Source organism: Streptomyces sp. NPDC059679 (genome assembly GCF_042734105.1).
Classification (GTDB): domain Bacteria; phylum Actinomycetota; class Actinomycetes; order Streptomycetales; family Streptomycetaceae; genus Streptomyces.
In genome coordinates this window covers 1-54,206 of sequence record NZ_JBHWES010000061.1, presented here as the reverse complement: position 1 = coordinate 54,206, position 54,206 = coordinate 1, and the positions used below count along the sequence as shown (strand labels likewise).

The window sequence follows — 54,206 nt, the reverse complement described above, 5'->3', positions numbered from 1 at the left end:
CGGTGCGCAGGCCGAGGCGCTGCGCTCCGCGCAGGTCCCAGGCGTGGGCGGCGACCATCAGCAGCCGCTCCGGCGGCCGTCCGGAGACGGTGACGGCCAACTGGTAGACCGCCGGGTCCGGCTTGTAGGTCCGGGCGTCCTCGGCGGACAGGGCCTGGTGCCAGCGCAGCCCGGCGTGGGCGTTGAGCCCCAGCAGCGCCGTACGGCTCGCGTTGGAGAGCCCGATCAGCGGGAACCGTTCGGCGAGTCGGGCGAGCCCTGCCACGGTGTCGGGCCACGGCGGGAGCCGACGAGCCGACAGCGCCAGCGCCGCTACGGCGTCCGGGTCGCCGACTCCGGCGGCCTCGGCGACGAGCCTGGCGGCTTCCCGGTCGAGGGCGTCGCTGGTGAGGTAGGGGCGGCCGCCGTCGAGGACGCGACGCTGCTCGCGGTCGATGTGCTGCTGCCACAGCGACAACAGCTGCTCGGCCCTGGGATCTTCGAGAGACGGGTCGAGTTCACGAATGCCGGCGCGGAGTCCGGCGGGTTCGTCGACGAGCGTGCCGAGCACGTCGAACACGACGGCATCGATCTCCAGCACTGACATGAGCGGGCTCTCCCGGACGAAGCTATGTAAGGGCTAAAGTGGCTGTTAGCCGAACGTAGCGAGAGGTTCGCCGAAGATGCAAGTCACGTTGGACGATTACGCCTGGGCGGCGGGGGTCGCGACCGACCTGGTCAACACCACCGCCGAGGTCTGGCGCGGCGACGATCATCTGCCCGACCTGGCCGCCCTCGTCGAGTTCACCGACCAACTCGGAGACCTGTCCGCAAACGACGAGGTGCCCGGCGCGCTTTCCGCACTGGCCCGCCGCGCAAGCACCGCCGACCTCCATGCGGTCCACGCCCTCCGGAAGACCGTGCGCGACCTGATCGACCACCCCGACCGCGACCACCTCATCGCCGGCGCCACCACGCTCACCTCGCCCGCCCAGGGCGCCACCCTGATTCCTGACCCCGCACACGGGAGCCGCACACGCTGGGCCGTCCCACTCCGTGACGGAGTAACCGTCGCCGACGCCCTGTCACTGATCTGCGGCATCGGCATCCTCGGCGTCGTACACACCCTCGGCGAACAGCGATTCCGCCCGTGCACCGCACCCACCTGCCGGGGAGCGTTCATCGACACCACCCGGCCCGGCAGCCGCCGCTACTGCATGCCCGGTCTGTGCGGCAACCGCGTCAACGTCGCCAACCACCGCGCCCGCCGAACCACAACGCGCGATCGGCTCACCAACTCCGAGGGGATCGACTCGCTCGACGCTTAGTAGATCTCCAGGAGCGACAGATACCGTCCTCCGCGAAGATCATTGCCCCGGCGTTCTCCGGTACGGCGTACCAGGCGTCAGCGGCCGGGTTCCCGTCGCGCAGCCACAGCCGCACCTGTCGGCCACACGTGTAAGCGCGCCTCAGCCATAGGCCGTACGAGATCCGGGGCGGCGAGCGCGAGCAGGTGCGCCGAGGTGTCGGCGTCCGGCTCCGGCACGCCGCCTGGTGGTCGTCGGCGCCGTGGGCGCAGGGTTGAAACACGAGCCGGACACCGTCGCCGACCGCCTCTGGCAACTGCACACACGGTCGCCGAAACGTACGCGGTGCTGGCGTAGCCCGGGTGTACCTGCGTGACGCGCGTGTGGCGGGCAGCGGCCGGCCGGTCTGGCCGGGCACGGAATCGGTTGCAGCCCTCATGCGTTGACGAGAGCGTCCGTGGGATTCCGGTGGTGTGCGAGCCGAGTAGTCCGAGCGACCGAGCTGACAGATATTGGAGGGCCGTAATGGCTGCGCAGACGCTGAGGGCCGTGCTGGCGGGCGGATGCTTCTGGGGGATGGAGGAGCTGATCCGCCGCCTTCCGGGTGTGACGGCGACCCGGGTCGGATACACCGGGGGTGACGTGCCGAACGCGACGTACCGTAACCACGGCACGCACGCGGAGGCCATCGAGATCCTTTTCGACCCCGCGAAGACCGACTTCCGCGCGATCCTGGAGTTCTTCTTCCAGATCCACGACCCGAGCACCAAGAACCGCCAGGGCAACGACATCGGCCTCAGCTACCGCTCGGCGATCTACTACGTGGACGACGAGCAGAAGCGGATCGCCGAGGACACGATCGCGGATGTGGATGCCTCCGGACTGTGGCCGGGCAAGGTCGTCACCGAGGTGGAGCCGGTCGGCCCCTTCTGGGAGGCCGAGCCCGAGCACCAGGACTACCTTCAGCGCTACCCGGACGGCTACACCTGCCACTTCCCGCGCCCGGGATGGCGGCTGCCCGCCCGCACGGAGGGCTGACCACGACGCCCCACGCCCCCCTCAGCGCGGCAGCGGCTCAGCGCGGCAGCGTCGCCGGCGTGCCGCCCCGGCCCTCCCAGCCCGCCACGGCCAGCGCCCGGTAGACGGTGTACTCCGCCGCCGGGTCCGTGCCGTACGACCACGGGATCGCGCCCACGTGTCCGTCCACGTGGCGGAGCTGCTCCATCGCCTCCGCGTAGCGCTCGGCGCGCACCAGGAACCAGACCAGCAGATGGCGGACGTGGGGCTGGACCGGGTGGTCGGCCGGGGCTTCGCGGACCGCGAAGAGGGCGCCTTCGATGGCGCGGGTGACGACCGCGCTCTGGTACAGGGTGCGCACCAGGTTGGCCTCCGGGAGGTGCTCGAAGACCGCGAAGAGGGGGAGGGCGGGCAGCAGGCTCTTGGCCGGGGCGGAGCCGGCGGCGGCGTGGCTGAAGGCGTCGGCGAGGTCCTGCGAGCCGTGCCACTTCTCGCACCAGTAGTGGAGCGCGGCGAGGTGGGCGCCCATGTGGTGCGGGGCGCGCTCGGTGACCTTGGACCAGAGCTCTTCGAAGTCGGCCTGCCGGTATACGAGGCCGCGGGCGATGCCGAGCTCGATGATGTACGGCACGGGGTCGTCCGGCGCCAGCCGCGCCGCATCGGCGCAGACCGTACGGGCCTCTTCCAGGATCATCCGGAAGTCGTCGGACGACGGGTCGCGCAGCGCCTGGCGGACCAGGAACTCCGCGTGCACGGCGGCCGCGCCCGGGTCCTCGGGCGCCGCGACCCGCCAGGTGCGCAGCCACATACCGCCCTGACCCGGTGCCTGGGCCAGCTCGAACGCCGCCGCGCCCGCCAGGGTCTGCACCCGCTGCCAGCGCAGCTCGGAGCTCGCGTCGGTGAGGGCCAGCAGGCGGGCGGCGGGCTGCCAGTCCTGGGTGCGCTGGACCTCCTCCAGGGCCTCGATCAGCTCGCGGTCCGGGCCGGGCAGCCGTACGTCCAGCTGGTCGCGCGGTACGAAGCCGTACGCCCCCGGGTCCGTGGCGAGCACCGCGCCGCGGTTGGCCTCGCTGCCGCCGCGCATCCGGCGCACGGCGGGCACGATGAGGACACCGCCGATCATGACGATGGCGATGAGGAAGATCAGATACTCCATGTGTGTCCCCTGCTGCCCCTGCTGTGCCCGGTACCCGTAGTGAGAACGTGTGTGCTCCAGCCTATGTGCCCGCCCGGTCGTTGAACCCGCTAGTACCGCGGTGGGCATTACCCTCGGCCCCATGACCGAGCAGCACACCCAGCAGCCCGACCCGCACGACGGTGCGGGGCGCAGCGCGCAGAGCTTCGAAACCCTCGCCATCCACGCGGGGCAGGAGGCGGACCCGCTCACGGGCGCCGTCGTCCCTCCGATCTATCAGGTCTCCACCTATAAGCAGGACGGGGTGGGCGGGCTCCGCGGCGGATACGAGTACAGCCGCTCCGCCAACCCCACCCGCACCGCCCTCGAGGAGAACCTGGCGGCGCTGGAGGGCGGGCGCCGCGGCCTCGCCTTCGCGTCCGGGCTCGCCGCCGAGGACTGCCTGCTGCGCACGCTGCTGGTGCCCGGTGACCACGTCGTCATCCCGAACGACGCGTACGGCGGCACGTTCCGCCTCTTCTCCAAGGTCGCCGAGCGGTGGGGCGTGGAGTGGTCGGTCGCCGACACCTCCGACCCCGCCGCGGTGCGGGCCGAGCTGCGGCCCCGTACGAAGGTGATCTGGGTCGAGACGCCGAGCAATCCGCTGCTCGGCATCACCGACATCGCCGCCCTCGCGGACATCGCGCGTACCGCCGGGGCCCGCCTCGTCGTCGACAACACCTTCGCCAGCCCCTATCTGCAGCAGCCGCTCGCGCTGGGCGCCGATGTCGTCGTGCACTCGACGACCAAGTACATGGGCGGCCACTCGGACGTCGTCGGCGGCGCGCTCGTGGTCTCCGACCCCGCCCTCGGCGACGAACTGGCCTTCCACCAGAACGCAATGGGCGCGGTCGCCGGGCCGTTCGACTCCTGGCTGGTGCTGCGCGGCATCAAGACCCTCGCCGTACGGATGGACCGGCACAGCGCGAACGCCACGCGCGTCGCGGAGCTGCTGGTCGCGCACCCCAAGGTGACCGAGGTCTTCTACCCGGGGCTGCCCGGGCACGCGGGGCACGAGGTCGCGGCCAAGCAGATGCGGGCCTTCGGCGGCATGGTCTCCTTCCGCGTCGCGGGCGGCGAGCAGGCGGCGGTCGACGTCTGCGACCGGGCGCGGCTGTTCACGCTCGGCGAGTCGCTGGGCGGCGTCGAGTCGCTGATCGAGCACCCGGGCCGGATGACGCACGCCTCGGTGGCGGGGTCGGCCCTGGAGGTGCCCGCCGATCTGGTCCGGCTCTCGGTGGGCATCGAGGCGGTCGACGATCTGCTCGCGGATCTCAGCCAGGCCATCGCGTAATCCGGTTCCTGGTTCTCGGGTAACCCCGTCCGTCTACCGCCCTCACCACCCCTCCAGGGGAGGCGTGGTGTCGGTCGGCGGCGTCGTCCACGGCTGGACGATCACCGCCCAGACCGTGAAGGCGATGATCGCGGCGATCAGCAGGACCCAGCCGACGGCCCGTACGGCGCGGTGGCGGCGCAGCATCCGCCGCCCCCGCCCGGCCGCTCGGTCGGCCAGGTCCGGCGGCACGGCCGGGTACGGGCCGTTCAGCATGCGGCGGACCTCGTCCTCCTTGCGGTCGGGGAAGCTCATGAGTCCGCCTTGCGGTCCGGGAAGCTCATGACGCCGCCCCCGCCGCCCGGCGGGGCTCCGGGCGTTCGCGTCGCGTCTCCGGCGCGTGGCTGCGCATCAGCGCCACCGAGCGCGTACAGATGGCGCGCACCCGCTCGACCGGCAGCCCGAGAGCGGCCGCGGCCTGCTCCTCCGCCACGCCCTCATGCAGCCGCAACACCAGCACCAGGCGTTCCTGCGGGGTGAGCCGTCCCAGGAGGCCGTCGCGCGGCCGGCGGTAGCGCCAGGCGCGGTTGGCGAAGAGGGTGGCCAGTTCCCGGCGGGTGTGGTCGTACGGATCTTCTCCGCGCAGCCGGTCCCAGCGGGCGTAGGTGCGGGCGAGCGCGGCGGTCAGCAGGCGCTCGGCGGCGCTGTTCTCCCCCAGTGGTCCCCCTGGAATGTCCCCCGGTGCTTCCCCTGTGAGCAGTGTGGCCGCATGCAGCAGCCGACCGCCCGCCCCCGCGGCGAACGCCGCGAACTCCCGGGCGCGGCGGCTTTCCCGTGCTGCCCGCCTCTCGCGCACCCGTCCTCCGCCTCCCGTCCCTTTCAGGACACGGGTCCCCCTTCAGGACACGGCAGGCACGGCCACTTGGTCAAGAGGCGTGCCCCCGCAGGTGCCGCGGGGTGGCTCAGGATGCGGACGCCGCCTGGGGCACGGTGGCGTGCGCGGCGGCCAGCGCGACGTTGAAACGGGTGAGCAGATCGCAGAAGATGTCCCGCTCCTCCACGGTCCAGCCGTCGGTCACCTGCGCCATCAGGGCGCGCCGTGAGGACCGCACCTCCTCCAGACGGGCCTTGCCGCGCGGGGAGAGCTGGAGGACGACCGCGCGGCCGTCCTCGGGGTGGGAGGTGCGCTTGACCATGCCGGAGTCGACGAGCGGGGCGACCTGGCGGGTGACCGTGGACGAGTCGATGCCCATGCCCGCGGCGAGCGCCTTGACTCCCATCGGTCCTTCCTTGTCGAGCCGGTTGAGCAGCAGATATGCCGCGCGGTCCATGGAGTTGCGGGCCTGACCGACGCCGCCGAGGCGGGTCTGTTCGGCGCGCCGGGCGAAGACCGCGACCTGGTGCTGCAGGAGGTCGAGTACGCCGGTGTCGAGGTGGGTCGTCATGTCCGATTGGGTGGGCATGGACTAAGGCTCACTTCATGCGGTGGTCTGTGGGATGGGGCACAGAGTACGCGGCTGGGGGCCCGCCCGTACGGGGGCTGCAGAAACCTGCCGTCCGGATCCGGCCGCCGCTGGTGCGCGTGGGGCGAGCTGCGAGACTTGGGACCATGGCCCCACGCACTACCCGCACTTCCGGTACCTCGTCTTCCGGTGTTCCGACGTCCGTGATCACGCTCGACGAGGTGCGTGCGGCGCAGAAAATGCTCTCGGGGGTCTCCCGGGTCACCGCGCTCGAAGGCAGCCGCTATCTGTCCGGCCTGGTGGGTTCGCCGGTGCATCTGAAGTGCGAGAACCTGCAGCGTACGGGCTCTTTCAAGCTGCGCGGGGCGTATGTACGGATCGCCGGGCTCAGCGCCGAGGAGCGGGCCGCGGGCGTGGTGGCGGCCAGCGCCGGGAACCACGCGCAGGGCGTCGCGCTCGCCGCCTCGCTGCTGGGTGTGCGTTCGACCGTCTTCATGCCGCAGGGCGCGCCGCTGCCGAAGATCGCGGCCACCAGGGACTACGGCGCCGATGTGCGGCTGCACGGCCAGATCGTGGACGAGACGATGCGCGCCGCGCAGGAGTACGCCCGGCGCACGGGCGCGGTCTTCATCCACCCCTTCGACCACCCGGACATCATCGCCGGGCAGGGCACGCTGGGCCTGGAGGTCCTGGAACAGTGCCCGGAAGTACGCACGGTCGTGGTCGGCGTCGGCGGCGGCGGGCTCGCGGCCGGGGTGGCGGTGGCGGTGAAGGCGCTGCGGCCGGACGTACGGGTGGTGGGGGTGCAGGCGGCGGGCGCCGCGGCGTATCCGCCCTCGCTGGCCGCCGGGCATCCGGTGTCGATCGAGGCGCCCACGACGATGGCCGACGGGATCAAGGTGGGGCGCCCCGGCGATGTGCCGTTCCGGATCATCGACGAGCTCGTGGACGAGGTCCGTACGGTGTCCGAGGACGCGCTGGCCGCGGCGCTGCTGCTGTGTCTGGAGCGGGCGAAGCTGGTGGTCGAGCCGGCCGGGGCCTGCTCGGTGGCCGCGCTGCTCGCGGAGCCGGAGTCCTTCGAGGGGCCGGTGGTGGCGGTGCTCTCGGGCGGCAATGTGGATCCGCTGCTGATGCAGCGCATCCTGCGGCACGGCATGGCCGCGGCGGGGCGCTATCTCTCGCTGCGGCTGCGGCTCACGGACCGGCCGGGGGCGCTCGCCACCCTGTTGGCGGCACTGACGACGGTCGATGCGAATGTGCTGGACGTGGGCCATGTACGAACCGATCCGCGGCTCGGGCTCACCGAGGCCGAGGTGGAGCTGCACCTGGAGACGAAGGGGCCCGAGCACTGCGATGAGGTGCGGGAGGCGCTGCGCGAGGCGGGCTACCGGGTGTTGCCGTAGGGCTCCCCGCGCCTGAGTTCCCGGCTGCCTTCCCCTGAGTCCCAGGCTCCCTTCCCCCGCGTCCCTTGCCTCGTGTCCCTTGCCCCGTGGTTTTCCACAGGCGGTTTTCCACAGGCATGGACAGGCTGGGTAATTCGGGCGAAAGTTAAATCCTTCTGCGAGCACGCCCGATGGGGGACGCATATGCCAGGTGCCATCTATGCCGAAGGTCTGGTGAAGACCTTCGGCGATGTCAGAGCCTTGGACGGGGTCGATCTCGACGTACCGGAAGGGACCGTGCTCGGGCTGCTCGGGCCCAACGGGGCCGGGAAGACCACCGCGGTGCGGGTGCTGACCACGCTGCTGGAGCCGGACAGCGGTAAGGCGAGGGTGGCGGGTGTGGACGTGCTGCGCCACCCCGATCAGGTGCGCCGTTCGATCGGGCTGTCCGGGCAGTTCGCCGCCGTGGACGAGTATCTGACCGGCCGTGAGAACCTGCGCATGGTGGGCCAGCTGTACCAGATGGGCGCGCGGGAGGCGAAGGCGCGCGCGAGCGAGCTGCTGGAGCGGTTCCATCTGGCGGACGCGGCCGACCGCGTCGCCAAGACGTACTCCGGCGGGATGCGCCGCCGGCTGGACCTGGCGGCCGCCCTGGTCGTCAGCCCGCCGGTGATGTTCATGGACGAGCCGACCACCGGCCTCGACCCGCGAAACCGGCAGGCGCTGTGGGAGGTCATCCAGGAGCTGGTGGCGGGCGGCACGACGCTGCTGCTGACGACCCAGTATCTGGAAGAGGCCGATCATCTGGCGCATGACATCTGTGTGATCGACCGCGGCCGGGTCATCGCGCGCGGCACCTCCGACCAGCTCAAGGCCCATACGGGCGGGGAGCGGGTGGAGGTGGTGGTCCATGAGCCCGCCCATATCGAGGTCGCGGAGGAGGTGCTGCGGGGCTTCGGCAAGGGCGAGATCGCCGTGCAGCGGCACACCCGTAAGGTCACCGTCCCGGTCGTCGGCGGGGCCAAGCTGCTCGCCGAGGTGATCCGGGAGCTGGATGCGCGCGGGGTGGAGATCGACGACATCGGGCTGCGCCGCCCGACTCTCGACGATGTGTTCATCTCGCTCACCGGCCACGGTGCCGAGGGCGGCGACGGTGCCGAGGAGGAGGTCAGGTGATGGCCAGAGTGGAGGAGACAACGCCCGAGTCCACTCCCGGGGCGACCGATACGGCCTCTGGGACGGCTGCCGACACGGCCCCCGGGGCGGTTTCCGGGGCGGCTGCGGCGCGTGGGGGCCGCGTCGCCGTAACCCCGCGGGTGTGGGGCGGGCCCGTCCAGTCGGTCCGCGACTCGCTCGTCGTGGCCCGTCGGAATCTGATCCGCATGATGCGGATTCCCGAGGTGGTGGTGTTCGGCCTGGTCCAGCCCATCATGTTCGTGGTGCTGTTCAGCTATGTCTTCGGTGGCGCGATCATGGTCCCGGGGCAGAGCAGCGCCGACGCGAATGTGTATCGGGAGTTCCTGATGGCGGGGATCTTCGCGCAGACCGTGACCTTCGCGACGGCGGGCGCGGGCGCCGGGATCGCCGACGATATGCACAAGGGGCTGATCGACCGTTTCCGCTCGCTGCCGATGGCGCGCGGCGCGGTGCTCACCGGCCGTACGCTGGCGGATCTGGTGCAGACGGCGCTGACGCTGGTGGTGCTGGCGATCGTCGCGGTCATCGTGGGATGGCGGATCCACGACGGGGTGCTGAAGGCGCTCGCGGCCTTCGGGCTGCTGCTTCTGCTGGGGTATGCCTTCTCATGGATCGGCGCGCTGATCGGGCTGTCCGTGCGGACCCCGGAGGCGGCCACCTCCGGCGGGCTGATCTGGCTGTTCCCGCTGACGTTCATCTCGAACGCGTTTGTGCCCTCCAGCAAGATGCCCGCGTTCCTGGGGCATATCGCCGACTGGAATCCGTTCAGCGCCACGGTGCAGGCGAGCCGCCAGCTGTTCGGTAACCCCGAGGGGCTGGTCTCCGACGCCTGGCCGATGCAGCACCCGGTGCTCGCCTCGGTCCTCTGGTCGACCCTGATCATCCTGGCCTTCCGGACGCTGGCGGTCCGTAAGTACCGCTCGGCGACCGCCTGAGCGAGGCGGTCGCCGAGATCGGGCCGAGATCGGGCGCCGGGCCGAGATCGGGCGATCATCGGCCCTGGCGGGGCGCGGCGTCAGCTCTGGTAGGGCTTGGCCTCGAGGATCTTCACCGACGCGGTGCGGCCGTTCGGCAGCTCGTACGAGGCGTCCTCGCCGACCTTCTTGCCGTTCACACCCGAGCCCAGCGGGGACTGCGGCGAGTAGGTCTCGATGTCCGAGCTCGCGTACTCGCGGGAGGCCAGCAGGAACGTCAGGCTGTCGTTCGGGTCGCCGTCGAAGGCGATGGTGACGACCATGCCCGGAGCGACCACGCCGGTGTCCGCGGGGGCCTCGCCGACCTTCGCGTGCTGCAGCAGCTGCGTCAGCTGGCGCACGCGGAGCTCCTGCTTGCCCTGCTCCTCCTTGGCGGCGTGGTACCCGCCGTTCTCCCGCAGGTCACCTTCCTCGCGGGCAGCCTCGATCTTCTTCGCGATCTCGACACGTGCGGGACCCGACAGGTACTCCAGCTCGGCCTTGAGCTGGTCGTACGCCTCCTGGGTCAGCCAGGTGACGTTCTCGCTGGTCTGGGTCACAGGTGCTCCTCGTCGGTGCTGGGAATACAAATGAACGCCCTACTCAGAAGGGTGCGCCTTCAAAGCCGGGCGAAACCACGAGCCTAACAATTCCGGCTCGAAACGGGGAGGAGGAATGTGGGCGCAATGTGGATGAAACGCGTCAGTGCAGGTCAGACGGGGCTCAGTGGCCCGACACCGGATCGCAGCCGACCAGCTCGGCGCTGGTCGCCCGACCCGTGGTGCGCACCGTCACGATCTTGACCGCATCGCCCTGGCCCTTGCTGAAGGTGAAGTCCTTGCGCCCCACCTCGCCGTGCTCCTTGTCGAGGGTACGCACGGTGCACACCCCGGTGGTGGCGGTGTCCTTGGTGATCTCCAGACGCACCTCGACGGCGCTGTCGGAGACCACCTTGAAACCGGTCACCTGGCCGCTGATCTCCTGCTGGCCGGTGATGTACGAATAACCAAACCAGGCGATCATGGCAAGGAACCCGGTGCCGAGCACGGCACCCAGGATCTTCAGCTTGCGGTCGGCACGCTGGTCCGCCGACCGGCCGTAACGCCCGTCATGCAGCCCCTCGTGGACCGTGGCCATGATCGTTCCTCCTGGTTGGCGGACCCGGAATTATTCGCCCCCGGTTTGGGTCACTATAGAAGCCGTCTTCCACGACGAATCACCGAGGATCGAGACTTGACTGATCAGCTGCGTTTGATGGCCGTCCATGCCCACCCCGACGACGAGTCGAGCAAGGGCGCGGCCACCATGGCCAAGTACGTGTCCGAGGGGGTGGACGTGCTGGTCGCGACCTGCACAGGCGGTGAGCGCGGGTCCATCCTCAACCCCAAGCTCCAGGGGGACCCCTATATCGAGGAGCACATCCACGAGGTACGCGCCAAGGAGATGGACGAGGCGCGCGAGATCCTCGGGGTCAAGCAGGAGTGGCTGGGCTATGTGGACTCCGGGCTGCCCGAGGGCGACCCGCTGCCGCCGCTGCCCGAGGGCTGTTTCGCGCTGCAGGATGTGGACGAGGCGGCGGGGACGCTGGTCAAGCTGATCCGCGAGTTCAAGCCGCATGTCATCACCACGTATGACGAGAACGGCGGTTATCCGCACCCCGACCACATCATGACCCACAAGATCTCGATGGTGGCCTTCGACGCCGCGGGGGACCCGGAGAAGTACCCCGAGGCGGGCGAGCCGTGGCAGCCGCTCAAGCTCTACTACAACCAGGGCTTCAACCGGCCGCGCACCGTCGCGCTGCACGAAGGGCTGCTCGCCCGCGGCATGGAGTCGCCGTACGGGGAGTGGCTGGAGCGCTGGAAGCAGTTCGAGCGGGCCGAGCGCACCCTGACCACCTTTGTGCCCTGCGCGGACTTCTTCGAGATCCGCGACAAGGCGCTGATCGCGCACCGCACCCAGATCGATCCCGACGGCGCCTGGTTCCGGGTGCCGATGGACATCCAGAAGGAGATCTGGCCGACCGAGGAATACGAGCTCGCGAAGTCGCTCGTGGACACATCCCTCCCCGAGGACGACCTCTTCGCAGGCATCCGCAACAATTGAGCTCATGATGAGCGCGACCAGCACCCTCGCCATGACGCATCTCGTGCCGCTCGCCAAGGAGCTCGACGAGAACAAGGTGACGCCGGGCGTCCTCGGCTTCATCGTCTTCGCGTTGATCGGCGGGGCGGTGTGGCTGCTGATGAAGTCCATGAACAAGCACATGAAGAAGGTGGACTTCGAGGAGGAGCCGGAGGCCGGGCAGACCGCCCCGGCCACCGCGTCCTCGAAGGCCGCCCCGGGCGCCAAGGGCGAGCGCACGGCCTGACCGCCCGCGGCGCCGCCCTGACGGCCCGCGGGCCGACCGTCTCGCCGCCCCGACGGGCCGCGGGCCGATGCCGGCCGTCCGGCGGCCCGGTCCTGACGGCCCGCTGCCCGGCGGTCCGTGGCCCGAGGCGGGACCCGGGGTCCGTCGGGCCGAGTCGTGTCATAGATCACCCCGGTCGTCCTGGGCGGCGTCGGCGCCCCCCGCGGCGCCCCCGCCGCGCCGCGCACCCGTCTCGGTCGGCAGGACCGCCATGACCTCGCGGGAGTGGCGGCTCGGCACCATGCCGAGCTGCCACGCCTGCCATCCCGTCTCCGGCTCCACGCCGCGCTCCAGCACCAGCGTGAACGCCTCCGCGCACCCCTCCAGCCGCGCGTCCCCCGCCCAGTCGGCCGACCGCAGCTCGCCCAGCAGTTCCGCCAGCTCCTCCTGGGCCACTGCCGTGCCCACGACCGAGCCGCCCGCCGAGGCGAACGGCAGCAGTGTGCAGCGCAGGAACCGGGCCCAGCTCTCGCCGCGCCGGTCGCCGTACTCCGCGAACAGCCGGGCCGCCTCCTCCACCAGGTCCAGCGCCTGCTCCGCCCGCCCGTTTCCCGCGTCGATCACCGCGAGCTCCACACAGGACCACGCCTCGCCATGGGCCACCCCCACCCGGCGGAAGTCCTGCCGCGCGTCCTGCAGCAGCTGCCGCGGGAATCCGCTGTTGCGCAGGGAGCCCGTCTGCACCGCCCGCAGATCCCGGGTGACCCGCGCGGAGTGGTGACGGGCGCACGCCAGCCCGTACACATCCCGCATCCGGCTGAACATCGTGCGGGCCCGCTCCAGGTCGCGCACCGCCGAGTCATGGTCGCCGCGCTCCTCCAGCGCCTGGCCCAGGTAGTAGAGCGTCCATGCCTCGCCGCGCGCGTCCTCGTTCTCCCGGTGGCGGGACAGGGCCTGGCGCAGCTGGTCGACCGCGGCCGACGCCTCCCCGGCCACCAGCCGGGCGCGGGCCAGCTGGGTCAGCGCCCATGCCTCGCCGCGCTGGTCGTGGGTGCGGCCGTAGGCATCCAGCGCCTCGTGCAGCTCCCGCTCCGCGCGCGGCACCTCGCCCATGCGCAGACACGCCTGGCCGAGCTGGAAGTGGGCCCACGCCTGGCCGTGCACGCTCTCGCTCTCCCGGTGCAGCTCCAGGGCCGCGTCCAGCAGCTCCAGCGCCCTGCCGAGCCGGCCCCGGTCGCGCTCCACCGCGGCCAGCGCGTGCATCGTCCACGCCCGGTCCGCGCGCAGCTCATCGGCCGCCTGAAGCTCCATGGCCTCGGTCAGCTTCGCCGCGGCCTCGGTGAGATTGCCCTGGTGGTGCAGGGTGATGCCCAGGCTGCACAGCGCGCGGGCCGCGCCCGCCTCGTGCTGCGCCTCGAAGTACAGGTCGACCACCGAGGACAGGGTGGTGCGGGCCTGGTCGAGCTCGCCCAGCTGCCGGGCCGCGATGCCGGTGCGCCACTGCACCGAGCGCATCAGCAGCCCCTGGTCCACGGCCTGGGTCAGCTCGCTGATCTCGCCGAGCCGGTACAGATCGCCGCGCAGCAGGCAGTAGTCGCACAGCGCGCCCAGCAGATGCAGCACCGCGGACTGGTCCACGCCCTCGGCGTGGCGCAGGGCGGCCGTGATGAAGCTCGACTCGTCGTCCAGCCAGCGCAGCGCCGCGTCCAGGGAGGTGAAGCCATGGCCGCCCGCCGCGCCCCTGGTGAACATGTCGGCGCGGGTGGAGGTCTTGCCGTCGACCATCCGGATCACCGAGTCCGCCAGCTCGGCATAGCTGCGGATCAGCCGCTCCTGGGCGGCGGTGCGCCGGGCCGGCTCCTCCTCGTCCATCAGCCGGCCGTGGGCGAAGGCGCGCACCAGGTCGTGCAGGCGGTAGCGGCTGCCGCGGACGTGCTGGAGCAGCCCGGCGCGGGCCAGCGCGTCCAGGTGGCGGACCGCCTCCTGGTCGTCCGTCTCCAGCAGCGCCGCCGCCGCGGCTGCGCCCAGGCTGGCCCGCCCGGCCAGTGCGAGACGGCGCAGCAGCCGCCGGGCGCCCTCGGTCTGGTCGGTGTAGCGCAGCCACAGCGCCCGCTCGACGGGGCCCACCGGGCCGTACGCCTCCAGGGCGGAGACCAGCAGGCCGGGGGTGCGGGCGGGGAGCGAGGAGCCGGCGATGCGCAGCGCCAGCGGCAGCCGGCCGCACAGCTCGGCGATCCGCTCCACGGACTGCCCGTCATAGGGGCCGGCCCCCGTCGGCTCCTCGGCTGAGGCGCGCAGCAGCTCCTCGGCGCCCGGCTCGTCCAGCGGGCCGACCTCCAGCCGGTGGACCCATGCGGCCAGATCGGGCGGCAGCGCGAGCGGGGCGCGCAAGGTGACCAGGACCAGGCTGTCGGACCGCTCCGGGACCAGCGTGCGCACCTGCTCGGCGTCACTGGCGTCGTCCAGCACGATCGTCACGGGCAGGCCGGTCAGATGCTGGTGGTAGAGCTCGGTGAGCCGCTTGACGTGCTGCCCCTGGGCCGAGCGCTCCCGGAAGAGCAGCTGGTCGCGGGGCGCGCCGAGCCGGTTGAGCAGGTGCAGCAGCGCGTCCCGGGTGGGCAGCGGGGCCTGGCCGGGGCTGTCGCCGCGCAGATCCACCAGGCAGGCGCCGCGGAACTGGTCGCGCAGATGGTGGGCCGCCCGCACCGCCAGCATCGTCCGGCCCGACCCGGGCGGGCCCTCCAGCAGCACCACGGTCGGTCTGGTCTCCGTGCTCGCCCGCGCCTGCTGGACCCACTGGGCGATCTGGGTGATCTGGGCCCGGCGCCCGGCGAACGGGCCGTCCGCCTCGGGCAGTTGGCCGAAGGACTGCTCCAGCACACTGCGCCTGCGGGCCGCCTGGCTGCGGTCCGCGCCGCGCAGCCGGACCGCTTGGCCGCCGCGGCCCGCGGAGCTCGCGCGCCCGCCGGAGCCCGCGCGGCCCGCGTCGCCCTTGCCCGAACCGGACCCGGCGCCCGCGGTGGAGCGGGCGGGCCGGTCGGTGCCGCCGCTGCCGCGGGTGGCGGCCGTCGTCATCCGATGCCGGTCGATGAACGGCCGGATGCCGCGCACCTCCACGGCGGTCAGCCACTGGAGCCTGAGCTGCTCCGCCCCGCCCGGCTGGTTGCGCAGCGCGGCCCGGCGGTGGGCGGCAGGCCAGTGGCCGGCCGTGAGCCCCACGACCGCGGCCGCCGAACCGGCCACCGCCGCGGTCACGCCCGCGCCCAGCGCCGTGGCCGCCGAGGTGCCCCAGGAGAGGTCCGCGCCGAACGCCCCGGCGGCGGCGACCGCGGTGGCCAGCATCGGCGGGCCCATCTGCCGGCGTGTCAGCCGCGACGAAAGCGGCCGGCTCTCCGCCTCCGACTCCTCCAGCGCGCGCAGATACGCGCCGTACTCCTCGGCGGCCGTCGCCGCCATGCTGTCCAGCGCGGCCCGCGCACGGCCCAGTAGCACCCCGCCGTCAGTCCGCCCGCCGGAGCGCCGCACCTCCTCCTCGACGGCACGCGCGAGCAGCCGCTCGACCTCTCCACGATGACTGTCCCGCAGCGCGGTCGGTGATCCCGGCATCTTCGTCCCCCTCCTGCCAGCATCAAGTGTTCCGTTTCTGGCTCATATCCGGCAGGCCTGTGGATAACTCGCCCTCGCCATGAGTTGAGGGAGGATGGGGGCATGCCGAACCGTCTGGCGCATGAGACATCTCCGTACCTTCTCCAGCACGCGGACAATCCGGTCGACTGGCGGCCGTGGTCCGACGACGCCTTCGAGGAGGCCCGCCGCCGCGGTGTGCCCGTGCTGCTGAGCGTCGGCTATTCGAGCTGTCACTGGTGTCATGTCATGGCCCGCGAGTCTTTCGAGGACGAGGCGACCGCCGACTACCTCAACGCGCACTTCGTGTCCGTGAAGGTCGACCGCGAGGAGCGGCCGGACGTCGACGCCGTCTACATGGAGGCCGTGCAGGCCGCCACCGGCCAGGGCGGCTGGCCGATGACGGTCTTCCTGACCCCCGAGGCCGAGCCCTTCTACTTCGGCACGTACTTCCCGCCGGCGCCGCGCCACGGCATGCCGTCCTTCCGGCAGGTCCTCGAGGGCGTACAGGCCGCATGGGCGGACCGCCGTGACGAGGTGAAGGACGTGGCCGAGCGCATCGTGCGGGACCTCGCCGAGCGCGGCGGGGCCTCCCTGGCGTACGGGGCCGCCCAGCCGCCCGGGCCCGAGGATCTGCACACCGCGCTGATGACGCTGACCCGCGAATTCGACGCCGTGCACGGCGGCTTCGGGGGCGCGCCCAAGTTTCCGCCGTCCATGGTGCTGGAGTTCCTGCTGCGGCACCACGCCCGTACGGGCTCGCAGGGCGCGCTCCAGATGGTCCAGGCGACCTGCGAGGCGATGGCCCGCGGCGGCATCTACGACCAGCTCGGCGGCGGGTTCGCGCGCTACGCGGTCGACGCGACCTGGACCGTGCCGCACTTCGAGAAGATGCTGTACGACAACGCCCTGCTGTGCCGCGTCTACGCCCACCTGTGGCGGGCCACGGGATCCGACCTCGCCCGCCGCGTCGCCGTGGAGACCGCCGACTTCCTGGTCCGCGAGCTCCGCACCGAACAGGGCGGATTCGCCTCCGCCCTCGACGCCGACAGCGACGACGGCAAGGGCGGGCACGCCGAGGGCGCGTACTACGTGTGGACCCCGGAGCAGCTGGGCGAGGCGCTGGGGGAGAAGGACGCCGAGCTCGCCGCCGAGTTCTTCGGCGTGACCGAGGAAGGCACGTTCGAGCAGGGCGCCTCCGTGCTGCGGCTCCCCGACCGCGAGGCGCTGGCCGACGCCGGGCGCGTCGCCTCCGTACGGGAGCGGCTGCTGGCGGCGCGCGGGCAGCGGCCGCGCCCCGGCCGCGACGACAAGGTCGTCGCCGCGTGGAACGGCCTGGCGGTCGCGGCGCTCGCCGAGACCGGCGCGTACTTCGACCGCCCCGACCTCGTCGAGGCCGCGACCGAGGCCGCCGACCTGCTGGTGCGCATCCACCTGGACGACCGCGGGCGGCTCGCCCGCACGTCCCTGGACGGCACCGCCGGATCCCACGCGGGCGTCCTGGAGGACTACGCGGATGTCGCCGAGGGCTTCCTCGCGCTGTCCTCCGTCACCGGCGAGGGCGCCTGGGTCGAGCTCGCGGGCCTGCTGCTGGACACCGTGCAGGGCCATTTCGCCGCCGAGGACGGCATGCTGTACGACACCGCCGACGACGCCGAGGCGCTGATCCGCCGCCCCCAGGACCCGACGGACAACGCCGCGCCCTCGGGCTGGACGGCCGCGGCCGGGGCCCTGCTGTCGTACGCCGCCGTCACCGGCGAGGACCGCCCCCGGGAGGCGGCCGAGCGCGCGCTCGGCGTGGTGCAGGCGCTCGGGGCGCGGGTGCCGCGGTTCATCGGCTGGGGGCTCGCGGTGGCCGAGGCGCTGCTGGACGGGCCGCGCGAGGTGGCCGTCGTCGGCCCCGGCGACGACCCGGCGACCCGTGCCCTGCACCGGGCCGCCCTCCTGGGCACCGCGCCCGGGGCGGTGGTCGCGGTCGGCGAGCCCGGCTCCCGGGAGGTGCCGCTGCTGCTGGACCGCCCGCTGCTGGAGGGGCGGCCCGCGGCGTACGTATGCCGCCGGTTCACCTGTGACGCCCCCACGGCGGACGCGGGGGCGCTGGCGGGGAAGCTGGGGTAACCCCGGGTCCTGGGGTAACCGCCCGGTCCTGGGGTAACCGCCCGGGCCCGCAGCGGGGGCTACAAGGGGCTACAGGGGCAGACCGCGGGCCAGGATGTCCAGCGCGCGGTCGATCTCCTTCTCGATGTCCTCGATCCGCCCGCGGTCGAAGCAGTAGAAGATCGCTTCCTGCACCGCCCCGAGAACGGCCGCCACGACGACCCGCACATCGAGGTCGTCCGCCGCCCGCCCGCTGCGCTCGGCCATCACCTCGCCCAGCATGTCGCGGGTCTGGGTCATGCCCTCGCTCATCCGCCCGCGCAGCGCGGGGACCTGCCGGATCAGCGTCAGCCTGATCTCCAACTCCCCGCGGGCGTCCTCGGCGTACTGGCGGATCAGGTCGACGAGGGCGCGGCGCAGGGAGACCACCGGCGGCTCGTCGAGGGGCCGGGCGCGCAGCGCCTCCAGGATGAGCGGGTCGTACTCGTCCGTGAGGACGATGTCCTCCTTGGTGGGGAAGTAGCGGAAGACCGTGCTCGGGGAGACGTCCGCGGCTTCCGCGATCTGGTCGACCGGGGTGGCGTCGTACCCCTGTTCCTGGAAGAGCCGGTACGCGGCGCGCCGGATCGCCTGCCGGGTCTGGATCTTCTTGCGCTCACGCAGTCCGAGCTTGGGCGGGGCCGTGGGGGTGGTACGTGCCATGAAACTCATTGTCGGGCATCAGTGCGCTCCTGGGCCATGGCCGGTGCCTCGGTGTCCGGCCCCTCCTGCGTCTCTTGTGCGTTCCGCTCCTGTGCGTTCCGTGCGCCCCGGCCCGGCATGAAGAGCGCCGTCAGGACGGCCGCGGCGAGCGAGACGGCGGCGGTGACCAGCAGGGTGAGGTCCATGCCGTGGACGAAGGCGCGGTCGGCGGAGGCCGCGAGCTCGGGGCTGTGCAGGCGCTCGGCCAGCAGCCGGGCGGCGATGACCGAGTCGCCGGCGACATCCGCCGCGCCCGGCGGCAGTCCGGTGGTGTCCAGCCGGTCGTCGTACGCGTCCGCGAGCAGGCTGCCGAGCAGGGCGATCCCGAGGGCGCCGCCGACCTGCCGCAGCGTCATGAGGAGCCCCGAGCCGGTGCCCTCGCGGTCCTTGGGCAGCGAGCCGAGGGCCGCGTCCATGGCCGGGACGATGCCGAAGCCGAAGCCCAGGCCGGTGAGCGACAGCCAGAGCGCGGTCATGCCGTAGCCGTCGTCCACCTGGGTACGCGAGCCGAGGAACGCGGCCGCGGCGATCACCAGCAGCCCGCCGGCGATGACCGGCCGGGCCCCGAAGCGCGCGGCGAGCGGGGCGGCCGTGCGGGCGGAGATCAGCAGCCCGCCCATCATGGGCAGCAGCCGCAGCCCGGTGCCGAAGGCGTCGTAGCCGACCACGGCCTGGAGGTACTGCGGCAGGACGAACAGCAGGCCCAGCAGGCAGAAGCTCACCAGTGTGGCGGTGACGGCGCTCCACAGGAAGGCGGGGCGGCGCAGCAGCGGCAGGTCGAGCATCGGGCGTACGGCCTGCCGCTCACGCAGTACGAGGCCGGTCAGCAGCGCCGCCGACGCGGCGAACATGGTGCAGATGAGCGGGTCGGACCAGCCCCGGTGCGGGGCCTCGATGAAGCCGTAGACGAGCGTGGCGAGCCCGCCGGCGCTCAGCGCGGTGCTGACGACGTCGACCTTGGGGGCGGCCGGGTCGCGGGACTCGGGGAGCAGGAACAGGCAGACGACCATGGCGATCGCGGCCATGGGGATGTTGATCAGGAAGACCGAGCCCCACCAGAAGTGGTCCAGGAGCCAGCCGCCGACCAGCGGCCCCAGCGGCATGCCGAGCGCCGCGGCCGCGCTGAGAGCCCCGATGGCCTTGGCGCGTTCCTCGGGGCCGAAGAAGGTGGGTACGACGGCCAGGGACAGCGGCGAGACCAGCGCAGCGCCCAGGCCCATGATCACGCGGGCGGCGATGACGAGGGCCGCGGAGTCCACGAGGGTGCCGACGACCGAGCCGACCAGGAAGATCCCCAGGCCCGCCACCAGCATCGTGCGGCGGCCGAACCGGTCGCCGAGGAGACCGGCCGGGAGCATTCCGGCGGCGAAGACGAGGGTGTACGAGTCGGCGATCCACTGCTGTTCGCCGGTGTCGGCGCCGAGCGCCGTGGCCATCTGTGGCAGGGCGATGTTGAGGATTGTCGTATCGAAGCCGAGCACGAGCAGGGCCGCGACGAGGGCCCCGAGCGCCCACCAGCGACGCGGATTCAGCGCGTCCGGAGCATCCGGGGAATTCGGGATGCCCGGGGCGTTTGGGGCATGGGAGACAGCAGACAAGGCACACCTCCGAGAGTCACCGTCAAGTGACAGTAACTCTCAAAAGATGTGGGCTGTCAATCGGTAGTCGGTGGAGCGGGTCAGGCGTGCTGATAGGCCACCAGGGAAATGCCCACGTAGTGGACGACGAAGGCGGCCAGCGTGAGGGAGTGGAACACCTCGTGGAAGCCGAACCAGTGCGGTGAGGGGTTGGGGCGCTTGGTGCCGTAGACCACCGCGCCCACGCTGTAGAGCAGCCCGCCGACGACGATCAGCGTCATCACGGCGATGCCGCCGGTGCGCAGGAAGTCGGGCAGGAAGAAGACCGCGGCCCAGCCCAGGGCGATATAGCAGGGGGTGTAGAGCCAGCGCGGGGCGCCGACCCAGAAGACCCGGAAGGCGATCCCGGCGAGCGCCCCCGCCCACACCAGCCACAGCAGCAACTCCTGCTTGCCGTCCGGCAGAAGCAGCAGCGTGAAGGGCGTATAGGTGCCCGCGATGATCAGGAAGATATTGGCGTGGTCCAGCCGGCGCAGCACGGCCGCGGCGCGCGGCCCCCAGTTGCCCCGGTGGTAGAGGGCACTCACGCCGAACAGCGCGCAGGCGGTGAGGGTGTAGATACCGCAGGCCAGCCGTCCGCGCGGGCTGTCCGCGAGGGCGGTGAGGACCACGCCGGCGATGAGCGCGGCGGGGAACATCCCCGCATGCAGCCAGCCACGCAGTCGTGGTTTGAGGGGGGCCGGCGGAGCTGCCGGGGGCCCTGTCGTGGTGTCAACCGGAGCGTCAACGGCGGGATCGGGCACGGCGGCAGTCATGGCGCACATGCTACCTACGCCACCGTAGGTTACCCCCCTGTTTCGAGTGGTGATGGTCACCCTGCGCCCACTGGACAGATTGCCCGAGCCGTCGGATGATCAAATGAGCGCGGTCGGCACCGGATGAGCTGAGCATCCGGGTCGCAGCCCCCAAGGGGTAGCTGTCTCCATAACTCCCAAAACTCCCGAACGTCAAAAAACGCATAGGGCGGGTATGAGTGCACATATCCGGCCAAACCCTCAATCAGTGACGCCGGACCGGAGCGGTCCCGGCGGAATGGAGCGATCGTGGCGCCCAGCAATGTGGCTTCCTCAACCACCGCAGCCCCCACCAGCCACCAGGAGCTGATCTCCTGGGTCGGCGAGATCGCCGAGCTCACCCAGCCCGACCGGGTGGTGTGGTGCGACGGCTCGGAGGCGGAGTACGAGCGACTGTGCGCGGAGCTCGTGGAGAAGGGAACGTTCCAGCGGCTCGATCCGATCAAGCGGCCGAACTCGTACTACGCCGCCTCCGACCCCACGGACGTGGCGCGCGTCGAGGACCGGACCTTCATATGCTCCGAGCGCGAGCAGGACGCGGGCCCGACCAACCACTGGAAACACCCGGACGAAATGCGGGAGATCTTCTCCGGGGAAAAGGGCGTCTTCCGGGGTTCGATGCGCGGCCGGACCATGTACGTGGTGCCGTTCTGCATGGGCCCGCTCGGCTCGCCGCTGTCCGCGATCGGCGTGGAGATCACCGACTCCGCGTACGTCGCAGTCTCCATGCGCACCATGACCCGCATGGGCCAGGACGTCCTCGACGTCCTCGGTGACCAGGGCTTCTTCGTCAAGGCCGTGCACACCCTCGGCGCCCCGCTGGAGCCCGGTCAGGCCGACGTCCCGTGGCCGTGCAACAGCACCAAGTACATCTCCCACTTCCCCGAGAGCCGGGAGATCTGGTCGTACGGCTCCGGCTACGGCGGCAACGCGCTGCTCGGCAAGAAGTGCTACGCGCTGCGTATCGCCTCCGTCATGGCCCGCGACGAGGGCTGGCTCGCCGAGCACATGCTGATCCTCAAGCTCACCCCGCCGCGCGGCGAGGCCAAGTACGTCGCGGCGGCCTTCCCCAGCGCCTGCGGCAAGACCAACCTCGCCATGCTGGAGCCGACCATCCACGGCTGGACGGTCGAGACCATCGGCGACGACATCGCCTGGATGCGGTTCGGCGAGGACGGCCGGCTGTACGCGATCAACCCCGAGGCGGGCTTCTTCGGCGTCGCGCCCGGCACCGGTGAGCACACCAACGCCAACGCCATGAAGACCCTGTGGGGCAACTCGGTCTTCACCAACGTCGCGCTCACCGACGACGGCGATGTGTGGTGGGAGGGCATGACCGAGGACGCGCCCGCGCACCTCACCGACTGGAAGGGCAACGACTGGACGCCCGAGTCCGGCACCCCCGCCGCCCACCCCAACGCCCGCTTCACCGTGCCCGCCGGGCAGTGCCCGATCATCGCGCCCGAGTGGGAGGACCCCAAGGGCGTGCCGATCTCGGCGATCCTCTTCGGCGGCCGACGCGCCAGCGCGGTGCCGCTGGTCACCGAGTCCTTCGACTGGCAGCACGGCGTCTTCCTCGGCGCCAACGTGGCCAGCGAGAAGACCGCCGCGGCCGAGGGCAAGGTCGGCGAGCTGCGCCGCGACCCGTTCGCCATGCTGCCGTTCTGCGGCTACAACATGGGCGACTACATGGCCCACTGGGTGAAGGTCGGCAAGGCCGCCGACCAGGCCAAGCTGCCGAAGATCTACTACGTGAACTGGTTCCGCAAGGACGCCGAGGGCCGGTTCGTATGGCCGGGCTTCGGTGAGAACAGCCGTGTGCTCAAGTGGATCGTCGACCGCCTCGACGGCAAGGCCGAGGGCGTGGAGACCGCGATCGGCGTGCTGCCGACCCGCGAGGCGCTGGACACCGAGGGCCTGGACATCCCCGACGCCGACCTCGACCTGCTGCTGACCGTCGACAAGGACGTATGGCGCGAGGAGGCGGCGCTGGTCCCCGACCACCTGCGCACCTTCGGCGACCACACGCCGCAGGAGATGTGGGACGAGCACCGCGCGCTCGTCGAGCGTCTGGGCTGAGCGACAGTCGCGAGCGACAGCTCCGCCGTTTCAGGCAAAGGGCCCCGCACCCAGGTGCGGGGCCCCGCCTCGTTGTTCGCGCGTCAGCCGCCGTTCGCGTCAGCCGCCGTTGGAGACCAGCTTCTTGACGCCGCGCTGGTCCGCGGCCGTGAACTTGCCGCCGTTGGTGTTCAGATAGCCGCCGTTCGGCGAGGCCATGACCGGCCGGTTCTCGTTCGGGCTGAACTTGGACGGGTCCGGATGATCCAGACCCATCATGTGGCCCAGCTCATGGGTGACCGCGTTGAGGGTCATCGCATGGGCCTTGGCCTTGTTCGAGCCGAACCAGGTGTTTTCCTTGCCCGTACTGGTCCAGTACTCGGTGTCCATCTCGACATATCCGCCCCAGGCGGAATGGTTCCGGGTGTTGTAACAGGGAAGGGCGTGCGACATGCCCGCCTTCCCCATCGGCCGGTACTTCAGCAGAAACATGATGTGGTTCTGCGGCCCGGCGCAGTACTTCTTGTTGTTGTAATTCGTCCCGCCCTCGATCTTGGTGGACAGCACGAACTTGATTCCCGCGTTCTTCACCTCCGGCATGGCGTTGAGCTGCGCGACCGGAACCTTCAGATACGCGGTGAGCCAGCTCTGCGACTTCTGCGTCACGAAAGAGAGGGTGTACGTGCTGTTGTGCTGCAGATTTGTGATGTAGTACGGCGAGCCGGACTCCAGCTTCCAGCCCACGCCCTCGTTCGCGGCGCTCGCGGTCGAGGCCGTGGCGAATACCGTCCCGATGGCGGCGGCCAGGGCGATTCCGCCGATTCTTTTCTTCATGTGGTGCTCCCCGTTGTACCGAGGCCCGCCGTGCACGCCGGGCCGATCGGATCCTAATGGCCGTCCGATCGCCCGCAGTCGGCCAGGTCTAATTGTTGCGCCCCCGGTCCTCCAGGTACTGCGTATGCGTCTGCTGACGGCGGGCCTCCGCCTCCCGCAGGGCCGAGGCCATCGCGTTCGCCTCGTCGAACAGCAGCGTCAGCTGGCGCTCCAGATGGCGCTCGGGCGGGTCCGTGCCTGGGGTGAGCCGGGTCCACCAGCGGGTGCGGGCGTATGTGTCGACGGCCTCGGGGACGTCGTGGCGGATGATCCGCGACAGCGCGTACGTCCCCTCCGGGTCGAGCATCAGCGCCTCGCCCCAGCTCCGGGTCGAGCAGCGCCGCCAGCAGCCCGTCCAGTTCGGTGAGCCGGCCGGAGGCGGCGCAGTGCCGAGACGGTGGTGGTCGCGGTCCGGTCGACGCCCTTGATCGGCTCCTCGTTGTTGCGGCGTACGACGTCCATCGCCAGATAGCGTTCCTAGAGACTGAGCGGGAGTGAGTCCTGTTGCCAGAACCCATGCTCAGTCGAACGCCCCCAACGGTGTTGGGCGTTCTGGTCAACCGCGTTCTCACCGCATACGGCGCGCACGGATCGTGTCCGTGGTCCGGGGATGCGGGGGCGGTTTCCCTCGCGCCTTGGGGTGTCCGGTCGGGCCTGGACGGTCCGATGCCCGCACCCATCGCTCTGGCGGGTGCGGGGCGTGCCGTCCGTCGCCGGATCGGGTACCCCAGGGCGCGCCTACCGATCGCCACCGCGGCAGCATCGTGGCGAGTGGTCTTCCTGATCTTGGTGGTGAGGGGTTTCTGCCAGTGCTGGGCGCCCCACTTGGAGGTGTAGGCCGGGTCGACGGCAATGATGGTGATGCCGAGTTCGGCCGCCATGCTGACGAGCCGGGCCCGCAGCCTGCTGACGGGCATGCCGGAGATGAGGTTGCGAAACCTCTTACGGCGGCCGTGCTTCTCGCGGGTCTTCTCGGCGGTGAAGTCGAGGTCTTCGACTGCGATCGCGAGGTCGTGGCGTCTGGCCCAGTGCAGCAGGCGGATGAGCGTGTGGCGGACCTGGGCGTCGCGGTGCGAGGCGGTGCCGGACAGGTCGTAGCCGAACCGGAGTGGCTCACCGACGGGGTTGCCGTGTGCGTCCAGACGCCAGGCGGCGAGGTGGTCGGCGTTGGTGTCCACGCCGATCAGGCCGTTTGCGCGGGCCGCCTCCAGTGGCACGGTTTTGACCGGGGGGATCGTCCAGGACGCGGTCAGGTACCAGCGGCCCCGCACGGTGTCTTCGTGGATGCGGTAGGCGACGGCCCGGTTGGCGGTGACGCGGTCGCGCCACTGTTCGCCCCGGTGCGGGAAACTCACGCGGGCGGTGAGCACGTACCGGCCGTGCGGGGCGTTCGCCAGGTGGGCCAGCGGCGCGGGGAGCTTGAGGAAGACCTCGCCGTCGGGAGTGACACGGATGGTCTCGTTGCCGAACCGCTTGCCGCACTCGCCGTCCGCTTGGAGGAACCGGCGCTCGGCCTGCCACCGCTGCCGCCATTCCGACTCGGTGAGCTTGGCTGCATGGAGGTTGTGCCGGTTGTTCAGCAGCCGCTTGCCGCCGCGCACAACGTGCACGATTCCGGCCTCACGGTCGGCCCGCGCTGCGTCGAGCCGGTCGGTGAGCAGGTGCAGGCGGCGGGTCTTGGCGAACCACTCCTGCCGGGTGCCGTAGCCGCCCGGAGCTTTCTTGGTGCCTTTCTCGCCGACGGGCAGGGACAGGCGGTGCGCGATCGTGGTGACCCCGGCTTCGAGGCTCTGGATGTGGGCGAGCTGGCCGCGCCGGGCCAGCGCCCACTGATCGTGGGTGGCCTTCGTGATCGACCCGGCCCAGCGGGAGGAGGACTCCTCCGTGAGCATGCGCTTGCGCTCTGCCCGCCGCTCACTGTCATGGTCCAGCCCCGCCGCGCACCGCGCCTTCAGATCACGGCAGGCGAGCGTACCGGCCAGATGGCGGGAAGGTGAACTGCTGATCGCAGTCCGAATCGGGAATCGGCATTTCTGGAACGGGAGTTGGCGCCGTACGCGCTCCTGCCCGGCGGCCGTGGCCAGGGCCGCTGTCGGACCGGTATGTCACCCTGTGCGCCATGAACGACACCCCGACCGACGACCTGATCGGTACGCAGACCCCGGCCCGCCGCCTCACCGATCCGGACGAGGCGATCGCCGCGCTGGAGCGCGCCGTGCCCGGCCTGGCGGCTCACCGTCGGTCCGAGCCCGTCGCGCTCGACTGGGCGGTGCTGGAGGAGGGCCTGGGCACCGCGCTGCCCGCCGACTACAAGCGCCTCGCCGAGTGGTACCCCAACTTCGTACTCGGCGACTTCCTCCACGTCGGCCTCCCCGGGCCGGGACGGGAGCGGTACCAGCTCGACGGCATCCGCGAGACGCTGACCGAGGACCTCCAGGACTGGTGGGAACACGACATGACAGCCGGTCTGCGCCTCTACCCGGCGCCGGGCGGGCTGCTGCCGTGGGCGGGTCATCGCGGTGTGACCGCTACGCCATCGAGCCGCTTGCGGAAGCACACGCGGGCCTGCCCCCGGCCGTCGTAGTCGCCGTGCACGGGCACCCCGTCGATCTCGCGGTCGCCCGCCTCGCACTCGAACCCCATGGCCCGGTGAAACGCGATGGACCCGGTGTTCCCCGGCGAGGTGATCGCGCGCACCTCCGTCCGGCCCGCCTCGGCGGCCCGGCGGAAGAATGCCTCGTAGAGCCCGCGCGCCACGCCCTGCCCGCGCAGCCGGGGGTCCACCCCCACGAAGTGGATATACGCCTCGTGGCCGTTGTCCCCGGAGTAGAAGCCGACCAGGAACGCCTCGACCGCCCCCGCCTCGTCCTCCCGTACCAGGCTGGTGCCGGAGAAGAACTGCAGAAACAGCTTCGGCAGCAGCAACGACAGCTCGCGGGCCTGCTCGGGCGTGCGGGAGTCACCCCACCATGTCTGTACGCACTCCACCAGCGCGGGGTGGTCGGACACGCGGGCCTGACGCAGACCTGTCATTCCTGTCTCCTTCGGGGGTTCCGTCCCACTGCCACTCGGCGCGCCGCGGACGGCCGGGAAGCGGGATACGTCCGGTGCACCACAACAGGGTGTCAAACGGGCTGTGGCCCGCCGGGGCGCCGGGGAAGAGACGGGTGAGCGCGGCACCGACCGGGCCGTCGGGCGGGGCCCAGGGAACCCCGAGGGCGCGGGTGATGTCGTAGGTGTGGACGAGCAGTTCGGTGATGCCCATGGCGGCGAACCCGGCGGCGTCCGAGTGCCCCCAGGGATGCCAGGCGCGCACCTGGCCGGCCGTGTCCCGGACGGTGGAGGTGAGAAGGGACGCGGCGATCCCGACCCCGTCCAGGCAGGCGGGGACCGGGGCCACGGGATCGAGCGAGGCGAAGAGCGTGATGTAGCGGTCCTGGGGCCGGGCGATGAGCAGTCCGGCGTAGCCGGTCAGGCCGAGGGCGAGATGGTCGAGGGTCGCCCGGCAGGTCCAGTCGAGGCCGTGGGCCGGGCGTGACCAGTCCTGGTCGGCGGTGGTGAGGAGGGCAGCCAGGCAGTCGTCGGCGGCGGCCGACAGCAGCTCCGGCCAGGGCGTGGCGGTGGCGGTGGCGGTGGCGGGGATCATCGGTTCCGGGGCGGGACCAGGGATGGCCGCGGACGTCGTGGTCACTGGTCGGCCGCCGGCTTCCTCAGGACCTCGATCACACCCGCGAAGCTGTCCGAGCCGTGGCCCGCGGCCTTGGCCTGCTCCATGGTGGACTTCAGCAGCTCGGGCAGGGCGTTGTCGACGCCCCGGGACGCCGCCGCGTGGAGCAGATGCTCGATGGCCGCGATCTGTACGTCGATGGTCGCGTCGTCGCCCGGGTAGCGGCCGGCGTCCACCTGCGGTGCGTAGGTGGTGAGGAAACCGGCGACGGCGGTCAGCCAGCGGAGCGCGATCGGGGTGAAGGCCGTGGCCGGCGTCTTCTCGGCGCCGACCAGCGCGGTGCCGTGCAGCCAGCCGGCCATGGTGGACCACATCAGGCCGAGCAGGGCCGCGTCGTAGAGGGAGGCGATGCCGGGGTCGTCGGACAGGTACAGGGGGTCGCCCAGGGCCGCCAGGGTCGGTCGGTGGGCTTCGAGGACGGCGTGCGGACCGCTGTAGAGGAACATCATCTCTGGGCTGCCGACCCCGGGCGGGGTGGTCATGATCGCGCCGTCGAGGTAGTCGGCGCCATGGGACCGGGCCCATACGGCCATCTCCTGGGCCTGTTCCGGTGAGCCGGAGGTGAGGTTGACCAGGACCTTGCCCGCGAGGGTGTCGGCGATGGGGTCGAGGACGGTGTGCAGCGCCTCGTAGTCCAGGACGCAGGCGACGATGAGCGGGCTCGCCGCGACCGCCTCCCCGGGCGTCGCGGCCGGGCGGGCGCCCCGGTCGGCCAGCGGCCGGGCCTTGTCCGCCGAGCGGTTCCACACGGTGGTCGGGTGGCCGCGGTCCAGCAGCGCGGCGGCCAGCGCCGAGCCCATCGAGCCCAGTCCGATGACCGTGACGGCCTGGTGGTCAGCGTTCAACTCACAACTCCTTGTACGTCCGCACACAGCGGTTGATCACTCACCTCCCACGCTCGCAGCGCCCGGCGGCCGCGGACAGTGACACCGATGACGGCCATCACCAAATTCCTGCCATACGCTGCGAGGCATGAGCGCTGGTTCCGTGGCCGTGGTCGTGACCGAGGAGATCGGGCTCCCCTCCTGGGACCTGTACGAGCTGAGCATCCCCTGCACCGTCTTCGGGAAGGCGCAGTCCGACCTGGCCGACCCCTGGTACGAGCTGATGCTGTGCGGCACGGGGGCGGGGGAGCGGTTGGAGGACGGCGCCACCGGGCTGGTGCTGCGGACCGGCCACGGACTCGACGACCTTGTCGGCGCCGACACGGTCATCGTGCCCTCGGTGCCCGACCCCTGCGTCGAGGAGGGCAGGCCGCTGCCGGAGGAGCTGATCCGGGCCCTGCGCCGGGCCTACGACGCGGGCGCCCGTATGGTCTCCCTGTGCACCGGCGCCTTCGCGCTCGCCGAGGCCGGGCTGCTCGACGGGCGGCGCGCCACGGCCCACTGGCTGCACACCGCCCAACTCGCCGAGCGCTACCCGAAGGTGCGGGTCGACGACTCGGTGCTGTACGTGGACGACGGCGACGTGCTCACCAGCGCGGGCCTGACCGCCGGGCTCGACCTCTGCCTCCATCTCGTACGCCGCGACCTCGGCGCCCATGTCGCGAACCAGCTGGCCCGCCGCATGGTGGTGCCCGCCCACCGGCCCGGCGGCCAGGCCCAGTTCATCGACCTGTCCGTGCCCACGACCGACGACGACGCCCTGGCCCCCGTACTCGACTGGGCCCGGTCCCACCTCGACCGGCCGCTGGCGGTACGGGACTTGGCGCGGCGGGCCGCGATGAGCCCCCGCACCTTCCACCGCCGGCTCCAGGAGGCCACGGGGACGACGCCCTTGCAGTGGCTGCTCACCCAGCGCCTCGGGCGGGCCCAGGCCCTGCTGGAGTCGACCGACCTCCCCGTCGAGAAGATCGGCGAACTCAGCGGCCTGGGCACGGCCAACAACCTCCGCCACCACTTCCTCCGGCACATCGGAGTGTCACCGAGGGAGTACCGGCGGGCCTGGCGTCAGGCCGTGTGCTGATACGCCGAGTAGGTCAGATAACCCGCGTCGCCGCCCTGGTAGTACGTGGCCTCGTCGGCCGGGGCGATCGGGAGCCCGGTGCGCAGCCGCTCGACCAGGTCGGGGTTGGCGATGAAGGCGCGCCCGAAGCTGATGAGCTCGGCCCCAAGACCGAGCCAGTGGTCGGCCTCGGTCCGCCCGGTCTGCTTCGGGCCCATCGGAAGCACCGGGTTCATGATCAGGGTGTTCGGCCACGCACGGCGCAGGTCCACCAACACCTCCTCGTCGGCGGTGGCTTCGAGATGCACGTACGCCAACTCAAGGCGGGCCAGCTCGGTCAGCAGCGCGGTGTAGAGCTCTGGAACATCGGCTTCCGCCACGCCCCAGAACGTCCCGCCCGGGGAGAGCCGGATACCGGTCCTGGCCCCGCCGACGGCCTCGACGGTCGCCGACGCCGCCTCGACGGCGAACCGGATCCGGCCCGCGACCGAGCCTCCGTAGCGGTCCGTGCGCAGATTGGCGTTCGAGGAGAGGAACTGCGAGATCAGATAGCCATTGGCGCCGTGCAGCTCGACACCGTCGAAGCCGGCGTCGATGGCACGGCGGGCGGCCTGCGCGTACGACTGGGCGTGCTCGGGCACCTCGGCGGCTTCCAGGGCCCGCGGCGTCGGCGCGGGCTGAGGCCCGGTCGGAGTGAACACCTCGCCGACGGCGGCGACGGCCGACGGCCCGACCGGGCGCATACCGGTGGTGTCCGGATGCGAGACCCGCCCGCCGTGCATCAGCTGGGCGAAGATCCGGCCGCCGTTGGCGTGCACGGCGGCGGCCACCGGGCGCCACGCGGCGACCTGCTCGTCGGTGTGCAGCCCCGGTGTGCCCGGATTGGACTGCCCGATCAGACTCGGCTGCGCGCCTTCGGCCACGATCAGCCCGGCGGTGGCCCGCTGCGCGTAGTACGTCGCCATCGACGGCGTCGCCAGACCGCCGTCGGCGGCCCTGACCCGCGACATCGGGGCCATCACCACCCGGTTGGGCAGCGTCAGGTCGCCGAGCCGATAGCTGTCGAACAGGGTCGTCGTCGTCACGTCGGTTTTCCTCCGCGATCCGCGGCGCCCGCTTCTCGGGCGCTCGGCGGTTACGCTAAAACCTCACATGGATGTCAGAGGCAAGGCTCTGTGCCGCGGGTCACAGTCAGCGGGTCACGGTCAGGAGGACGGCATGCGCATCGGGGAGCTCGCCGCACGAGCCGGGGTCAGCGTCAGATCCCTGCGCTATTACGAGGAGCAGGGGCTGCTCACCAGCACCCGCAGCGCCAGCGGGCAGCGGCACTACACGGACGACGAGGTCGAACGGGTCAGGTTCATCCAGCGGCTGTACGCCGCGGGGCTGTCCAGCCGCACCATCGTCGAACTGCTGCCGTGCGTCGACGCGCCCAGCGAGGAGAATTCCGACGCCGCGCTGGAGCGGATGGCACAGGAGCACGACCGGCTCTCCCGCCACATCGACGACCTCATCCACACCCGGGACGCCCTCGAAGGGCTGATGGCCACGAACCGCGCGCATCGCGAGACTCTGCGGGCAACGGCGGCCTGCTGACCGCCGCTTGCTGATCGCGGTCTGCCGATCGCGGTCCGCCGACCGTCCCGACCGAGTCCTAACCCGCGTGCGCGGCGAACGCCGCATACGCGCGCTCGTCGAAGAGGACGAACCTGACCTCCTCGACCGCGGTCTCCGCGGCCCGCACCGTCTCGACGGCGATACGGGCGGCGTCCTCCATCGGCCACCGGTAGACGCCGGTCGAGATGGCGGGGAACGCGACCGTACGGGCGCCGAGTTCGTCAGCGACCCGCAGCGACTCGCGGTAGCAGGAGGCGAGGAGCTCCGAGCGGTCCTCGGTGGCGGACCACACGGGCCCCACCGTGTGAATCACCCACTCGGGGTGCAGCCGCCCCGCGGTCGTGGCCACGGCCCGCCCCGTCGGCAGCCCCTTGCCGTAGTGGGACGCCCGCAGCGCCCGGCACGCCTCCAGGATCTCGGGCCCGCCCCGGCGGTGGATGGCGCCGTCGACGCCTCCGCCGCCGAGGAGGGAGGAGTTGGCGGCGTTGACGATGGCGTCGGTGTGCTGGTCGGTGATGTCGCCGCGGACGAAGGTGATGGTGGTGCTCATGGGCCCATTGTGGAGTGTCGGCGCGGGTCGACCGGGGTGAGCACTCCGAGCCGGTCCTCGATGTCCTGGGCGGTGGCCAGGCACAGGTCCTCCCGGAACGCGCGCCCGACGATCTGCACACCGGACGGCAGCCCCTCGGCCAATCCGGTCGGTACGGCCACCCCGGGCACGCCCACGAGGCTGGTCACCGAGCACAGGCGCATACCCGCCCCGACCCGCTGCCGTCCCGCCCTGTCGCGTGACTCCAGCCCGGGCTCGACGGGCGGCTCGGTGAACACCGGCCCCAGCAACAGCGGGTACTCGTCGAGGAATTCCGCCCAGGAGCGGCGGATGCCGAGCCAGGCGCCCATCAGCTTCATGAACTCCTCGGCGGTCGCGGGCGGGGTCTGCTCCATGGTCATCTCGATGTAGCGATCTCCCCCTTCGCCGAGCAGCTTGCGTACGGCCGGCCAGGCCGGGGCGAACTCGGTCACGGTGATCCGGTGGTACGCCTCCAGCGCCTCGTCCAGCCTCGGCACGTCGGCCACCTCCCGTACGTCGTACCCGGCGTCCCGCAGCGCGTCGGCCGCGGTCGCGACGGCCGCGAGCACCGTGGGGTGGACGCCGTGGCCGCCGGGGTCGGCGACGACGGCGACCTTCATCGGCCCCGGCAGCCGCTCGCCGTATACGGGTACGGGCACGGCCCGCGGGTCCCGCGGATCGGTCCCGGCCAGCGCCTCGTACGCCAGCCGCAGATCGGCGACGCCGCGCGCCAGGGGCCCGTCGGTGACCAGCAGCTGGGAGGCCGGGCCGGGGTCGTCCGGGCCGAGGACGCGGTGGTCGGCGGGGAACCGCCCGGTGCTCGGCTTCAGCCCCGCCACGCCGCAGAACGAGGCGGGGATCCGCACCGACCCGCCGGAGTCGTTGCCGAGTCCGAGCGCGGCCATGCCGGTGGCGACGGCCACCCCGTCGCCGCCGCTGCTGCCTCCCGGGGTCCGGGTCGGGTCCCACGGGTTGACGGTGTCGCCGAACAACTCGCTGCGGCTGTGCATCCCGGCCAGGACCAGGGTGGGCATGTTGCTGTGCCCGATCGGGATGGCTCCCGCCGCGCGCAGCCGTGCCACCGGGGGCGCGTCGGCCGGCGCCACCAGGTCGCGGAAGCGCGGGGACCCGAGCGTGGTCGGTACGCCCTCGACGGCGGTGGTCTCCTTCACGGTGAACGGCACACCGGCCAGCGGACCCAACTCCTCGCCCGCGGCCCGCCGTCGGTCCGTCCGCGCCGCGGCCTCCCGGGCGCGCTCGGCCAGCAGCTGTGTGACCGCGTTCACTTGCGGGTTGACCTCGGCGATACGGGCCAGATGGCTGTCGACCAGTTCCACGGCCGAGATGTCCCCGTCGCGAACCGCCTGTGCCTGGGCGGCGGCTGACATCTTCCACAGGGCGTTGTGCACGACCCCTGTCCTTCCCGTTCACGTTTCGATGCGCTTGCATCGGAACCGTAGCCTAGGATCGATGCAAGCGCATCGGAAAAGAAGGCAAGGGAGACGACCGGGCATGCCACGGCAGGTGGACCACGAGGGCCGACGCCGCCTCATCGCCGAGGCCATCTGCCGCATCGCCGACCAGCGCGGGCTGGAGGGCGTGACCCTGCGCGACGTCGCCGCCGTCGCGCAGGTCTCCATGGGGGCCGTTCAGCGCTGCTTCCGCAGCAAGGACGAGATGCTTTCGTTCGCCGTCGGCTACGTCGGCGAGCGCATCACCGAACGCGTACGGGCCCGGCTGGGCAGCAGCCCGGCCCGGTCGCCCGCCACGTCCCTGGGCCACGCGGCCACCGAGGTCGCCCTGCTCCGCGAGGAACACCGCGCGGAGGCCCGGGTCTGGCTCGCCTTCGTCGCCCAGGCCGCCGTCAGCGAACCGCTCGCCGAGACCCTGAGGGTCAGCTACGCGGCCCTCCAGGACCTCTTCGCCCGCCTCATCACCGAGGCCACGCAGAGCGCGGCCGCGCCGCCCGGACCACGGCGCGAGGCCCAGGCCCTGCTCGCCCTCGCGGACGGCCTCACCAGCCACGTACTCCTGGGCCACCTCACCCCCGAGGAGGCCGATGAGGTCCTGCACACCCACCTGGCCGGTCTCTGGGAACGCCTTGACACCACGGCTCGGCCCAATACCGACTGATCGAGCGAGCGGTCTAAGGCCGGACGGGCGGGCCGACGCGCTCCGTCGGCCCGCCGAACGGGAGGAACGTCGTCCGGGTGGCGAGCAGCCAGACGCCGGTCTCCTTGCGGAACGTGTCCTCGTAGTGGCCCACGTTCGCGGGCAGGCGGGGCGGCAGCATGCCGCCGCTGTAGCCGTCGACGCGGTACGTCGCGAAATAGGAGGTGGCGGTGGCCGTCGTCGGGGAGTCCACGGTGACCAGGATGTTCGTACACATCCGCCGCGACAGCCGGTCCGCCGGCCGCGACCCGAAGTACTCCCGCAGCGCCCCCCGTCCCTCGATCCGGCGGGCGCCCTGCGGCCACTCCCACACGCCGTCGGGCGTGAACAGCTCCGCCACGGTGGCGGCGTCTCCGAGGTCGAGGCGGGCGAGGAATTCGACGATCAGCCGCTCACAGGCGCGCTCGGCGAGCAGGTTGGCCAGGGGGCCCAGGGCACGGGGCTCGGCTTCGGGGTCGGCTCGGGCTTCGGTGGACATCTCCACTTCTTAGCAGCGCCGCGGGCTGTGCGACGACGGGTTTTTCGCAGGGCGCCGGTGTGTGAGATCCCCACGACAGAGACGTCGCGCCACGCAGGGTCGGCTCCGCGTGGGCACAGCGCCTAGGTCGATGAGGCGCGCACGGCCTCATCCGGTGGGCGGGCCCGGTTCCACCGCCTGGGACACCGCGGCGAGCAGGGTTTCGACCTCCATGCCCCAGCGGGAGCTGATGACCAGGTCGCGGGACGGGTCGACCCACAGCAGGTGGCCGCCGCCGTTGCCGCGGGCGCAGCGGCCGGTCGCCGGGGCGGTGGGCCATACGGTGTGGTGGTCGTTGAGCCACCAGGACAGGCCGTAGTTGGGCTTGTGCCGGCACGGGGTCCACATCTCCTCGATCCAGCGGGCGGAGAGGACCTGCCGCCGACCCCATCGGCCGCCGCTCAGACACAGGTGCCCAAGGCGGGCCAGGTCGAGCGCGTTGATCCACAGGCCCCCGCCCCAGTGGGCGCCGCCGGAGACCACCGGTACGCGGGTGCCGTCGACGTCCGTGAGGGAATTGGCGTAGCCGTGCCAGGACCAGGACGACGAGGCGCCGATGGGGTTCATGACGCGGTCCCGCAGGACGTCCGGCAGGGACCGCCCGAACAGGGCGGTGAGCGCCAGGGCGGCGAGGTTCACGCGGACGTCGTTGTACGCCCAGCCCTCACCGGGCGGCCCACCGGGCGACTCGGTGCCCTCCCGCGTGCTCTGCGCGTCGACCGATGTCGGCTTGGACCACAGCTCGCCCTCCCACTGGCTCGTCTGGTCCAGCAGATGGCGCCAGGTGATGCCCCGCCCATGGGCGTCGGCGAACTGCGGAAGCCCGACACGGACCGCGACCGGCTCGTCGAGGACGAGCAGCCCGTCGTCGTGGGCGATGCCGGCCACCAGCGCCAGCACGCTCTTCGTCGCGCTGTACGCCATCTCGGCGCGGGCCGGATCCCCCCAGGACGCGAGGACCGCGCCGCGCCGGACGATGACCCCGCTCGCGCCCTGGCCGTCCAGCAGCGGGCCGATGACCTCCCGGTGGGAGTCGTCGGCCACCTGGGCGGCGAGATATGACGCCATGTCCTCGATGCCGGGCACGGGACGCTCACCCTGCTGCCGGGCCGCCCGCGCCACGGCCTCCGCGTCCACGCCCTCCCAGGGATCCCCGGCGCCGACCGCCTCGTCCAGGCCCGCAAGTGCCTTGTCCATTCCCGCCCTTTCCATGGCCGCCGCGCGCGGTCGACCACTCATGAATTTCCTCTACCCGCGGTTTCCCGGTTCCGGAGCCGTTGATCCCAAGAGTTCCGCGAGCATTGGGCCCAGGCGGGCGGCGAGTGCTGGATCGGAGCGTTCCAGTTCGTCTGTCGCGACGGTGAGAGCCGCGGTCAGGGCGCGGCCCAGCTCCGGTTCTGTGAGCGCGCGGACGAGCGTCGTCTCCAGCGGTGCCGTGACTTCTTCGGGCAGCAGATGGGCGCCCTTCGCATGGGCGGCGGGATGGCCCAGCCGCAGACAGGCCAGCGTGATGACGTGGTCGCGGATGGCGCTGATCCAGTACTCGGCTTGCCACCAGCGCCTTCTGCGCAGGCAGACGCGGGCGTGCAGGGCGTGATGCCAGACGAGTCCGACAAGGGTGTCGCGGTCGGGGTCCTGGAAGGGTTCGAGCGATCGTGTCCGGCCGAAGACCGTCTGCCACTGCGGCCCCCTTGGGCCGAACTCGGCCTCCGGTGCGAAGGTCAGATCGAGCTCGAGCCAATCCGGCAACAGGAAGACGCGGATGACCCGTGAGCCGGCCGGCAGATCCCAGTGGTGTCGCGCGCCGAGCTCGTCGTAGAGCCACCGCGTCCATCGGTCCAGCGTCGCGGGCAACTCGCCGCGGACGGCGAGGACGAGGTCGGTGTCCGACCAGCGGTCATCGGCCCCGGTCGCGTACGAGCCGGTGAAGGCGGCGCCGACGATGGCGTCGTCGGCTTCCGCCTTCGCGAGCAACTGGCCCCGGACACGGCTCCGTTCTTCGGCGCTGAACATCACACGACTCCCCTTCTGGCCCTCGGGCCGGCCTGGTTCAGGTGCGGGCGATCAGGGCGTACCGCTCATCGCTGACCGGTCCGCCCCACAGCTCGCCGTCGCCGCTGAGGTCGTCGATGCGCAGCTCGGTCACGAGGGGGCGGACGGCGGCCGTCAGGTCTTCGGCGGTGATCCCTTGGTGCCAGGGCAGGGTTTCGGCCCCGGCCACGTACGGGACGCCGCTCTGCCCGGCCTCGCGCCACCGTCCTTCGACCAGGACGAGGGTGCCGCCGGGGCGCAGCCGGGCGGTCCACTGGCGCAGGGCCGCGTGCGGGTCGGGCAGGGTCCACAGCAGGTGTCGGCAGAGCAGCGCGTCGAAGCGGTCTTCGCCGGTGGGCGGTTGGGCGGCGTCCCCGACGAGGAAGGTGCCGGTGAAACCGGCGGCGGTGAGCTTGGCCCGGGCCTGGTCGACCATACGGGGCGCGAGGTCCACGCCGGTGACGTGGTGTCCGGCCGCCGCCAGCAGGTGCGCGAGCGAGCCGGTGCCGCAGCCCACATCCAGCACCCGGGCCGGGGCGGGCGGCATCCAGCGGTCCAGGAGGCGGGCCCATGCCTGGCGGGTGCTCTCGGCCCGCAGACCGTGATCGGGTTCGTCGTCGAAGTCGGGCGCGGCGGCGTCCCAGTAGGCGGTGATGGCAGCGGTATCCGTCATGGCGCGATCGTCTCAGCCGCCGCTGACAACGATCGCCGGGCGGGCGCTTCGGTGTGCGCCGAAACGTCCGGATCCTAGGCTCCGGGGCATGACCACCGCGCCGCTTCGCTCCACAACAGAAGCCCCCAGCCACATCGTGATCGAGCCGAGCATCCTGTACTTCGGGACGCCCGTCGTGCTTCTGTCGACGGAGAACGAGGACGGCTCGTTCAATCTCGCCCCGATCTCCTCCGCATGGGCGCTCGGGCACACGGTGGTGCTCGGGCTGGGGCGGGAAGGCCAGACGGCGCGGAACCTTCTCAGCCGGCCCGATGTCGTGATCAATCTGCCCGCCCCGGGCCAGTGGCGGGCGGTGGAGCGGCTGGCGCCGCTGACCGGGCGGAGTCCGGTGCTGTCGACCAAGGCGAAGGGGTGCCGGTTCGAGCCGGACAAGTTCGGGGCGGCCGGGCTGCACGAGGAACCGTCCCAGGTGGTCCGGCCACCGCGCGTCGCCGAGTGCCCCATCCAGTTGGAGGCCCGCGCCGAGCGGGTGCGGCCGGATGTCGCCGGAGGGTTCGTCATCGTCGAGGCCGTGGTGCGGAAGGTCCACGCCGACCCCCGCATCGTCGTACCCGGTACGGACCACGTCGATCCGGCCGCCTGGAGCCCGCTCGTCTACAACTTCCGTCACTACTTCGGACTCGGCCCCGAACTGGGCCACTCCTACCGCACCGAAACGCCCCGCAGGTCCGAGGACTGAGCCCGTGCACACCTCCGGGTGATCCCCCCCCGGCCCGGGACCGGTCCCCGCCCGGGTGCGGGACGGTCGGGAGGTGCCGGGGGTCCGCCTCGGCCGTGGGGCGCACGTGGCGCATGCGGCGCATCGTGGGAAAGGTGAGATCTGATGGCGGATCAGGCCGCGGAGCGTATGCCGGGCAGGGTCAAGTTCGCCGTGGCGGGCGTATGGGCTCAGGCCGCGGCCAACCTGATTGCCGGGGGCTCGCTGCTGTCGAAAGTGGACAGCCGGCTCGACCACGGCCAGGAGGTCTCGGAGCCCGGCCTGGTGCGGGGCCTGGCGTACTTCTCCATCGTCATGGCGGTTCTGCTGGCCGTCGCCAGCCTCTTCGCGCAGAAGCGGTTCGGATGGGTGTGGACCGTGTTCGTCGTCGTCGAGACGCTGGCCGTGGTGGGCGCGTTGTTCGGGATCGTGGCCGTGTGGCTGGGGCTTCAGGGCGTGAGCGCGGGCTCCATGGCCATCAGCCTGGTCCTCCCGCTCGCGATCGGCGGGGCGCTGATCACCGGCCGGGGGCAGGACTGGTTCAGTCGCTGATGCCGAGGGCCGCCGCGTGGGTCTCCAGGTGCTCGGCGGCCAGGGCGGTGGCAGATGCGTCGTCGCGGGAGGTGGCGACGACCAGGGCGCGGCCGGCCAGGGTGTGGGCGCGCTGGCGGAGGGCGGTGATGTGGGCCGGGGTGGCGGTGGTCGTGGTGGGGGCGGCGCGGAAGGGGGAGCGGCCGTCGCGCAGCCGGGTGATCTGGTCGGTGAGTCGCTGGGCGGCGGTGTCGAGGGCGGGGGCGGGGGTGAGGGCGCGCAGCTCGTCGGTGACGGTCAGCAGTGCGGTGAGGTGGCCCGCCAGTTGGTTGTCCAGCTCCTCCTCGCGGGAGCGGTGGGGGAAGTCGAGCCTGGGCTCGGCCATGGTGTGGACCGACTTGGTGCGGATCGGCTCGTACATGGATGGCCTCCAAGGGTTCTCAGGAGGCCATCCTAACTTAGACTCTGTCTAAAGTTGAGCGCCTGCTAAGGGTAGGATCCGCCGCGTGAAGGCGACATGCTGCCCGACGGGGAGCGGAGGATCGTCATGGAGGAGGTGCTCAAGGCCGCCCACTGAGCGGGCGGCCTTGTTCAGCTGGCGCGCCGCCGGGCCCGTTGAGCGACGGCTGTAGCCGTGTCAGTGCTGGCTGTAGCCGTCCAGGAACTTTCCGATCCGCGTCACCGCGTCCGCCAGGTCCTTCTTCGCCGGGAGCGTCACGATCCGGAAGTGGTCCGGCTCCGGCCAGTTGAAGCCCGTACCGTGCACGATCATGATCTTCTCGGAGCGCAGCAGGTCCAGGACCATCTGCCGGTCGTCCTTGATCTTGTAGACCGTGGGGTCGAGCCGCGGGAACGCGTACAGCGCGCCCTTCGGCTTGACGCAGCTCACGCCCGGGATCCGGGTCAGCAGCTCGTACGCCGTATCGCGCTGCTCCAGCAGCCGGCCGCCCGGCAGCACCAGGTCCTTGATGGACTGGCGGCCGCCGAGGGCCGCGGCCACCGCGTGCTGGGCCGGCATATTGGCGCACAGCCGCATATTGGCGAGGATGGTCAGGCCCTCGAGGTAGCTGGCGGCGTGGGCCTTGGGGCCGCAGACCGCGAGCCAGCCGCTGCGGTAGCCCGCGACGCGGTACGCCTTGGAGAGCCCGTTGAAGGTCAGGGTCAGCAGGTCGGGGGCGACGGCCGCGGTGGGGGTGTGGGTGGCGCCGTCGTAGAGGATCTTGTCGTAGATCTCGTCGGAGCAGACGACCAGGTTGTGGCGGCGGGCGAGCTCGGTGAGGCCGCGCAGCATCTCCTCGTCGTACACCGCGCCCGTCGGGTTGTTCGGATTGATGATGACCAGGGCCTTGGTGCGGTCGGTGACCTTGCGCTCGATATCGGCGAGGTCGGGCATCCAGTCCGACTGCTCATCGCAGCGGTAGTGCACGGCGGTGCCCCCGGCGAGTGAGACCGCGGCGGTCCACAGCGGGTAGTCGGGGGAGGGGACCAGGACCTCGTCCCCGTCGTCGAGCAGGCCCTGCATGGCCATCTGGATCAGCTCGGAGACGCCGTTGCCGAGGTAGACGTCCTCGACGTCCAGGTCGATGCCCTTGGTCTGGTAGTGCTGCATCACCGCGCGCCGGGCGGACAGCAGCCCCTTGGCGTCGCCGTACCCATGCGCCCCTCCGAGGTTGCGGAGCATGTCCTCCAGGATCTCCGGCGGGCATTCGAAGCCGAAGGTCGCGGGGTTGCCGGTGTTGAGCTTGAGGATGCGGTGACCGGCAGCCTCCAGCCGCATCGCCTCCTCGAGGACCGGACCCCGGATCTCGTAGCAGACGTTGGAGAGCTTCGTGGACTGGATCACCTGCATGTCGGCCACCTTACGGCGGTGTAACCGGGACCGCTCGGTGTTCTTCGCCACGTCGGCGGCGTAAGGCGGCGCAAGGCGGTGCAACGGGGCGTCTTCGGGCGTCTCCGGGCGGATGGGACGGCGGCGCGCGCCGGGTAACGAGTCGGTTTCCCGGGTCGATTTCCGCGCGCGAAGGGTTGGCCCGGACGGGTCGGCTGGCTATCGTTCACGCACTTCAAAGAATCGTTCCGCTGAACGAATAGCGGAGAAGGGTGGCCGGCCCATGTCCGACACCTCACCCCGACACGCCCCGGGGGCGGCCGGTACCCCGCCCACTCCGCGGGTGGCCGGTATCCCGCCCACCCCGGGGACGTCCGGGATACCGCGCAGGTCGCTGCTCGCCGGCGCGGCGGCGAGCGGCGCCGCGCTCGGTGCGTCCTGGCTGCTCAGCGGCTGTTCGGGCGCGGCCTCCGCGTCCCCGGCCGACGCCCTCCCCACCGCCGGGCCCACCGGCCGCCCCGACCGCGGCGGCACCCTGCGCATCGCCCGGCCGCCCGCCTCCGACGCCGAGACCCTGGACCCGGCCAGCTCCCTGTCCGCGTACGAATACCTGGGCGCCCTCTACAACCGGCTGGTGCGGATCGGCCCCGACGGCGCCCTGGTCCCCGACCTCGCCGAGTCCTGGGAGCCCGACGACAAAGTCCGCACCTGGACCTTCCGGCTGCGCCACGGCGTCACCTTCCACGACGGCCGCGCCTTCACCTCCGCCGACGCCGCCTACACCCTGCGCCACATCCTCGACCCCAAGACCGCCTCCCCGCAGGCCGGCGTGCTGGCGCCGCTGGTGGACCCGAAGCGGCTGCGCACCCCCGACGCCCACACCCTCGTCGTCCCGCTGAAGTCCCCGAACGCCGAGTTCCCCAGCCTGCTCACCAACTACAACTGCTACGTCATCCCCGACGGCAGCGCCGCCTCCATCGGCCGCACCGGCATCGGCACCGGCCCCTTCAAACTGGTCTCCTTCACCGCCGCCGGACCCGGCCGGATCACCGCGTACCCGGACCACTGGGCAGGCCGCCCCGTCCTGGACGCCATCGACTTCTACTCCGTCGCCGATATGCAGGCCCGCTCCAACGCCCTGCTCGCCGGCCAGGTCGATCTGCTCTCCCAGACCAACCTGGACTTCGCCACCGCCCGCGTCGTCGCCAACTCGTCCCGCGCCACCGTCGCCCGGGCGAAGAACGCCCAGTGGTACGTGCTGCCGATGCTCACCACCGAGAAGCCCTTCACCGACATACGGGTGCGGCAGGCGATGAAGCTCGCCTACGACCCCGAACACGTCCTGAAGGTCGCCCTCCAGGGCGCGGGCACCGTCGGCTGGGACAACCCCGTGCCGCCCACCGACCCCGGCCACCTGGCCAGCCACCCCGTCCACGACCCCGAAAAGGCCCGCCACCTGCTCAAACAGGCCGGGCAGGAACGGCTCGCGGTCGACCTCTACACCTCCTCCTACGACCCGATCTTCACGCCCATGGCCCTCGCCTACCAGGAGTCCGCCAAGCGGGCCGGCATCCGGATCCGGGTCAGGACGGCCGCCGCCGACTCGTACTACACCCAGATCTGGATGAAGAAGCCCCTCATGGCCACCTACTGGTACACCGGCCGCCCCATCGACCAGCTCCTCAACCAGGTCTTCCGGGGCGGCTCCTCGTACAACGAGACCGCCTGGGCCGACAAGGACTTCGACGCTCTGCTGGACCGGGCCCGCCGCGAGACCGACGAGGCCCGGCGCCGCGAGCTGTACCAGCAGGCGCAGAGCGCGGTCGTGGAGCGGGGCGGGGCGATCACCCCGATGTTCGCCGACCGGCTGGTCGGCATCTCCCGCAAGGTGCGCGGCTACGCGGAGCACGGCTTCGAGTTCGACTACCTCGGCATCGGGCTGAAGGGGGCGTGAGAGACATGCTCTCCTTTGTCGTACGACGGGTCGTGGCCGCGCTCGGCACGCTCCTGCTCTCCTCCGTCCTGGTCTTCCTCGCCGTCCAGTCCCTGCCCGGCGACGTCGCCACCCAGGTGCTCGGCAAGGACGCCACCCCCACCGCCGTCGCCGCGCTGCGCGACAAGCTCCACCTCGACCAGCCCGCCTGGGAGCGCTACCTGGAGTGGGTCAAGGGCGCGTTCCACGGCGACTTCGGCACCTCGCTCGTCAACGCCAAGCCGGTGGGCGGCGAAGTCGGCCAGTACCTCGGCAACTCCGCGCTGATCGCCGTCGTCACCGTCCTCTTCGCGGTCACCGGCTCGCTCGTGCTGGGCATCATCGCCGGGCTCTACCGCGACCGCTGGCCCGACCACCTCATCTCCACCGTCAGCCTGATCGGGATGAGCGTCCCCGAGTTCGTCGTGGCCACCGTGCTGGTGCTGCTCTTCTCCATCGCCGTCCCCGTCCTGCCCGCCGTGGTGCTCTACGGGCCCGACGCGAGCGTCGGACAACTGCTCCCGGCCGTATGGCTGCCCGCCGCCTCGCTCGCGATCGTGATGGCCGCGTACATCGTGCGGATGGCCCGCACCTCGGTCATCGACGTCATGGCCGGCGAATACGTCACCACCGCCCGGCTCAAGGGGCTGTCCACCTGGCGCGTGGTCACCCGCCACGCCCTGCCCGGCGCGCTGCTGCCCACCCTGCACGTCATCGCGCTCAATGTGGCGTGGCTGGTCGGCGGTGTGGCCGTCGTCGAGAACGTCTTCAACTACCCGGGCGTCGGCAAGCTGATGCTCTCCTCCGTACAGAACCGCGACCTGCCCGTCATCCAGGCCATCGCCCTGATCAGCGCGGTCGTCTACGTCTGCTGCAACCTGGCCGCCGACCTCGGCGCCATGGCCCTCAACCCCAAGCTCAGGACCCGAGGAGGGCGGACCCGATGAGCACCCTGAAGACCCCCGACGCTTCTGTCCCGGCCGAGCGGGTCGAAGCTCCCGCCGCCCGGCCCGGCTTCGCCGCCCGCACCTGGCGCACCGTACGCTCCTCCCGCGCCGCCACCATCGGGCTCGCGATCGTCGCCGTCCACGTCCTGATCGCGCTGCTCGCCCCCGTGCTGACCTCGTACGAGCCGACGGTCGGCGACGCCACGCACGCCCTGCTCGGCCCCGGCGCCGACCACTGGGCGGGCACCGACAGTTACGGCCGCGACGTACTGGCCCGGGTGCTGTACGGCGGGCGGTACGCGCTCGGCGTCTCCGTCGCCGCGACCGTGCTGACCATCGCCCTCGGCACCGTCCTCGGCTGTGCGGCCGCGCTGCGCGGCGGCTGGCTGGACGATGTGCTGATGCGGGTGCTGGACGCCGTGCTGTCCATCCCCTCGATCCTCGCCCTGCTGGTCGTCGTCACCGCGCTCGGCACCGGGCCCGCGGTCATCGTGCTCGCCATCGCCGTCGTCTACGTCCCGCAGGTCGTACGGGTCGTCCGCGGCGCCGCGCTGGCCGTCGCCCCCGCCGACTACGTCACCGCCGCCCGCGCCCGCGGCGAGCGGACCTGGTCGATCCTGTGGCGCGAGGTGCTGCCCAACATCGTTGACGTGGTGTGCGTCGAGTTCGCGATGCGCGCCTCGTGGGTGGTGCTGCTGATCAGCTCCCTGTCCTTCCTCGGCTTCGGCGCCAACCCGCCCACCCCCGACTGGGGGCTGATGGTCGCCGAGAACCGCACCGCCATCACCGTCGTACCGATGGCGAGCCTGGCGCCCATCATCGCCCTGGCCACGCTCGTGATCGGGCTCAACCTCGCCGCCGATGGCCTCTCCAAGGCGTGGGGCGTGGACCGGATCCGGGAGGGCTCCTGATGACTGCCATCGTTTCCGTGGAGGGCCTGAGCGTCGCCTACCGCTCCGGGGGCCGGGACGTCCCCGTCGTCCACGAGGCCGGCTTCGAACTGAGCCCCGGACAGACCCTCGCCCTCGTCGGCGAGTCCGGCAGCGGCAAGTCGACCGTCGCCGCCACCCTGCTCGGACATCTGCGGCACGGCTCGCGCATCACCGCGGGCACGGTACGGGTCGACGGGCGCGATGTCTTCGCCCTCCCGGCCAAGGAGCTGCGGCGGCTGCGCGGCGGTACGGTCGCCATGGTCGCGCAGAACGCCGGGCACGCCCTGACCCCCTCGATGCGGGTCGGCCGGCAGATCGCCGAGGCCCTGCGCGGCGACGCCGCCGCCGACCGCACCGCCGTCACCGCCGCCGTCACCGACCTCCTCGACCAGGTCCGCCTCCCGCGCCCCGCCGAACTCGCCCGCCGCTACCCGCACGAACTCTCCGGCGGGCAGCAGCAGCGCGTCGCCATCGCCATGGCCATCGCCGCCCGCCCCAAGGTCCTCGTCCTCGACGAACCCACCACCGGCCTCGACGTCATCACCCAGCGCGGCGTCCTCGACCTGCTCGCCGCGCTGCGCGACGAACTCGGCCTCGCCGCCGTCCTGGTCAGCCACGACCTCGGCGTCGTCAACCACATGGCCGACGAGGTCGCGGTGTTGCGCGCGGGCCGGGTCGTGGAGGCCGCCCCCACCCGCCGACTCTTCGCCGCGCCCGCCGACCCGTACACCCGGCGGCTGCTGGCCAGCGTCCCGCGCCTGTCCGACGCCGGGCTCGCCCTCGTCGCCGAGGACGGCACCCGCGAGATCCGCCCCAAGGCCCAGGTCCCCGCCGACGCCCCGGAGGCGGTCGCCGTCCGCGACATCACCATCGACTACGGCGCGAGCCGCGCGGTCGATGGAGTGTCGTTCCGGGTACGGCGCGGGGAAGTGCTGGCGCTGGTCGGCGAGTCCGGCAGCGGCAAGTCCACGCTGGCGTGGTCGCTGGCGGGGCTGCGGGCGCCGTCGGGGGGTGAGATGACCGCGACAGGGGCCGACGGCTCGCCTTCGGACTCGCCCGCCGACGGCGACCTGGCCCGCCCGGCGCGGCAGCGGCCGCTGTCCCTTCGGCGCAAGGTCCAACTCGTCTTCCAGAACGCCGACACGTCCCTGAACCCCAGGCGTTCGGTGGGGGACGCGGTACGGCGCCCACTGCGCTTCTTCGGCACGGCACCCTCCCGTACGGCCGCCGCCACCCGCGCCCAACAGCTCATCGCCGACGTACGCCTCGACCCGGCCCTCGCCGACCGCCTGCCCGCGCAGCTCTCGGGCGGTCAGCGGCAGCGGATCGGAATCGCCCGGGCGCTGGCCGGCGAGCCCGACGTACTGATCGCCGACGAGATCACCACCGCGCTCGACGTCTCCGTCCAGGCCGAAGTGCTGCGCCTGCTCGACGACCTGCGGCGCGAACGCGAGCTCGCGTGCCTGTTCATCAGCCACGACCTGGCCGTGGTGCGGGGGATCGCCGACCGGGTGGTGGTGCTGCGGCACGGGGTGGTGGTCGAAGAGGGCCCCACGGACGCGGTCTTCGCGGCCCCCGGCCACCCCTACACCCGCCGCCTCATGGCCGCGGCCCTGGACCCCGACGGGGGAGCCGGAGAGGGGTCCGAGGCGGCTGACGACTGGCAGGACGCCGCGGAACCGGACGACGTCTGGACCGACCTCGGCCCCGGCCACCGCATCCGCCGCTGGCGCCCGGCGGCCACCTGACCGCGCACACCCCCCACACGTACGACCGAGGAGCTTCACCACGTGAGATATCGCGAGGAGTTCGACCGCGAAGTCCGGACGGAGGACGTCTGGATCCCCACCCGGGACGGCACCCGGCTGCACGCACGCATCTGGCGACCTGTCGACACCGACGCCACCGCAAACCCCGTCCCCGCGCTGCTGGAGTACCTGCCGTACCGCAAGAGCGACTGGACCGCCCCGCGCGACGCGCAGCGTCACCCCTGGTACGCCGGGCACGGCTACGCCTCCGTCCGGGTCGATCTGCGCGGCAGCGGGGACTCCGAGGGCGTGATGCTCGACGAGTACACCGAGACCGAGCTCGCCGACGGGGTCGACGTCGTGGAGTGGCTGGCCGCCCAGCCGTGGTGCACGGGCAAGGTCGGCATGTTCGGCATCTCGTGGGGCGGGTTCAACTCGCTTCAGATCGCCGCCCTGCGCCCGGAGCCGCTGAAGGCGATCGTCACCGTCTGCTCGACCGACGACCGTTACGACAACGACGTCCACTACACCGGCGGCGCCGTGCTCGGCATCGACATGCTCGCCTGGGCCGGCACCATGCTCGCGTTCACGGCCCGCCCGCCGGACCCGGCCGCCGTGGGCGAGGACCGGTGGCTGCCCATGTGGCGGGAGCGGCTGGCGGCGCTGGAGCCGTATCTGCACACCTGGCTGGCGCACCAGGAGCGGGACGGCTATTGGCGGCACGGCAGCGTCTGCGAGGACTACGGCGCGATCGACGCGGCGGTCCTCGCGGTGGGCGGCTGGGCCGACCCGTACCGGGACACCGTGCTGCGGCTGGTCGAGCACCTTGACGCACCCGTACGGGGGCTGATCGGACCCTGGTCGCACCAGTACCCGGACCGCGGCCTGCCGCCGGGCCCCGCGATCGGCTTTCTGCAGGAGACGCTGCGCTGGTGGGACCACTGGCTCAAGGGCGTGGACACCGGGGTCATGGAGGAGCCGGCCCTGCGCTCCTGGATCAACGACCCGGTGCCGCCCGCGACCCACTACCCGGCCATGCCCGGCCGCTGGGTCGCCGACGACGCCTGGCCCACCCCGGCCGTCAGCTGGGACGAGCGGCCGCTGGGCACCGGCACGGCGCCGGTGATCGTGCGCTCCCCGCTGCACACCGGCATCGACGCGGGCCGCTTCTTCCCCTTCGGCAATGCCACCGACCTGCCCCCCGACCAGCGCGAGGAGGACGGCCGTTCGGTCTGCTTCGACTCGGCGCCGCTGACCGGGCGCGTGGAGATCCTGGGCCGCCCGCGCGTCCGGCTGCGCCTGGACAGCAGCACCCCGCGCGCGCATGTCATCGCGCGCGTCTGCGACGTCGCCCCCGACGGCTCCTCGACCCTGGTCACCCGGGGCGTGCTCAACCTGCTGTCCCGGCAGGGCCGGGACAAGGCGGTGGAGTGGGTGCCGGGAACGTACGAGGACGTGGAGTTCGAGCTGAACGCCATCGGGTACGCCTTCCCGCCCGGCCACCGCATCCGCGTCGCCGTCTCCGACCAGTACTGGCCGTGGGTCTGGCCGCACGGCGGACTCGGCGAGCACGGCGAACGCGGCGCGCTGACCGTGCGGCCCGCGGACAGCGCCCTGCTGCTCCCCGTACGCGACCCGGACGCCGACACCGGCCGCCCGCCGGTCGCCTTCGAGGAGCCGGAGCAGGCCCCGCCGCTCCCGGTGACCACCGAGCCGCCCGCCGGGCCCCGGCCCGAGCGGGTGGTGCGGCACGACGTGGCGACCGGGGAGTGGACCCTGGAAGTGGACCCCAACTACGGGGGCTCGCGCACCTACCCCGACGGTCTGCGCTACGAGGAGAGCGCCCTGGAGACGTACCGGATCCGCGGCGGCGACCCGCGCTCGGCCGTGGCAAGCTCCCAGTGGACCATCCGGCTGCGGCGGGGCGACTGGGACGCGCTGATCGTGACCAGTACGGAACTCCGCGCGACGGCCACGGAATTCATCATGGACAGCAGCCTCGAAGCACGGGCGAACGGAGAGACAGTGGCCAAGCGCACCTGGCACCACACCATCCCCAGGACCTCGGCATGACGCCGTCCGCGGCCGATCGTACGGGCCGCCCCAAGGCCCCCCGGCGGGCCGTCGCCGCCTCCGAGCGCACCCGGCAGCCCACCGAGGTGCGCCGCCGCCTGATCGTGGAGGCCGCCGTACCGCTCATCGTGGAGCGCGGTTCCGCGGCGGTGGGCGTACGCGATGTGGCGGCCGCGGCGGGGGTCTCCGTCGGCACGGTCACCTACCACTTCGAGAGCGTCCAGGAAGTCCTCTCCGAGGCGATGGTGCTGCACATCGAGCGCTACTACGCGGCGCTCAGCGAGGCCGCCGCCCGCGCCACCAGCGGCGCCGAGGGGCTGCGGCTGCTCATCGACGCGCTGTTCACCGACGACACCGACCGCCACTGGCGGATGTGGTTCGACTACTGGCACGCGGGCGACCGCGACCAGGCGTTCGCCCGCGGCCAGGCCGAGCGCTACGAGAGCTGGCACGGCGAGATCCGCTCCCTTGTCGAACGGGGCGCGGACGAGGGTGACTTCCGCTGCGCCGACCCCGCCGACTTCGCCGTGCGCTTCGCCGCCCTCGCCGACGGCCTGGCCCTTCAGCGGCTGCGCCAGGCCCCGCCGCTGAGCACGGACGCCGCGCGGCGCCACCTCTACCGGCTGGTGGAGGTGGAACTAGAGGCGGGGACGGCGGGCTGACCGGCGCTCAGCCCGCTGCCGTACGCCGCACGGACCGCCCCGCCAGGACGTCCGTACGCCGCCCGTCCTCGATGACGAAGCGGCCGTCGATGAGTACGTGCGGAATCCCGGTCGGCAGGGTGCGCGGGGACTCGAAGGTGGAGCCCGCGGCGACCGTGCCCGGGTCGAAGAGGACGAGGTCGGCGCGGTAGCCCTCGCGGACCAGGCCCCGGTCGGGCAGGCGGAGGCGGGCCGCGGGGCGCGCGGTGAGGTGGGCCACGCACTCCTCCAGGGACAGCACGCCCAACTCGCGCACATAGCGGCCCAGATACTGCGGGAAGGTCCCGTACGCGCGCGGGTGCGGCTTGGCGCCTTGCAGGATGCCGTCGCTGCCGCCCGTGTGCACGGGGTGCTTCATGATCGCCCGCACGTTCTCCTCGTTCCCGGCGTGCTGGAGGATCGTCGAGCCGAGCCGGTCCTCCAGCAGCAGCCGGCGCGCGGTGTCCCATGGCGCCTCGCCGCGCTCGTGCGCCGACTGGGCGACCGTCTTGCCGACGTACGCCTCCAGGGCGGGGTGGCTGACCCCCGAGATCTCGATGGTGTCCCAGTCGACGGGCACACCGTGACACCCGTCGGCCCCCTCCACCTCCATGACATGCCGGATCCGCTCGGCGGTCGCCTCGTCCCGGAGCCGGTCCAGGATGGCCTGCGGCCCGCCCTCGGCGGCCCAGCTCGGCAGCAGCGCGGCGAGCGTGGTGCAGCCCGGGAGGTAGGGATAGGTGTCGAGGCTGATGTCGGAGCCCTCGGCGAGCGCCTTGTCCAGCAGCGCGAGCAGTTCGGGGGCGCGGCCCTTGTTCAGGCCGAAGTTCATGGTCGCGTGCGCGAGATGCAGCGCGCAGCCCGCCTCGCGGGTGAGGGCCACCATCTCCTCGTACGCCTCCAGGGCGCCCGCGCCGTACGAGCGGTGGTGCGGGCAGTAGTAGCCGTCGTACGCGGCGACGACGCGGCACAGCTCGGTGAGCTCGGCGTCGGACGCGTACATCCCGGGCGTGTACGTGAGCCCGGACGACAACCCGACCGCCCCCTGCTCAAGACCCTCCGCGACCAGCCGCTTCATCCGCTCCAGCTCGTCCGGGGCGGCGTCCCGGTCCACCCAGCCGACCGCGAGCATGCGGACGGCGCCCTGGGGGATGAGATACGCGGCGTTGACCGCGATGCCCTGGCCGTCGAAGCCGTGGTCGAGGCGGTCCAGGTACTCGCCGACGGTGCGCCAGCTGAAGTCGATGTCCGAGCCGTCGCCGTTCCAGCCGGTGATGGCCGTACGGACCTCGGCGAGGCTGCGGTCGTCGACGGGCGCGTACGACAGGCCGTCCTGGCCGATCACCTCCAAGGTCACGCCCTGCGCGGCCTTGGCGGAGTGGTCCGGGTCGCGCAGCAGCGCGAGGTCGCTGTGCGCGTGCATATCGATGAACCCGGGCGCGAGGGCGAGTCCGTCGGCCTCCACCACTCGCTGACCTGTCGGGCGCGGCCCGGCGCCCTCCGCCACGATGCGGGCGATCCGCCCGCCGTCGACGGCGACATCCGCCCGGTACCGCGCGCCGCCGCTGCCGTCGATGACCTGCGCGTCGCGAATGACCATGTCCATATGCGCTGCCTCTCCCTGTCCGTATCGCTCCGCGCCTCCGGCGCGCTGTCTTCCCCACCCACCCGCCCATGGTGCTTGGGCGGAGCCCCACAGAAAGGGCGGGTGGGTGGGCTAGAAGAACGTGCGGATGTAGTCCGTGACCGTGCCGTCCGCCTCGGCCACTGGGATCAGCTGCCACTTGTCGAAGCTGGTGCAGGGGTGGGAGAGGCCGAGGCCCACCCAGTCGCCGACCTCCAGCGGCGTGCCTTCCTCGACCGCGAGCCAGGTGTGCTGGTCGGAGAGGCCGGTGACGGTGAGGCCGGTGGCGGGGCGTTCGGGGCCGTCTGGGGAGCGGATGACTTGAGGCTCGGGCAGGTCCAGGTCGTACGCCGCGTCGCGCTTGCCCGCGTTGAGGAAGGCTTGGCCGGGCTCGGGGCGGGAGACGACCTGGGCCCAGAGGCGGAAGGCGGGGTGCAGGGCGCCTTCGTCGGGGACGCGGTTGAAGGGGGTGATGTGGCGGTAGTGGCCGTCGTCGTGGGAGACGTACGCGCCGGAGCGCAGCAGCTTCAGGACCGGGCCGGACAGCTCGGGCAGCTCCGCGAAGACGTCCGCGACCGCGTCGAACCACGCGCTGCCGCCCGCGCTGACCACGATCTCGTCCGCGTCCGCGAACCGGCCCTCGCCGTCGAAGGCGACGGCCAGCGCGGTGAGCCGGCGCAGCCACGCCCGTACCCGTTCGCCGTCCGGTTCGGGCACCTCGCCCTCGTAGCCGGCGACGCCGACGAGGCGGAGGGTGTCGGTGACGGCGACCGCGTCGGCGACGGCTGTGCAGTCGGCCTCCGTACGGGCGCCGGTGCGGGCGCCGGGGCCCGCGCCGAGTTCGACGACGACGTCGAGGGGGCGGCGGGCGCCGGCCTCGCGCAGGGCCGCGTCCATGAGCTCGACGCCGCGCGGGGAGTCGACGTACGCGATGAAGCGGAAGTCGGGGTCGGCGTCCAGCTCCTGGGCGAGCCAGCCGAGCGCGGCGGCGTCCACGATCTCGTTGGCGAGGAAGATCCGCTGGATGCCGAAGGCGCGGTACATGCGCACATGGGTGGGGACGGCGGCGGTGATGCCCCAGGCGCCGTGGGCGAGTTGGCGTTCGAAGAGCTGGGGGGCGAGGGAGGTTTTGCCGTGCGGGGCGAAGGCCAGTCCGTGGGCGGCGGAGTAGCGCTCCATGGCGGCGAGGTTGTGCTCCAGGGCCTCGGCGGACAGCACCAGGACCGGGGTGGTGAAGCCGCCGGTGAACAGTGAGCGGCGCTCGGCGGCCAGCTCGCCGACCGTACGGCCTTCGGCGCCGGGGGGCAGGCCCTTGAAGCGGTGGTCGACGCGCTCGCGGGCGAGGCGCCCGACGGGGGAGTCGGGTGTGCCGGCGGTGTGGTCGGCGGCCATGGAGCCTCCCATAAATCCTTGGTTGCAATATGTGCAACGGTCATTGCGTATGGCGCTTAACGGTGTCTAACATCCCGCCGAGCACCCGGTCAACGGTGCGCGCGCCACACCCGAGCCAGCAAGGAGCCAGCCCCTCGTGTCTGCAGACCTCCACGCCGACACCGCCGACATCGCTGACGTCACTGACGCCGTCGACGTCGTGTGCCTCGGCGAGTCGATGGTCACCTTCGTGCCGTCCTCGCCGGGCCGGCTCGCCGACGTGCCGGCGTTTTCGCGGGGGATCGGCGGCGCGGAGTCCAACGTGGCGTGCTCGCTCGCGCGCGTCGGACACACCGCCCGGTGGATCAGCCGCGTCGGGGCGGACGGGTTCGGGGACCACCTCGTCGCGGAGATCGCCGCCGCGGGCGTGGACGTCTCGTATGTGCGGCGCGACCCGGACCGGCCCACCGGCATCTACTTCCGTACGGCGGGGGAGCGGGCGCTCACCGACGCGCACCAGGGGGAGGAGCCGGTCTCCGAGGTCGTGTACTACCGGGCCGGGTCCGCCGCCTCGGCCATGTCCCCGCGCCGGGTGCCCCGCGAGCGGGCGTGGTCGGGCCGCGTTCTGCATCTCACCGGGATCACCGCGGCCCTCTCCGACGATTGCCACACCCTGATGCGGGAGCTCACCGCCCGCGCCCCGGGCCGCCCCCTCCTCTCCTTCGACGTCAACTACCGCACGGCGCTGTGGCGCGGTCGGGACTGCCGACTCCTTCTAGATCTTGCCCGCGGCTGCGACCTCGTCTTCGTCGGCGAGGACGAGGCCGTGGCCGCCTGGGGGCTGCGCGGCGCGGACGCGGTCCGGGCGGCCCTGCCCGAGCCGGCGGTGCTGGTGGTCAAGCAGGGGAGCGCGGGCGCCACGGCGTACGCACGGCAGCCGGACGGCGGTGACGCGGTCGTCTTCGAACCGGCCCTGGACGTCGATGTGGTCGCGTCCGTCGGGGCCGGTGACGCCTTCGCCGCCGGGTTTCTGTCGGGCACCCTGCGCGGGCTGCCCGTCGCGGCGCGGCTGCGGCACGGCCATCTGATGGCGGCCGCCGCCCTCACCGTCCCCGGCGACCTCGGCACCCCGCCGTCGCGCGAGCGCGCCGACGGCCTGGTCGCCCTCGACGCCGGCGCGTGGGGCACACTGCGATTCGGCCCCGGCTGGACGGACACCGGGACGCCCGGGACCGTACGCGCGGAGGTGCCCCACCCATGAGTCAGACCGTCGATCGAGCGCTGAGCATCCTGCCGCTGCTGGCAGAGGGCCCGGCCAACCTGGAGCAGGTGGCCAAGCGGCTCGGCGTGCACAAGACGACCGCGCTGCGGCTGCTGCGCACCCTGCATGAGCACGGCATGGTCTACCGGCAGCAGGACCAGCGCTACCGGCTCGGCGCCCGTCTCTTCGCGCTCGCCCAGCAGGCCGTGGAGAACCTGGACGTGCGCGAAATCGCCCACCCGTATCTGGCCGGGCTCAACGAGCAGTGCGGGCACACCGTCCACCTCGCCGTGTACGAGGAGAACGAGGTGGTCTACATCGACAAGGTGGAAAGCCGCTACCCGGTCCGGATGTACTCGCGGATCGGCAAGCCCGTCGCCATCACCGTGGCCGCGGTCGCCAAGCTGCTGCTGGCCGATCTGCCCGAGGCGGAGCGGCGCGCGGTCGCCGAGAGGCTGCAGTACCCCGCGTACACCGCGCGCTCCACCCCGAACGCCGCCGCGTTCCTCAAGGAACTGGCGACCGTACGGGAGCAGGGCTGGGCCACCGATCTCGGCGGCCACGAGGAGTCGATCAACTGCGTCGGGGCACCCATCCGGGGTGCGGACGGGCGGGTGGTCGCCGCGTGTTCGGTCTCCGCGCCGAACGTCGTGGTCTCGGCTGAGGAACTACTCGAACTGCTGCCGCTGGTGCGCCGTACCGCGGAGGCGATCAGCCGGGAGTACTCAGGAAGCGCCCAGCCCGACCAGCCGGACCCCGACCAGCCGGACCCTGACCAGCCGGACCCTGACGACAAGTAACCGACAGAAGACCCGAGGAACCCCATGAGCGAGAAGCTTCAGAAGATCGCGATCACCCCGGACACCCACACCGCGCCCCCCGCCAAGTTCTCGCACGGTGTCAAGAAGGGCAACATCCTCCAGGTCGCCGGGCAGGTCGGCTTCGGCCCCGCGGTCCCGGGCCAGGCGCCGGCCCCGGTGGGGCCGACGCTGCGCGAGCAGACCCTGCAGACCCTGCGCAATGTGCAGTCCGTCCTGGAGGCGGGCGGGGCGAGCTGGGAGGACGTGGTGATGGTGCGCGTCTACCTCACCGACACCGCCCACTTCGCCGAACTCAACGAGATCTACAACGACTTCTTCGCGGATCTGAAGGAGGCCCCGGCGGCCCGTACGACCGTCTACGTCGGCCTTCCCGCCGGGCTGCTCATCGAGATCGACGCGCTCGCCGTCCTCGGCTGACGCCCGCGCCGCGCCCACGCCCGCGCCCGGGTCGGCGGGCGGGGTACGGCGGGCGGGGTCTGCCCCGCCCGCC

Annotated in this window: 51 protein-coding genes and 2 pseudogenes (1 of these 53 running past the window's edge); 25 read left to right on the top strand and 28 right to left on the bottom strand. The window is 72.0% G+C overall.

All coding sequences use genetic code 11. The features are described 5' to 3' along the window. On the bottom strand, positions 1-586 hold the 5' portion of the coding sequence (locus ACFV2X_RS42430; RefSeq protein ID WP_385626710.1) for a haloacid dehalogenase type II. It extends 104 nt beyond the left edge of the window; the window shows 586 of its 690 coding nt (coding positions 1-586); its start codon is at positions 584-586; the stop codon falls past the left edge of the window. A gap of 76 nt (positions 587-662) precedes the next feature. Here ACFV2X_RS42430 and ACFV2X_RS42425 point away from each other — a divergent pair, with 76 nt between their 5' ends. Continuing rightward, positions 663-1,307 carry a CGNR zinc finger domain-containing protein gene (locus ACFV2X_RS42425; RefSeq protein WP_385626708.1) on the top strand — a complete coding sequence of 215 codons (645 nt, stop codon included), beginning with the start codon at positions 663-665 and terminating at the stop codon, positions 1,305-1,307. Between the two features lie 504 nt (positions 1,308-1,811). Next, positions 1,812-2,324: a peptide-methionine (S)-S-oxide reductase MsrA gene (msrA, locus tag ACFV2X_RS42420; protein WP_385626706.1), complete on the top strand. Its 513-nt coding sequence runs from the start codon at positions 1,812-1,814 to the stop codon at positions 2,322-2,324. Between the two features lie 37 nt (positions 2,325-2,361). Here the strand turns inward: msrA and ACFV2X_RS42415 are convergent, their stop codons facing one another. Continuing rightward, on the bottom strand, positions 2,362-3,459 hold the full coding sequence (locus ACFV2X_RS42415) for a hypothetical protein (protein ID WP_385626704.1): 1,098 nt from the start codon (positions 3,457-3,459) through the stop codon (positions 2,362-2,364). A gap of 121 nt (positions 3,460-3,580) precedes the next feature. Between ACFV2X_RS42415 and ACFV2X_RS42410 the strand changes: the two genes are divergently transcribed. Further along, positions 3,581-4,771, top strand: a complete 1,191-nt coding sequence (locus tag ACFV2X_RS42410; RefSeq protein WP_385626702.1) for a cystathionine gamma-synthase — start codon at positions 3,581-3,583, stop codon at positions 4,769-4,771. A gap of 42 nt (positions 4,772-4,813) precedes the next feature. Here the strand turns inward: ACFV2X_RS42410 and ACFV2X_RS42405 are convergent, their stop codons facing one another. The 3 genes from ACFV2X_RS42405 to ACFV2X_RS42395 form a co-directional block, all read right to left on the bottom strand. Beyond that, positions 4,814-5,065 (bottom strand): hypothetical protein, encoded by a 252-nt coding sequence (locus ACFV2X_RS42405; RefSeq protein WP_089505139.1) that lies wholly within the window; start codon positions 5,063-5,065, stop codon positions 4,814-4,816. A gap of 25 nt (positions 5,066-5,090) precedes the next feature. Continuing rightward, positions 5,091-5,606 carry a sigma factor-like helix-turn-helix DNA-binding protein gene (locus ACFV2X_RS42400; protein WP_385626700.1) on the bottom strand — a complete coding sequence of 172 codons (516 nt, stop codon included), beginning with the start codon at positions 5,604-5,606 and terminating at the stop codon, positions 5,091-5,093. 106 nt (positions 5,607-5,712) lie between these two features. After that, entirely contained in the window at positions 5,713-6,213 is a 501-nt protein-coding gene (locus ACFV2X_RS42395; protein ID WP_385626698.1) for a MarR family winged helix-turn-helix transcriptional regulator, read from the bottom strand. A 146-nt stretch (positions 6,214-6,359) separates the two neighbouring features. Between ACFV2X_RS42395 and ilvA the strand changes: the two genes are divergently transcribed. The 3 genes from ilvA to ACFV2X_RS42380 all read left to right on the top strand — a co-directional run bounded on the left by ilvA (position 6,360) and on the right by ACFV2X_RS42380 (position 9,727). Continuing rightward, on the top strand, positions 6,360-7,616 hold the full coding sequence (ilvA, locus tag ACFV2X_RS42390) for a threonine ammonia-lyase (protein WP_385626696.1): 1,257 nt from the start codon (positions 6,360-6,362) through the stop codon (positions 7,614-7,616). A 183-nt stretch (positions 7,617-7,799) separates the two neighbouring features. Continuing rightward, complete coding sequence (locus ACFV2X_RS42385; RefSeq protein WP_385626695.1) at positions 7,800-8,771, top strand: ATP-binding cassette domain-containing protein; 972 nt, start codon at positions 7,800-7,802, stop codon at positions 8,769-8,771. Next, complete coding sequence (locus tag ACFV2X_RS42380; protein ID WP_385626693.1) at positions 8,771-9,727, top strand: ABC transporter permease; 957 nt, start codon at positions 8,771-8,773, stop codon at positions 9,725-9,727. The genes ACFV2X_RS42385 and ACFV2X_RS42380 overlap by 1 nt, the downstream gene beginning before the upstream one ends. Before the next feature lie 80 nt (positions 9,728-9,807). Here ACFV2X_RS42380 and greA read toward each other — a convergent pair whose 3' ends face one another. Further along, on the bottom strand, positions 9,808-10,305 hold the full coding sequence (greA, locus tag ACFV2X_RS42375; RefSeq protein WP_089505133.1) for a transcription elongation factor GreA: 498 nt from the start codon (positions 10,303-10,305) through the stop codon (positions 9,808-9,810). A 163-nt stretch (positions 10,306-10,468) separates the two neighbouring features. Next, positions 10,469-10,882 (bottom strand): DUF4307 domain-containing protein, encoded by a 414-nt coding sequence (locus ACFV2X_RS42370; protein WP_385626691.1) that lies wholly within the window; start codon positions 10,880-10,882, stop codon positions 10,469-10,471. Between the two features lie 96 nt (positions 10,883-10,978). On the opposite strand from ACFV2X_RS42370, the gene mca reads away from it, so the two are divergent. Beyond that, a complete protein-coding gene (gene mca / locus ACFV2X_RS42365; RefSeq protein ID WP_089505131.1) occupies positions 10,979-11,851 on the top strand; it encodes a mycothiol conjugate amidase Mca in 873 nt (290 codons plus the stop codon). A 7-nt stretch (positions 11,852-11,858) separates the two neighbouring features. Further along, entirely contained in the window at positions 11,859-12,116 is a 258-nt protein-coding gene (locus ACFV2X_RS42360) for a hypothetical protein (protein WP_385626758.1), read from the top strand. A gap of 159 nt (positions 12,117-12,275) precedes the next feature. On the opposite strand, the gene ACFV2X_RS42355 is transcribed toward ACFV2X_RS42360, so the two are convergent. Further along, positions 12,276-15,701 carry a tetratricopeptide repeat protein gene (locus tag ACFV2X_RS42355; protein ID WP_385626689.1) on the bottom strand — a complete coding sequence of 1,142 codons (3,426 nt, stop codon included), beginning with the start codon at positions 15,699-15,701 and terminating at the stop codon, positions 12,276-12,278. Between the two features lie 102 nt (positions 15,702-15,803). On the opposite strand from ACFV2X_RS42355, the gene ACFV2X_RS42350 reads away from it, so the two are divergent. Then, positions 15,804-17,837: a thioredoxin domain-containing protein gene (locus tag ACFV2X_RS42350; protein ID WP_385626687.1), complete on the top strand. Its 2,034-nt coding sequence runs from the start codon at positions 15,804-15,806 to the stop codon at positions 17,835-17,837. A gap of 69 nt (positions 17,838-17,906) precedes the next feature. Here the strand turns inward: ACFV2X_RS42350 and ACFV2X_RS42345 are convergent, their stop codons facing one another. The 3 genes from ACFV2X_RS42345 to ACFV2X_RS42335 all read right to left on the bottom strand — a co-directional run bounded on the left by ACFV2X_RS42345 (position 17,907) and on the right by ACFV2X_RS42335 (position 20,949). Beyond that, a complete protein-coding gene (locus ACFV2X_RS42345; protein ID WP_385626685.1) occupies positions 17,907-18,518 on the bottom strand; it encodes a TetR/AcrR family transcriptional regulator in 612 nt (203 codons plus the stop codon). Between the two features lie 5 nt (positions 18,519-18,523). Then, complete coding sequence (locus tag ACFV2X_RS42340; protein WP_385626756.1) at positions 18,524-20,044, bottom strand: MFS transporter; 1,521 nt, start codon at positions 20,042-20,044, stop codon at positions 18,524-18,526. Positions 20,045-20,235: 191 nt separating this feature from the next. Further along, entirely contained in the window at positions 20,236-20,949 is a 714-nt protein-coding gene (locus tag ACFV2X_RS42335; RefSeq protein ID WP_385626684.1) for a hemolysin III family protein, read from the bottom strand. Positions 20,950-21,237: 288 nt separating this feature from the next. Between ACFV2X_RS42335 and ACFV2X_RS42330 the strand changes: the two genes are divergently transcribed. Continuing rightward, a complete protein-coding gene (locus ACFV2X_RS42330) occupies positions 21,238-23,067 on the top strand; it encodes a phosphoenolpyruvate carboxykinase (GTP) (protein ID WP_385626682.1) in 1,830 nt (609 codons plus the stop codon). Between the two features lie 99 nt (positions 23,068-23,166). Here the strand turns inward: ACFV2X_RS42330 and ACFV2X_RS42325 are convergent, their stop codons facing one another. The 3 genes and pseudogenes from ACFV2X_RS42325 to ACFV2X_RS42315 all read right to left on the bottom strand — a co-directional run bounded on the left by ACFV2X_RS42325 (position 23,167) and on the right by ACFV2X_RS42315 (position 25,937). Beyond that, entirely contained in the window at positions 23,167-23,880 is a 714-nt protein-coding gene (locus ACFV2X_RS42325; RefSeq protein WP_385626680.1) for a hypothetical protein, read from the bottom strand. Between the two features lie 88 nt (positions 23,881-23,968). Then, positions 23,969-24,302, bottom strand: a pseudogene (locus ACFV2X_RS42320) (hypothetical protein); the annotation flags it as partial. A 94-nt stretch (positions 24,303-24,396) separates the two neighbouring features. After that, positions 24,397-25,937 (bottom strand): annotated as a pseudogene (locus tag ACFV2X_RS42315) (IS200/IS605 family accessory protein TnpB-related protein). 101 nt (positions 25,938-26,038) lie between these two features. On the opposite strand from ACFV2X_RS42315, the gene ACFV2X_RS42310 reads away from it, so the two are divergent. Further along, positions 26,039-26,503: an SMI1/KNR4 family protein gene (locus ACFV2X_RS42310; protein ID WP_385626678.1), complete on the top strand. Its 465-nt coding sequence runs from the start codon at positions 26,039-26,041 to the stop codon at positions 26,501-26,503. Here the strand turns inward: ACFV2X_RS42310 and ACFV2X_RS42305 are convergent. Genes ACFV2X_RS42305 through ACFV2X_RS42295 form a run of 3 tightly spaced genes read right to left on the bottom strand, consistent with a single transcriptional unit; the run spans position 26,431 to position 28,491 of the window. Next, on the bottom strand, positions 26,431-26,952 hold the full coding sequence (locus ACFV2X_RS42305) for a GNAT family N-acetyltransferase (protein WP_385626676.1): 522 nt from the start codon (positions 26,950-26,952) through the stop codon (positions 26,431-26,433). The two genes, ACFV2X_RS42310 and ACFV2X_RS42305, sit on opposite strands and share 73 nt — an antisense overlap. Next, entirely contained in the window at positions 26,879-27,610 is a 732-nt protein-coding gene (locus ACFV2X_RS42300; protein WP_385626674.1) for a maleylpyruvate isomerase N-terminal domain-containing protein, read from the bottom strand. Before ACFV2X_RS42300 ends, ACFV2X_RS42305 begins: the two co-directional genes overlap by 74 nt. Then, positions 27,607-28,491 carry an NAD(P)-dependent oxidoreductase gene (locus ACFV2X_RS42295; protein ID WP_385626672.1) on the bottom strand — a complete coding sequence of 295 codons (885 nt, stop codon included), beginning with the start codon at positions 28,489-28,491 and terminating at the stop codon, positions 27,607-27,609. Before ACFV2X_RS42295 ends, ACFV2X_RS42300 begins: the two co-directional genes overlap by 4 nt. Positions 28,492-28,618: 127 nt before the next feature. Between ACFV2X_RS42295 and ACFV2X_RS42290 the strand changes: the two genes are divergently transcribed. Then, the gene (locus tag ACFV2X_RS42290) at positions 28,619-29,611 is read left to right on the top strand and encodes a GlxA family transcriptional regulator (protein ID WP_385626670.1); all 993 of its coding nucleotides are present in this window, start codon (positions 28,619-28,621) and stop codon (positions 29,609-29,611) included. Here ACFV2X_RS42290 and ACFV2X_RS42285 read toward each other — a convergent pair. After that, positions 29,596-30,675, bottom strand: a complete 1,080-nt coding sequence (locus ACFV2X_RS42285) for an alkene reductase (protein WP_385626668.1) — start codon at positions 30,673-30,675, stop codon at positions 29,596-29,598. The genes ACFV2X_RS42290 and ACFV2X_RS42285 overlap by 16 nt on opposite strands. 133 nt (positions 30,676-30,808) lie before the next feature. On the opposite strand from ACFV2X_RS42285, the gene ACFV2X_RS42280 reads away from it, so the two are divergent. Next, the gene (locus ACFV2X_RS42280; protein ID WP_385626666.1) at positions 30,809-31,186 is read left to right on the top strand and encodes a MerR family transcriptional regulator; all 378 of its coding nucleotides are present in this window, start codon (positions 30,809-30,811) and stop codon (positions 31,184-31,186) included. 58 nt (positions 31,187-31,244) lie between these two features. On the opposite strand, the gene ACFV2X_RS42275 is transcribed toward ACFV2X_RS42280, so the two are convergent. Further along, entirely contained in the window at positions 31,245-31,757 is a 513-nt protein-coding gene (locus tag ACFV2X_RS42275; RefSeq protein ID WP_385626665.1) for an O-acetyl-ADP-ribose deacetylase, read from the bottom strand. Then, a complete protein-coding gene (locus ACFV2X_RS42270) occupies positions 31,754-33,187 on the bottom strand; it encodes an amidase (protein ID WP_385626663.1) in 1,434 nt (477 codons plus the stop codon). Before ACFV2X_RS42270 ends, ACFV2X_RS42275 begins: the two co-directional genes overlap by 4 nt. 103 nt (positions 33,188-33,290) lie before the next feature. On the opposite strand from ACFV2X_RS42270, the gene ACFV2X_RS42265 reads away from it, so the two are divergent. After that, positions 33,291-33,911: a TetR/AcrR family transcriptional regulator gene (locus ACFV2X_RS42265; RefSeq protein WP_385626661.1), complete on the top strand. Its 621-nt coding sequence runs from the start codon at positions 33,291-33,293 to the stop codon at positions 33,909-33,911. A 13-nt stretch (positions 33,912-33,924) separates the two neighbouring features. Here the strand turns inward: ACFV2X_RS42265 and ACFV2X_RS42260 are convergent, their stop codons facing one another. The 4 genes from ACFV2X_RS42260 to ACFV2X_RS42245 all read right to left on the bottom strand — a co-directional run bounded on the left by ACFV2X_RS42260 (position 33,925) and on the right by ACFV2X_RS42245 (position 37,171). Beyond that, complete coding sequence (locus ACFV2X_RS42260; RefSeq protein ID WP_385626659.1) at positions 33,925-34,428, bottom strand: nuclear transport factor 2 family protein; 504 nt, start codon at positions 34,426-34,428, stop codon at positions 33,925-33,927. Between the two features lie 147 nt (positions 34,429-34,575). Then, positions 34,576-35,664, bottom strand: coding sequence for a serine hydrolase domain-containing protein (locus tag ACFV2X_RS42255; RefSeq protein WP_385626657.1), 1,089 nt, complete (start codon positions 35,662-35,664; stop codon positions 34,576-34,578). Between the two features lie 51 nt (positions 35,665-35,715). Then, positions 35,716-36,480 (bottom strand): hypothetical protein, encoded by a 765-nt coding sequence (locus tag ACFV2X_RS42250; protein WP_385626655.1) that lies wholly within the window; start codon positions 36,478-36,480, stop codon positions 35,716-35,718. Between the two features lie 37 nt (positions 36,481-36,517). Beyond that, positions 36,518-37,171, bottom strand: coding sequence for a class I SAM-dependent methyltransferase (locus ACFV2X_RS42245; protein ID WP_385626653.1), 654 nt, complete (start codon positions 37,169-37,171; stop codon positions 36,518-36,520). Positions 37,172-37,259: 88 nt separating this feature from the next. Here ACFV2X_RS42245 and ACFV2X_RS42240 point away from each other — a divergent pair, with 88 nt between their 5' ends. Both ACFV2X_RS42240 and ACFV2X_RS42235 read left to right on the top strand, forming a co-directional pair. Beyond that, positions 37,260-37,910, top strand: coding sequence for a flavin reductase family protein (locus ACFV2X_RS42240; RefSeq protein WP_385626651.1), 651 nt, complete (start codon positions 37,260-37,262; stop codon positions 37,908-37,910). A gap of 144 nt (positions 37,911-38,054) precedes the next feature. Then, positions 38,055-38,480, top strand: a complete 426-nt coding sequence (locus tag ACFV2X_RS42235; protein WP_385626649.1) for a hypothetical protein — start codon at positions 38,055-38,057, stop codon at positions 38,478-38,480. Here ACFV2X_RS42235 and ACFV2X_RS42230 read toward each other — a convergent pair. Together ACFV2X_RS42230 and ACFV2X_RS42225 are read right to left on the bottom strand one after the other, a co-directional pair. After that, positions 38,470-38,880: a hypothetical protein gene (locus ACFV2X_RS42230; RefSeq protein WP_385626647.1), complete on the bottom strand. Its 411-nt coding sequence runs from the start codon at positions 38,878-38,880 to the stop codon at positions 38,470-38,472. The genes ACFV2X_RS42235 and ACFV2X_RS42230 overlap by 11 nt on opposite strands. A 216-nt stretch (positions 38,881-39,096) precedes the next feature. Next, the gene (locus tag ACFV2X_RS42225) at positions 39,097-40,308 is read right to left on the bottom strand and encodes a pyridoxal phosphate-dependent aminotransferase (protein WP_385626754.1); all 1,212 of its coding nucleotides are present in this window, start codon (positions 40,306-40,308) and stop codon (positions 39,097-39,099) included. Between the two features lie 262 nt (positions 40,309-40,570). On the opposite strand from ACFV2X_RS42225, the gene ACFV2X_RS42220 reads away from it, so the two are divergent. From ACFV2X_RS42220 to ACFV2X_RS42195, 6 genes are read left to right on the top strand one after another with little or no spacing between them, the layout of a single operon-like run. Beyond that, entirely contained in the window at positions 40,571-42,241 is a 1,671-nt protein-coding gene (locus ACFV2X_RS42220; protein ID WP_385626645.1) for an ABC transporter substrate-binding protein, read from the top strand. A 5-nt stretch (positions 42,242-42,246) separates the two neighbouring features. Further along, entirely contained in the window at positions 42,247-43,206 is a 960-nt protein-coding gene (locus tag ACFV2X_RS42215) for an ABC transporter permease (protein WP_385626752.1), read from the top strand. Next, positions 43,203-44,117 (top strand): ABC transporter permease, encoded by a 915-nt coding sequence (locus ACFV2X_RS42210; protein WP_385626643.1) that lies wholly within the window; start codon positions 43,203-43,205, stop codon positions 44,115-44,117. Before ACFV2X_RS42215 ends, ACFV2X_RS42210 begins: the two co-directional genes overlap by 4 nt. Continuing rightward, the gene (locus ACFV2X_RS42205) at positions 44,117-45,886 is read left to right on the top strand and encodes a dipeptide ABC transporter ATP-binding protein (protein WP_385626641.1); all 1,770 of its coding nucleotides are present in this window, start codon (positions 44,117-44,119) and stop codon (positions 45,884-45,886) included. The genes ACFV2X_RS42210 and ACFV2X_RS42205 overlap by 1 nt, the downstream gene beginning before the upstream one ends. Before the next feature lie 42 nt (positions 45,887-45,928). Continuing rightward, the gene (locus tag ACFV2X_RS42200) at positions 45,929-47,959 is read left to right on the top strand and encodes a CocE/NonD family hydrolase (protein ID WP_385626639.1); all 2,031 of its coding nucleotides are present in this window, start codon (positions 45,929-45,931) and stop codon (positions 47,957-47,959) included. Further along, on the top strand, positions 47,956-48,621 hold the full coding sequence (locus ACFV2X_RS42195) for a TetR/AcrR family transcriptional regulator (protein ID WP_385626637.1): 666 nt from the start codon (positions 47,956-47,958) through the stop codon (positions 48,619-48,621). The genes ACFV2X_RS42200 and ACFV2X_RS42195 overlap by 4 nt, the downstream gene beginning before the upstream one ends. Before the next feature lie 7 nt (positions 48,622-48,628). Here the strand turns inward: ACFV2X_RS42195 and ACFV2X_RS42190 are convergent, their stop codons facing one another. Further along, complete coding sequence (locus ACFV2X_RS42190) at positions 48,629-50,245, bottom strand: amidohydrolase family protein (RefSeq protein WP_385626635.1); 1,617 nt, start codon at positions 50,243-50,245, stop codon at positions 48,629-48,631. A 111-nt stretch (positions 50,246-50,356) separates the two neighbouring features. Then, complete coding sequence (locus ACFV2X_RS42185; protein ID WP_385626633.1) at positions 50,357-51,655, bottom strand: amino acid deaminase; 1,299 nt, start codon at positions 51,653-51,655, stop codon at positions 50,357-50,359. Positions 51,656-51,791: 136 nt separating this feature from the next. Here ACFV2X_RS42185 and ACFV2X_RS42180 point away from each other — a divergent pair, with 136 nt between their 5' ends. From ACFV2X_RS42180 to ACFV2X_RS42170, 3 genes are read left to right on the top strand one after another with little or no spacing between them, the layout of a single operon-like run. Continuing rightward, on the top strand, positions 51,792-52,895 hold the full coding sequence (locus ACFV2X_RS42180) for a sugar kinase (RefSeq protein ID WP_385626631.1): 1,104 nt from the start codon (positions 51,792-51,794) through the stop codon (positions 52,893-52,895). Beyond that, complete coding sequence (locus ACFV2X_RS42175; RefSeq protein ID WP_385626629.1) at positions 52,892-53,695, top strand: IclR family transcriptional regulator; 804 nt, start codon at positions 52,892-52,894, stop codon at positions 53,693-53,695. The genes ACFV2X_RS42180 and ACFV2X_RS42175 overlap by 4 nt, the downstream gene beginning before the upstream one ends. A 24-nt stretch (positions 53,696-53,719) precedes the next feature. After that, positions 53,720-54,133, top strand: a complete 414-nt coding sequence (locus tag ACFV2X_RS42170) for a RidA family protein (protein ID WP_385626627.1) — start codon at positions 53,720-53,722, stop codon at positions 54,131-54,133. The last annotated feature ends 73 nt before the right edge of the window (positions 54,134-54,206 follow it).

What these genes read in the sequence shown, in the direction of transcription:
- ACFV2X_RS42425 (WP_385626708.1), top strand. Translation starts at nt 663, where the DNA reads ATGCAAGTCACGTTGGACGATTACGCCTGGGCGGCGGGGGTCGCGACC.
- msrA (WP_385626706.1), top strand. Translation starts at nt 1,812, where the DNA reads ATGGCTGCGCAGACGCTGAGGGCCGTGCTGGCGGGCGGATGCTTCTGG.
- ACFV2X_RS42415 (WP_385626704.1), bottom strand. Translation starts at nt 3,459, where the DNA reads ATGGAGTATCTGATCTTCCTCATCGCCATCGTCATGATCGGCGGTGTC.
- ACFV2X_RS42410 (WP_385626702.1), top strand. Translation starts at nt 3,581, where the DNA reads ATGACCGAGCAGCACACCCAGCAGCCCGACCCGCACGACGGTGCGGGG.
- ACFV2X_RS42405 (WP_089505139.1), bottom strand. Translation starts at nt 5,065, where the DNA reads ATGAGCTTCCCCGACCGCAAGGAGGACGAGGTCCGCCGCATGCTGAAC.
- ACFV2X_RS42395 (WP_385626698.1), bottom strand. Translation starts at nt 6,213, where the DNA reads ATGCCCACCCAATCGGACATGACGACCCACCTCGACACCGGCGTACTC.
- ilvA (WP_385626696.1), top strand. Translation starts at nt 6,360, where the DNA reads ATGGCCCCACGCACTACCCGCACTTCCGGTACCTCGTCTTCCGGTGTT.
- ACFV2X_RS42385 (WP_385626695.1), top strand. Translation starts at nt 7,800, where the DNA reads ATGCCAGGTGCCATCTATGCCGAAGGTCTGGTGAAGACCTTCGGCGAT.
- ACFV2X_RS42380 (WP_385626693.1), top strand. Translation starts at nt 8,771, where the DNA reads ATGGCCAGAGTGGAGGAGACAACGCCCGAGTCCACTCCCGGGGCGACC.
- ACFV2X_RS42370 (WP_385626691.1), bottom strand. Translation starts at nt 10,882, where the DNA reads ATGGCCACGGTCCACGAGGGGCTGCATGACGGGCGTTACGGCCGGTCG.
- ACFV2X_RS42360 (WP_385626758.1), top strand. Translation starts at nt 11,859, where the DNA reads ATGAGCGCGACCAGCACCCTCGCCATGACGCATCTCGTGCCGCTCGCC.
- ACFV2X_RS42355 (WP_385626689.1), bottom strand. Translation starts at nt 15,701, where the DNA reads ATGCCGGGATCACCGACCGCGCTGCGGGACAGTCATCGTGGAGAGGTC.
- ACFV2X_RS42350 (WP_385626687.1), top strand. Translation starts at nt 15,804, where the DNA reads ATGCCGAACCGTCTGGCGCATGAGACATCTCCGTACCTTCTCCAGCAC.
- ACFV2X_RS42345 (WP_385626685.1), bottom strand. Translation starts at nt 18,518, where the DNA reads ATGGCACGTACCACCCCCACGGCCCCGCCCAAGCTCGGACTGCGTGAG.
- ACFV2X_RS42335 (WP_385626684.1), bottom strand. Translation starts at nt 20,949, where the DNA reads ATGACTGCCGCCGTGCCCGATCCCGCCGTTGACGCTCCGGTTGACACC.
- ACFV2X_RS42325 (WP_385626680.1), bottom strand. Translation starts at nt 23,880, where the DNA reads ATGAAGAAAAGAATCGGCGGAATCGCCCTGGCCGCCGCCATCGGGACG.
- ACFV2X_RS42310 (WP_385626678.1), top strand. Translation starts at nt 26,039, where the DNA reads ATGAACGACACCCCGACCGACGACCTGATCGGTACGCAGACCCCGGCC.
- ACFV2X_RS42305 (WP_385626676.1), bottom strand. Translation starts at nt 26,952, where the DNA reads ATGACAGGTCTGCGTCAGGCCCGCGTGTCCGACCACCCCGCGCTGGTG.
- ACFV2X_RS42290 (WP_385626670.1), top strand. Translation starts at nt 28,619, where the DNA reads ATGAGCGCTGGTTCCGTGGCCGTGGTCGTGACCGAGGAGATCGGGCTC.
- ACFV2X_RS42280 (WP_385626666.1), top strand. Translation starts at nt 30,809, where the DNA reads ATGCGCATCGGGGAGCTCGCCGCACGAGCCGGGGTCAGCGTCAGATCC.
- ACFV2X_RS42275 (WP_385626665.1), bottom strand. Translation starts at nt 31,757, where the DNA reads ATGAGCACCACCATCACCTTCGTCCGCGGCGACATCACCGACCAGCAC.
- ACFV2X_RS42265 (WP_385626661.1), top strand. Translation starts at nt 33,291, where the DNA reads ATGCCACGGCAGGTGGACCACGAGGGCCGACGCCGCCTCATCGCCGAG.
- ACFV2X_RS42260 (WP_385626659.1), bottom strand. Translation starts at nt 34,428, where the DNA reads ATGTCCACCGAAGCCCGAGCCGACCCCGAAGCCGAGCCCCGTGCCCTG.
- ACFV2X_RS42255 (WP_385626657.1), bottom strand. Translation starts at nt 35,664, where the DNA reads ATGGACAAGGCACTTGCGGGCCTGGACGAGGCGGTCGGCGCCGGGGAT.
- ACFV2X_RS42250 (WP_385626655.1), bottom strand. Translation starts at nt 36,480, where the DNA reads ATGTTCAGCGCCGAAGAACGGAGCCGTGTCCGGGGCCAGTTGCTCGCG.
- ACFV2X_RS42245 (WP_385626653.1), bottom strand. Translation starts at nt 37,171, where the DNA reads ATGACGGATACCGCTGCCATCACCGCCTACTGGGACGCCGCCGCGCCC.
- ACFV2X_RS42240 (WP_385626651.1), top strand. Translation starts at nt 37,260, where the DNA reads ATGACCACCGCGCCGCTTCGCTCCACAACAGAAGCCCCCAGCCACATC.
- ACFV2X_RS42235 (WP_385626649.1), top strand. Translation starts at nt 38,055, where the DNA reads ATGGCGGATCAGGCCGCGGAGCGTATGCCGGGCAGGGTCAAGTTCGCC.
- ACFV2X_RS42230 (WP_385626647.1), bottom strand. Translation starts at nt 38,880, where the DNA reads ATGTACGAGCCGATCCGCACCAAGTCGGTCCACACCATGGCCGAGCCC.
- ACFV2X_RS42225 (WP_385626754.1), bottom strand. Translation starts at nt 40,308, where the DNA reads ATGCAGGTGATCCAGTCCACGAAGCTCTCCAACGTCTGCTACGAGATC.
- ACFV2X_RS42220 (WP_385626645.1), top strand. Translation starts at nt 40,571, where the DNA reads ATGTCCGACACCTCACCCCGACACGCCCCGGGGGCGGCCGGTACCCCG.
- ACFV2X_RS42215 (WP_385626752.1), top strand. Translation starts at nt 42,247, where the DNA reads ATGCTCTCCTTTGTCGTACGACGGGTCGTGGCCGCGCTCGGCACGCTC.
- ACFV2X_RS42210 (WP_385626643.1), top strand. Translation starts at nt 43,203, where the DNA reads ATGAGCACCCTGAAGACCCCCGACGCTTCTGTCCCGGCCGAGCGGGTC.
- ACFV2X_RS42205 (WP_385626641.1), top strand. Translation starts at nt 44,117, where the DNA reads ATGACTGCCATCGTTTCCGTGGAGGGCCTGAGCGTCGCCTACCGCTCC.
- ACFV2X_RS42195 (WP_385626637.1), top strand. Translation starts at nt 47,956, where the DNA reads ATGACGCCGTCCGCGGCCGATCGTACGGGCCGCCCCAAGGCCCCCCGG.
- ACFV2X_RS42190 (WP_385626635.1), bottom strand. Translation starts at nt 50,245, where the DNA reads ATGGACATGGTCATTCGCGACGCGCAGGTCATCGACGGCAGCGGCGGC.
- ACFV2X_RS42185 (WP_385626633.1), bottom strand. Translation starts at nt 51,655, where the DNA reads ATGGCCGCCGACCACACCGCCGGCACACCCGACTCCCCCGTCGGGCGC.
- ACFV2X_RS42175 (WP_385626629.1), top strand. Translation starts at nt 52,892, where the DNA reads ATGAGTCAGACCGTCGATCGAGCGCTGAGCATCCTGCCGCTGCTGGCA.
- ACFV2X_RS42170 (WP_385626627.1), top strand. Translation starts at nt 53,720, where the DNA reads ATGAGCGAGAAGCTTCAGAAGATCGCGATCACCCCGGACACCCACACC.